Annotated in this window: 75 protein-coding genes; 50 read left to right on the top strand and 25 right to left on the bottom strand. The window is 62.3% G+C overall.

The annotated features are described in order from the left end of the window. The 9 genes from NA2_RS20150 to NA2_RS22485 all read right to left on the bottom strand — a co-directional run. Positions 1 to 466: DUF7666 domain-containing protein (locus tag NA2_RS20150; protein WP_008599105.1), on the bottom strand; the 466-nt coding region annotated here is incomplete at its 3' end. Further along, on the bottom strand, positions 467 to 856 hold the full coding sequence (locus tag NA2_RS20145) for a DUF7831 domain-containing protein (protein ID WP_008599104.1): 390 nt from the start codon (positions 854 to 856) through the stop codon (positions 467 to 469). Further along, complete coding sequence (locus NA2_RS20140; protein WP_008599103.1) at positions 853 to 1143, bottom strand: hypothetical protein; 291 nt, start codon at positions 1141 to 1143, stop codon at positions 853 to 855. Before NA2_RS20140 ends, NA2_RS20145 begins: the two co-directional genes overlap by 4 nt. Continuing rightward, complete coding sequence (locus tag NA2_RS20135; RefSeq protein WP_008599102.1) at positions 1140 to 1418, bottom strand: hypothetical protein; 279 nt, start codon at positions 1416 to 1418, stop codon at positions 1140 to 1142. The genes NA2_RS20140 and NA2_RS20135 overlap by 4 nt, the downstream gene beginning before the upstream one ends. Further along, complete coding sequence (locus tag NA2_RS20130) at positions 1415 to 1726, bottom strand: hypothetical protein (protein ID WP_008599100.1); 312 nt, start codon at positions 1724 to 1726, stop codon at positions 1415 to 1417. The genes NA2_RS20135 and NA2_RS20130 overlap by 4 nt, the downstream gene beginning before the upstream one ends. Positions 1727 to 1779: 53 nt before the next feature. Then, entirely contained in the window at positions 1780 to 2043 is a 264-nt protein-coding gene (locus tag NA2_RS20125; protein WP_008599099.1) for a nucleotide exchange factor GrpE, read from the bottom strand. Positions 2044 to 2123: 80 nt separating this feature from the next. Beyond that, on the bottom strand, positions 2124 to 2258 hold the full coding sequence (locus NA2_RS22410) for a hypothetical protein (RefSeq protein WP_274531974.1): 135 nt from the start codon (positions 2256 to 2258) through the stop codon (positions 2124 to 2126). Positions 2259 to 2372: 114 nt separating this feature from the next. Then, positions 2373 to 2606 (bottom strand): hypothetical protein, encoded by a 234-nt coding sequence (locus NA2_RS20120; RefSeq protein WP_008599098.1) that lies wholly within the window; start codon positions 2604 to 2606, stop codon positions 2373 to 2375. A gap of 382 nt (positions 2607 to 2988) precedes the next feature. Then, positions 2989 to 3225 carry a helix-turn-helix domain-containing protein gene (locus NA2_RS22485; protein ID WP_420798718.1) on the bottom strand — a complete coding sequence of 79 codons (237 nt, stop codon included), beginning with the start codon at positions 3223 to 3225 and terminating at the stop codon, positions 2989 to 2991. Positions 3226 to 3362: 137 nt separating this feature from the next. Here NA2_RS22485 and NA2_RS21670 point away from each other — a divergent pair, with 137 nt between their 5' ends. From NA2_RS21670 to NA2_RS20105, 3 genes are all read left to right on the top strand, one after another. Beyond that, entirely contained in the window at positions 3363 to 3587 is a 225-nt protein-coding gene (locus NA2_RS21670; protein WP_008599095.1) for a transcriptional regulator, read from the top strand. Beyond that, positions 3584 to 3967 carry a hypothetical protein gene (locus tag NA2_RS22085; RefSeq protein ID WP_157188339.1) on the top strand — a complete coding sequence of 128 codons (384 nt, stop codon included), beginning with the start codon at positions 3584 to 3586 and terminating at the stop codon, positions 3965 to 3967. Before NA2_RS21670 ends, NA2_RS22085 begins: the two co-directional genes overlap by 4 nt. 132 nt (positions 3968 to 4099) lie before the next feature. Continuing rightward, a complete protein-coding gene (locus tag NA2_RS20105) occupies positions 4100 to 4594 on the top strand; it encodes a phage regulatory CII family protein (RefSeq protein WP_008599093.1) in 495 nt (164 codons plus the stop codon). An 11-nt stretch (positions 4595 to 4605) separates the two neighbouring features. Here the strand turns inward: NA2_RS20105 and NA2_RS20100 are convergent, their stop codons facing one another. After that, the gene (locus NA2_RS20100; protein ID WP_008599092.1) at positions 4606 to 5655 is read right to left on the bottom strand and encodes a pentapeptide repeat-containing protein; all 1050 of its coding nucleotides are present in this window, start codon (positions 5653 to 5655) and stop codon (positions 4606 to 4608) included. A gap of 423 nt (positions 5656 to 6078) precedes the next feature. On the opposite strand from NA2_RS20100, the gene NA2_RS20095 reads away from it, so the two are divergent. Together NA2_RS20095 and NA2_RS20090 are read left to right on the top strand one after the other, a co-directional pair. Continuing rightward, complete coding sequence (locus NA2_RS20095) at positions 6079 to 6348, top strand: DUF2312 domain-containing protein (protein WP_051011703.1); 270 nt, start codon at positions 6079 to 6081, stop codon at positions 6346 to 6348. Continuing rightward, positions 6348 to 7661 (top strand): DNA methyltransferase, encoded by a 1314-nt coding sequence (locus NA2_RS20090; RefSeq protein ID WP_008599090.1) that lies wholly within the window; start codon positions 6348 to 6350, stop codon positions 7659 to 7661. The genes NA2_RS20095 and NA2_RS20090 overlap by 1 nt, the downstream gene beginning before the upstream one ends. 4 nt (positions 7662 to 7665) lie before the next feature. On the opposite strand, the gene NA2_RS20085 is transcribed toward NA2_RS20090, so the two are convergent. Both NA2_RS20085 and NA2_RS20080 read right to left on the bottom strand, forming a co-directional pair. Beyond that, the gene (locus NA2_RS20085) at positions 7666 to 7995 is read right to left on the bottom strand and encodes a BrnA antitoxin family protein (RefSeq protein ID WP_008599089.1); all 330 of its coding nucleotides are present in this window, start codon (positions 7993 to 7995) and stop codon (positions 7666 to 7668) included. Beyond that, positions 7979 to 8257, bottom strand: coding sequence for a BrnT family toxin (locus tag NA2_RS20080; protein WP_008599088.1), 279 nt, complete (start codon positions 8255 to 8257; stop codon positions 7979 to 7981). Before NA2_RS20080 ends, NA2_RS20085 begins: the two co-directional genes overlap by 17 nt. Before the next feature lie 86 nt (positions 8258 to 8343). Here NA2_RS20080 and NA2_RS20075 point away from each other — a divergent pair, with 86 nt between their 5' ends. The 36 genes from NA2_RS20075 to NA2_RS21350 all read left to right on the top strand — a co-directional run bounded on the left by NA2_RS20075 (position 8344) and on the right by NA2_RS21350 (position 34282). Beyond that, positions 8344 to 8628 (top strand): hypothetical protein, encoded by a 285-nt coding sequence (locus NA2_RS20075; RefSeq protein WP_008599087.1) that lies wholly within the window; start codon positions 8344 to 8346, stop codon positions 8626 to 8628. Then, positions 8621 to 8917: a hypothetical protein gene (locus NA2_RS20070; protein WP_008599086.1), complete on the top strand. Its 297-nt coding sequence runs from the start codon at positions 8621 to 8623 to the stop codon at positions 8915 to 8917. The genes NA2_RS20075 and NA2_RS20070 overlap by 8 nt, the downstream gene beginning before the upstream one ends. After that, positions 8914 to 9207, top strand: a complete 294-nt coding sequence (locus NA2_RS20065; protein WP_008599084.1) for a hypothetical protein — start codon at positions 8914 to 8916, stop codon at positions 9205 to 9207. The genes NA2_RS20070 and NA2_RS20065 overlap by 4 nt, the downstream gene beginning before the upstream one ends. After that, entirely contained in the window at positions 9204 to 9683 is a 480-nt protein-coding gene (locus NA2_RS20060) for a hypothetical protein (protein ID WP_008599083.1), read from the top strand. Before NA2_RS20065 ends, NA2_RS20060 begins: the two co-directional genes overlap by 4 nt. Further along, complete coding sequence (locus NA2_RS20055; protein ID WP_008599081.1) at positions 9680 to 10255, top strand: hypothetical protein; 576 nt, start codon at positions 9680 to 9682, stop codon at positions 10253 to 10255. Before NA2_RS20060 ends, NA2_RS20055 begins: the two co-directional genes overlap by 4 nt. After that, positions 10252 to 10947: a hypothetical protein gene (locus NA2_RS20050; protein WP_040678801.1), complete on the top strand. Its 696-nt coding sequence runs from the start codon at positions 10252 to 10254 to the stop codon at positions 10945 to 10947. Before NA2_RS20055 ends, NA2_RS20050 begins: the two co-directional genes overlap by 4 nt. Continuing rightward, complete coding sequence (locus NA2_RS20045) at positions 10944 to 12176, top strand: helix-turn-helix domain-containing protein (RefSeq protein WP_008599079.1); 1233 nt, start codon at positions 10944 to 10946, stop codon at positions 12174 to 12176. Before NA2_RS20050 ends, NA2_RS20045 begins: the two co-directional genes overlap by 4 nt. Continuing rightward, positions 12176 to 12826 (top strand): transcription termination/antitermination protein NusG, encoded by a 651-nt coding sequence (gene nusG / locus NA2_RS20040; protein ID WP_008599078.1) that lies wholly within the window; start codon positions 12176 to 12178, stop codon positions 12824 to 12826. The genes NA2_RS20045 and nusG overlap by 1 nt, the downstream gene beginning before the upstream one ends. Positions 12827 to 13043: 217 nt before the next feature. Further along, on the top strand, positions 13044 to 13808 hold the full coding sequence (locus NA2_RS20035; protein WP_008599077.1) for a hypothetical protein: 765 nt from the start codon (positions 13044 to 13046) through the stop codon (positions 13806 to 13808). 148 nt (positions 13809 to 13956) lie between these two features. Next, complete coding sequence (locus tag NA2_RS20030; RefSeq protein ID WP_008599076.1) at positions 13957 to 14580, top strand: hypothetical protein; 624 nt, start codon at positions 13957 to 13959, stop codon at positions 14578 to 14580. After that, positions 14577 to 16616, top strand: a complete 2040-nt coding sequence (locus tag NA2_RS20025) for a phage terminase large subunit family protein (RefSeq protein ID WP_008599075.1) — start codon at positions 14577 to 14579, stop codon at positions 16614 to 16616. Before NA2_RS20030 ends, NA2_RS20025 begins: the two co-directional genes overlap by 4 nt. A gap of 7 nt (positions 16617 to 16623) precedes the next feature. Beyond that, positions 16624 to 16860, top strand: a complete 237-nt coding sequence (gene gpW, locus NA2_RS20020) for a gpW family head-tail joining protein (RefSeq protein ID WP_008599074.1) — start codon at positions 16624 to 16626, stop codon at positions 16858 to 16860. Beyond that, positions 16857 to 18596, top strand: coding sequence for a phage portal protein (locus NA2_RS20015; RefSeq protein WP_051011701.1), 1740 nt, complete (start codon positions 16857 to 16859; stop codon positions 18594 to 18596). Before gpW ends, NA2_RS20015 begins: the two co-directional genes overlap by 4 nt. Next, a complete protein-coding gene (locus NA2_RS20010) occupies positions 18593 to 19507 on the top strand; it encodes a S49 family peptidase (protein WP_008599069.1) in 915 nt (304 codons plus the stop codon). The genes NA2_RS20015 and NA2_RS20010 overlap by 4 nt, the downstream gene beginning before the upstream one ends. A gap of 23 nt (positions 19508 to 19530) precedes the next feature. Beyond that, positions 19531 to 20064: a hypothetical protein gene (locus tag NA2_RS20005; RefSeq protein ID WP_008599068.1), complete on the top strand. Its 534-nt coding sequence runs from the start codon at positions 19531 to 19533 to the stop codon at positions 20062 to 20064. 68 nt (positions 20065 to 20132) lie between these two features. Next, positions 20133 to 20486 (top strand): head decoration protein, encoded by a 354-nt coding sequence (locus NA2_RS20000; RefSeq protein WP_008599067.1) that lies wholly within the window; start codon positions 20133 to 20135, stop codon positions 20484 to 20486. Between the two features lie 66 nt (positions 20487 to 20552). After that, complete coding sequence (locus NA2_RS19995; protein ID WP_008599066.1) at positions 20553 to 21584, top strand: major capsid protein; 1032 nt, start codon at positions 20553 to 20555, stop codon at positions 21582 to 21584. Positions 21585 to 21668: 84 nt separating this feature from the next. Then, positions 21669 to 22079 (top strand): hypothetical protein, encoded by a 411-nt coding sequence (locus tag NA2_RS19990; RefSeq protein WP_008599065.1) that lies wholly within the window; start codon positions 21669 to 21671, stop codon positions 22077 to 22079. Next, positions 22051 to 22260 (top strand): hypothetical protein, encoded by a 210-nt coding sequence (locus NA2_RS22080; protein WP_157188337.1) that lies wholly within the window; start codon positions 22051 to 22053, stop codon positions 22258 to 22260. Before NA2_RS19990 ends, NA2_RS22080 begins: the two co-directional genes overlap by 29 nt. Position 22261: 1 nt before the next feature. After that, entirely contained in the window at positions 22262 to 22591 is a 330-nt protein-coding gene (locus tag NA2_RS22480) for a head-tail joining protein (protein WP_420798717.1), read from the top strand. 14 nt (positions 22592 to 22605) lie between these two features. Continuing rightward, positions 22606 to 22995, top strand: coding sequence for a hypothetical protein (locus NA2_RS19985; RefSeq protein ID WP_008599063.1), 390 nt, complete (start codon positions 22606 to 22608; stop codon positions 22993 to 22995). A gap of 27 nt (positions 22996 to 23022) precedes the next feature. Beyond that, positions 23023 to 23451 (top strand): phage tail tube protein, encoded by a 429-nt coding sequence (locus tag NA2_RS19980; RefSeq protein ID WP_008599062.1) that lies wholly within the window; start codon positions 23023 to 23025, stop codon positions 23449 to 23451. Positions 23452 to 23453: 2 nt separating this feature from the next. Next, positions 23454 to 23870: a hypothetical protein gene (locus NA2_RS19975; RefSeq protein WP_008599061.1), complete on the top strand. Its 417-nt coding sequence runs from the start codon at positions 23454 to 23456 to the stop codon at positions 23868 to 23870. 204 nt (positions 23871 to 24074) lie between these two features. Further along, positions 24075 to 26156: a coiled-coil domain-containing protein gene (locus NA2_RS19965; RefSeq protein ID WP_008599059.1), complete on the top strand. Its 2082-nt coding sequence runs from the start codon at positions 24075 to 24077 to the stop codon at positions 26154 to 26156. Further along, entirely contained in the window at positions 26156 to 26815 is a 660-nt protein-coding gene (locus NA2_RS19960; protein ID WP_008599058.1) for a hypothetical protein, read from the top strand. The genes NA2_RS19965 and NA2_RS19960 overlap by 1 nt, the downstream gene beginning before the upstream one ends. A 9-nt stretch (positions 26816 to 26824) precedes the next feature. Next, the gene (locus NA2_RS19955; protein ID WP_040678764.1) at positions 26825 to 27457 is read left to right on the top strand and encodes a hypothetical protein; all 633 of its coding nucleotides are present in this window, start codon (positions 26825 to 26827) and stop codon (positions 27455 to 27457) included. Then, on the top strand, positions 27454 to 27867 hold the full coding sequence (locus NA2_RS19950) for a DUF6950 family protein (protein ID WP_008599055.1): 414 nt from the start codon (positions 27454 to 27456) through the stop codon (positions 27865 to 27867). The genes NA2_RS19955 and NA2_RS19950 overlap by 4 nt, the downstream gene beginning before the upstream one ends. A gap of 2 nt (positions 27868 to 27869) precedes the next feature. Beyond that, positions 27870 to 30539, top strand: a complete 2670-nt coding sequence (locus NA2_RS19945; RefSeq protein ID WP_040678762.1) for a phage tail protein — start codon at positions 27870 to 27872, stop codon at positions 30537 to 30539. After that, complete coding sequence (locus tag NA2_RS19940) at positions 30539 to 30949, top strand: hypothetical protein (RefSeq protein WP_008599053.1); 411 nt, start codon at positions 30539 to 30541, stop codon at positions 30947 to 30949. Before NA2_RS19945 ends, NA2_RS19940 begins: the two co-directional genes overlap by 1 nt. Next, positions 30942 to 31328 carry a hypothetical protein gene (locus NA2_RS19935; RefSeq protein ID WP_081582736.1) on the top strand — a complete coding sequence of 129 codons (387 nt, stop codon included), beginning with the start codon at positions 30942 to 30944 and terminating at the stop codon, positions 31326 to 31328. The genes NA2_RS19940 and NA2_RS19935 overlap by 8 nt, the downstream gene beginning before the upstream one ends. Beyond that, positions 31321 to 31758 carry a hypothetical protein gene (locus NA2_RS19930; protein ID WP_157188336.1) on the top strand — a complete coding sequence of 146 codons (438 nt, stop codon included), beginning with the start codon at positions 31321 to 31323 and terminating at the stop codon, positions 31756 to 31758. The genes NA2_RS19935 and NA2_RS19930 overlap by 8 nt, the downstream gene beginning before the upstream one ends. Then, positions 31755 to 32255, top strand: a complete 501-nt coding sequence (locus NA2_RS21365) for a hypothetical protein (RefSeq protein WP_008599050.1) — start codon at positions 31755 to 31757, stop codon at positions 32253 to 32255. The genes NA2_RS19930 and NA2_RS21365 overlap by 4 nt, the downstream gene beginning before the upstream one ends. Beyond that, complete coding sequence (locus NA2_RS21360) at positions 32239 to 32529, top strand: hypothetical protein (protein WP_008599049.1); 291 nt, start codon at positions 32239 to 32241, stop codon at positions 32527 to 32529. Before NA2_RS21365 ends, NA2_RS21360 begins: the two co-directional genes overlap by 17 nt. A gap of 25 nt (positions 32530 to 32554) precedes the next feature. Then, entirely contained in the window at positions 32555 to 32773 is a 219-nt protein-coding gene (locus NA2_RS19920) for a hypothetical protein (protein WP_008599048.1), read from the top strand. Next, on the top strand, positions 32763 to 33683 hold the full coding sequence (locus NA2_RS21355) for a hypothetical protein (RefSeq protein ID WP_008599047.1): 921 nt from the start codon (positions 32763 to 32765) through the stop codon (positions 33681 to 33683). Before NA2_RS19920 ends, NA2_RS21355 begins: the two co-directional genes overlap by 11 nt. Beyond that, positions 33680 to 34282 carry a DUF4376 domain-containing protein gene (locus NA2_RS21350; protein WP_051011699.1) on the top strand — a complete coding sequence of 201 codons (603 nt, stop codon included), beginning with the start codon at positions 33680 to 33682 and terminating at the stop codon, positions 34280 to 34282. Before NA2_RS21355 ends, NA2_RS21350 begins: the two co-directional genes overlap by 4 nt. Positions 34283 to 34682: 400 nt before the next feature. On the opposite strand, the gene NA2_RS19905 is transcribed toward NA2_RS21350, so the two are convergent. Then, positions 34683 to 35042 carry a sunset domain-containing protein gene (locus NA2_RS19905; RefSeq protein ID WP_008599045.1) on the bottom strand — a complete coding sequence of 120 codons (360 nt, stop codon included), beginning with the start codon at positions 35040 to 35042 and terminating at the stop codon, positions 34683 to 34685. Positions 35043 to 35112: 70 nt separating this feature from the next. Here NA2_RS19905 and NA2_RS21815 point away from each other — a divergent pair, with 70 nt between their 5' ends. Genes NA2_RS21815 through NA2_RS21655 form a run of 4 tightly spaced genes read left to right on the top strand, consistent with a single transcriptional unit; the run spans position 35113 to position 36788 of the window. Beyond that, positions 35113 to 36036 (top strand): peptidoglycan-binding domain-containing protein, encoded by a 924-nt coding sequence (locus NA2_RS21815; RefSeq protein WP_008599044.1) that lies wholly within the window; start codon positions 35113 to 35115, stop codon positions 36034 to 36036. Next, positions 36036 to 36284, top strand: coding sequence for a hypothetical protein (locus tag NA2_RS19890; RefSeq protein ID WP_008599043.1), 249 nt, complete (start codon positions 36036 to 36038; stop codon positions 36282 to 36284). Before NA2_RS21815 ends, NA2_RS19890 begins: the two co-directional genes overlap by 1 nt. After that, positions 36274 to 36441 carry a hypothetical protein gene (locus NA2_RS21660; protein ID WP_338009993.1) on the top strand — a complete coding sequence of 56 codons (168 nt, stop codon included), beginning with the start codon at positions 36274 to 36276 and terminating at the stop codon, positions 36439 to 36441. Before NA2_RS19890 ends, NA2_RS21660 begins: the two co-directional genes overlap by 11 nt. Positions 36442 to 36446: 5 nt before the next feature. Beyond that, on the top strand, positions 36447 to 36788 hold the full coding sequence (locus tag NA2_RS21655) for a DUF1515 family protein (protein ID WP_040678753.1): 342 nt from the start codon (positions 36447 to 36449) through the stop codon (positions 36786 to 36788). 123 nt (positions 36789 to 36911) lie between these two features. Here NA2_RS21655 and NA2_RS22075 read toward each other — a convergent pair whose 3' ends face one another. The 7 genes from NA2_RS22075 to NA2_RS19845 form a co-directional block, all read right to left on the bottom strand. Next, positions 36912 to 38960 (bottom strand): ATP-binding protein, encoded by a 2049-nt coding sequence (locus NA2_RS22075; protein ID WP_210161293.1) that lies wholly within the window; start codon positions 38958 to 38960, stop codon positions 36912 to 36914. Between the two features lie 193 nt (positions 38961 to 39153). After that, on the bottom strand, positions 39154 to 39390 hold the full coding sequence (locus tag NA2_RS19870; RefSeq protein WP_008599038.1) for a hypothetical protein: 237 nt from the start codon (positions 39388 to 39390) through the stop codon (positions 39154 to 39156). After that, positions 39387 to 40040 (bottom strand): SOS response-associated peptidase, encoded by a 654-nt coding sequence (locus tag NA2_RS19865; RefSeq protein ID WP_040678747.1) that lies wholly within the window; start codon positions 40038 to 40040, stop codon positions 39387 to 39389. Before NA2_RS19865 ends, NA2_RS19870 begins: the two co-directional genes overlap by 4 nt. A gap of 3 nt (positions 40041 to 40043) precedes the next feature. Beyond that, a complete protein-coding gene (locus NA2_RS19860) occupies positions 40044 to 40310 on the bottom strand; it encodes a hypothetical protein (protein ID WP_008599036.1) in 267 nt (88 codons plus the stop codon). 54 nt (positions 40311 to 40364) lie between these two features. Beyond that, a complete protein-coding gene (locus NA2_RS19855) occupies positions 40365 to 40610 on the bottom strand; it encodes a hypothetical protein (RefSeq protein WP_008599034.1) in 246 nt (81 codons plus the stop codon). Continuing rightward, positions 40607 to 40810, bottom strand: a complete 204-nt coding sequence (locus NA2_RS19850) for a hypothetical protein (RefSeq protein ID WP_008599032.1) — start codon at positions 40808 to 40810, stop codon at positions 40607 to 40609. The genes NA2_RS19855 and NA2_RS19850 overlap by 4 nt, the downstream gene beginning before the upstream one ends. Further along, complete coding sequence (locus NA2_RS19845) at positions 40795 to 41151, bottom strand: hypothetical protein (protein ID WP_008599031.1); 357 nt, start codon at positions 41149 to 41151, stop codon at positions 40795 to 40797. The genes NA2_RS19850 and NA2_RS19845 overlap by 16 nt, the downstream gene beginning before the upstream one ends. A gap of 165 nt (positions 41152 to 41316) precedes the next feature. On the opposite strand from NA2_RS19845, the gene NA2_RS19840 reads away from it, so the two are divergent. After that, positions 41317 to 41655, top strand: a complete 339-nt coding sequence (locus tag NA2_RS19840; RefSeq protein ID WP_051011698.1) for a hypothetical protein — start codon at positions 41317 to 41319, stop codon at positions 41653 to 41655. A 207-nt stretch (positions 41656 to 41862) separates the two neighbouring features. Here NA2_RS19840 and NA2_RS22200 read toward each other — a convergent pair whose 3' ends face one another. Then, a complete protein-coding gene (locus tag NA2_RS22200; protein WP_192814195.1) occupies positions 41863 to 42045 on the bottom strand; it encodes a hypothetical protein in 183 nt (60 codons plus the stop codon). 529 nt (positions 42046 to 42574) lie between these two features. Between NA2_RS22200 and NA2_RS21650 the strand changes: the two genes are divergently transcribed. Beyond that, positions 42575 to 42781 carry a cold-shock protein gene (locus NA2_RS21650; protein WP_008599028.1) on the top strand — a complete coding sequence of 69 codons (207 nt, stop codon included), beginning with the start codon at positions 42575 to 42577 and terminating at the stop codon, positions 42779 to 42781. 104 nt (positions 42782 to 42885) lie between these two features. Here NA2_RS21650 and NA2_RS19835 read toward each other — a convergent pair whose 3' ends face one another. Then, positions 42886 to 43152, bottom strand: a complete 267-nt coding sequence (locus NA2_RS19835; protein WP_008599027.1) for a hypothetical protein — start codon at positions 43150 to 43152, stop codon at positions 42886 to 42888. Positions 43153 to 44234: 1082 nt separating this feature from the next. On the opposite strand from NA2_RS19835, the gene NA2_RS19830 reads away from it, so the two are divergent. Beyond that, on the top strand, positions 44235 to 44894 hold the full coding sequence (locus NA2_RS19830; protein WP_008599026.1) for a histidine phosphatase family protein: 660 nt from the start codon (positions 44235 to 44237) through the stop codon (positions 44892 to 44894). Positions 44895 to 45230: 336 nt separating this feature from the next. On the opposite strand, the gene NA2_RS19825 is transcribed toward NA2_RS19830, so the two are convergent. Further along, complete coding sequence (locus NA2_RS19825) at positions 45231 to 45497, bottom strand: hypothetical protein (RefSeq protein ID WP_157188333.1); 267 nt, start codon at positions 45495 to 45497, stop codon at positions 45231 to 45233. A 333-nt stretch (positions 45498 to 45830) separates the two neighbouring features. Here NA2_RS19825 and mgtE point away from each other — a divergent pair, with 333 nt between their 5' ends. Then, positions 45831 to 47195: a magnesium transporter gene (gene mgtE, locus NA2_RS19820; protein ID WP_051011702.1), complete on the top strand. Its 1365-nt coding sequence runs from the start codon at positions 45831 to 45833 to the stop codon at positions 47193 to 47195. A 22-nt stretch (positions 47196 to 47217) separates the two neighbouring features. Here the strand turns inward: mgtE and NA2_RS19815 are convergent, their stop codons facing one another. Beyond that, positions 47218 to 47649: a RidA family protein gene (locus tag NA2_RS19815; RefSeq protein ID WP_008599022.1), complete on the bottom strand. Its 432-nt coding sequence runs from the start codon at positions 47647 to 47649 to the stop codon at positions 47218 to 47220. A 203-nt stretch (positions 47650 to 47852) separates the two neighbouring features. Between NA2_RS19815 and NA2_RS19810 the strand changes: the two genes are divergently transcribed. Beyond that, complete coding sequence (locus NA2_RS19810) at positions 47853 to 48572, top strand: helix-turn-helix transcriptional regulator (RefSeq protein ID WP_008599021.1); 720 nt, start codon at positions 47853 to 47855, stop codon at positions 48570 to 48572. A 187-nt stretch (positions 48573 to 48759) separates the two neighbouring features. Here the strand turns inward: NA2_RS19810 and NA2_RS19805 are convergent. After that, the coding region (locus NA2_RS19805; RefSeq protein ID WP_008599020.1) for a site-specific integrase at positions 48760 to 49430 on the bottom strand (671 nt) is incomplete at its 5' end.

Here is a 49430-nt window from a genome sequence, read left to right as displayed (position 1 = left end):
CCGATGCGGTGGCAGCGCCCCCGTCCTTCGCTTCCTTCACGCCTTCACGTTCGCCCGTTGCGAACGCCCCCTCGATCCATTTCGCACGGTCGAAGACATACTTGACCGCGGCGGCAATCAGCTCGGGAAGATGCATCTCGACCTTGATCGAGATCTCCGCGGCAGCGATCTTGCTGTCGCCGCCCTCCTGTCGGCGAATCTCACCGCCGCATTCGACCGTGGCGTAGCGGCTCGACGCTGGCGGATAGTAGTTGAAGACTTCCAGCGGATGGCCCTCGATGGCGTGAAACCCGCCGCCGCCGCGCGCCAGGTCGTCATTGTCCGGGCAGCAGATGACCTCGCCCTCGTGCTTGTAGGTCGCGCCGAACACATACTGGAAGCCCCGGCAGGTCATGTCCTGATCGAAGCCTTTCAGGGCAACGATGGGTGCGGCGGCGGGTGTGGCGATCGTCTTGTGCCGTGGCATTCAGTCATCCTTCCATGGGCAGGGTTCGCCGGGAGCGGCGCGGAAGAACGCGACGATCAGCCGGTGGAGAGCGGGGGCGTGTTCGGGCAGGCGGGCCAGGCCGGTTCCAAGCCCATCGGCCGGAACGAAGACCTTTCGGCCCTCGGCAAGGGCGAGGGAAACCCGGTGGAGGTCACTCGCAACGGTGGAGAGCGCCAGCGGATCATCGGGCACGTAGTAGAAGCCCGGTGCGTAAAGCGTGGCAACGCCGATGGCGTTCGGCTCGCCCCGCATTGCGCCCGCCTGGCCGCCAAGGCCGACGCGCTCGCGATTGTCGCCAAAGACGAACCGCGCCTCCGGCTGCGCCTTGAGCATGTCGCGCGTGATCCAAGTGAGGTAGGCGACGCTCACAGCAGGGGCCTCCGGTCATCGGCGGCGGCACGCTGGCACGCGGGGCAGATGTGGAGATAGGGTTGCTTCTCCTGCCGCGCGCCGGCAATGCGCGGGGCGCCGCCGAACAGGTCTGCGGTGTCCCCGCCGCTGCCGGCATCGGGCAGGGCCCGGACGATGCGCCAGCCTGCCGTGCGGGCATCGGCAATCATCACGTCGAAGTCTTCCGCCGCATAGGTGTTCGGATAGGAGGCGGGGCAGTGGTCGCAGCAGACCTGAAGGCGGGATTCGTGGCGGGCGACGGTCATTGCTTGAGCGCCCCTTCAGCTCGGATGATCGCCGACTTCGCATTCTGAAGGCGGTCGATCTGACCCTGACCCAGGCCGCAGGTATAGCGGACGGCTTCGAGCATCCGCGTGACGTCATTCGCGGCGGCGACGAGCTCTTCCAGCCGCTGGCGCTGTTCCGCCGGTCCGCCCGGCTTGCGCTTGGCTTCGCGCCATTCGGTCCGGCACGCCTCGCAGGCGCGAAAGTCGGATACGGCCATGGGCGCGCCGCAGGCGTTGCAATTCACATGGCTCATTGAAGCGGCTCCAGCGGCGGCAGGTCGAGAATGTTTCGCGCGTTGTCGACGGCATAGGGGATGAGAGCCAGAAGCGCGGCGCGCACGTCCGCGTGACCTTCCGGCTTGATTTGGGCCAAGGCGACACCCGCGACGCCGGAGAGGATGCCGATCAACAGCGCCTCGTACTGCTCTTTCGGGTCTGCCTGCATCCTCGCGTAGCGCGGATCGGCCATCAGCTCGGCGCCGAGATACGCCATGCGGGCGCGCGCATGATCGGCCAGCGCGTCGTAGGGCCTCTGTGGATCGAAGGGGCGGCGCTCAGTCATTTTGGGCTACCTCGCGCTCGGCACGGACAAGGACAACGGCGCGCTGGATGAGATCAGCCATGGCCCTTGACCTCCGACATCTCGAGGTCCAGAGCCGCATAGAGATCGCGCACTGCTTGTGCGCGATCCTTCTCCGCCCGGCGCTTCTGATTGTCGTTCGTTCGTGGATCGAAGAGGTCGGCGAGGGCGCGCAAGTACTTCGCGGCGGCGCGGCCATCCAGTTCGGCCAGCTCCACGGTCCAGACACCGATGCCGATGATGACGAAGGAGGCTCCGGTGCTGCCGATGGCGCGCGCGCCGCGTTCGGTCGCGTCCAACAGGTGTGTGTGGACAGTGTCCAGAATGCTGTTCTGGTGTTCTGGAGCCGGTGAAATGACGGGCTTTCGAGGGTCGGTCATCACATTCCCCAATCATCTTCACGGGTGAGAAAGTCGTCTCCGGCCTGCTCGTCTGCGGCGAGTGCCGCAATCCAGGCGGCGACGAGGATGACGCCGAGGCCGGCGCCGGCGAAGGCGGCGAGGGCGGTCCACATGGCGCGCGCCTCAGGCGGCGGCGCCGAGCGCGACCATGAAGCCGATGGCGAAGGCCATGGACATCATTAGCGCGCCCGAGACCGTGCGCCGCGCCAGGAAGGCGAGGGCGGCGTTCATGCATCCGGTCCGCTTTGACGGCCGGACTGGCGGGCATTGGCCAGATCGCGCGCCTCGACGCCGTAGCGGTCGATCTCGGCGGCGGAGAAGCCCATCAGGGCGATGGCGTCGCGGTCGACCGTGCGCCCGCCGCCGGCAATGTGCAGCATGGCGTCGGCCATACGGCGGACGGGGTCGGTCTCGAGGTTGGCGGATAAGGGGGCGGCGTCGGCCCGGCGCAGTTCGATCATGATGTTCTCCGTGGTTGGCCCCAGGGCGGGCCGCGCCGAACGGAGGAGACATGCCGGCGCGGCCCTTCAGGTGGGGAACGCGGAGATAAATATCACGCTGTGTGAATTATGCAATTCAAAAATTCACACTGTGTGAATATCGATCACTTAGCCAATTGCAAATGATAGGAACTTGATCCTAGTATGTTCTGCAAATGTTCTCATTTGGGGCGACGCATGGAAAACCTGAAGATGCAGACGGATCCTCACATTAAGCGCGTGGCCTGCCAAATCTACACGCAGTTGCCCGATGACAAGCGTGAGGCGCTACAGGTCCTGGGTTATGTCCGGCAGATACTCTTCTGCTTAGGGGAGGAGTGGGAGACCGTTGCTCGGTCTGCGCCTATATTGCCCTTTTCTCAGGATCAGAGAGGTTCGGCAGGAGCTCTAAGAGCCGTGCAGGGAGGCCTGAGCGATCACCCAGGTAAATCCAATCAAGAGTAACTCCGGTTCTGGCTTGGATGTTGATGGCAACGTCCAGGTCGGGTCTGCGGAGGCCCTTCAGGTAGTTGTTGAGAGCTGGTTGCGACACTCCAATCCGCTGCGCGAACTGGGATTGGTTGTCGCGCAAGGATGTCATGAGGGCTTTGAGCCTCATTGCAATATCGTCGTTTGAACGTCCACCGTCAGCCATGATTCTTGATGCCATATTCACGGCGTGAAAAAAAATAACGCGTGCGCGCTTGAATATTATTCACGTAGCGTGATAATTGGAGCATGGACAATGCAGTCGACATGCTCATCGAGAAGCTTGGCGGATTAACGAAGGCGGCGCGCACCTTAGGTGTTCGCAACCCGAGCGTCGTTGCGAACTGGCGTTCGCGTGGTCGGATTCCGGTCGAGCGGGTTCTTGATGTGGAACGGCTGGCAGGCATCTCTCGCCACGTACAGAGACCAGACATCTTCGGATCTTCTCCACAGGGGCGGGAGGCCGCCGAATGACGCGCTTGGTACACACGACGCTCGGCGTCGCGGCTCTGATGAAACCATCCTCCCTCCGCGTTCCCCCGCCCGGGAACGCGGCACCTGCCGCGCCATCGGGAGACCGGTCCTGTGATCCGGATGGCGCGGCTTCTTTCGTTTCCATTCGGCTCTCGCCGGCCATGGCGATCCTGCTCCGCGCGCTCGCCGCGCATGACGGCCTGCAGACCATCGAGCGGCTGATCGCCGACATGGCCGAAGAGCGCGCCGCGGCCTGCGGGGTGCGGCGGCTGTTTCGCAGCGTCATCGCGGCCGAGCGCGAGGCTTCGCCTCGCTGGCCTGCGGACGGCGCGCCCGAGCAGTCGGGCAGCGTCCGGTTGGACGCCCGGTCGCCGCCGTAGCGGCCTGAATTCGCGGGTGTGTCGTTCGTTTTCCATGCCCGCAGACTGACAGCATCTGACCATTCCCGAAACGGGAAACGACGCCGGGTTTTCCCGGCGCGGGAAGACTTTTTTGCGCCTGAGGAGGCCGCCATGTTCGCCAATGCCAATGCCCGCCTTTTCCGCATCAAGGCCGCGCAGCGCGACCTGATCGCCGCCGCCGGCGGCATCGAGCGCGGGGCGCAGATCGTCGACTATTCCAAATCCGTCGTCGGCCGCTGGTACAATGGCGACAGCCCCGATCTGATGGCGCTCGACGCGCTGTGGACGCTGGAAGCCGAGACCGGCATGCCGGTGATGACGACGGCGCTGGCCGAGCTCTCGGGGCGGCGGCTTTCCGACCCGCAGGACGCGGCCGACGCGGCGGCCGACATCATGCGCGGCTATGCGGAACTGTGCAGCAAGGCCAGCGAGATGATGGCGACGATGGCCGCCGCGCTCGCCGACGGGAAGATCACGCCGGCGGAGGCGACCGCCTATGACCGGCGGCTCGGCGAGCTCTCGGACATGATCGCCCATTGCCGGAAGCAGGCGGCGGGCGTGCGCGGGGCGGGCGGGTTCTCCGTGGTGGAAGGGGGTGGGCGATGAGCGTGGGGCGGTCAGTCAGGCCGCTCGATTTCTTTCCATGCCTCCGGAAAGGCGAGGCGCGCTTCGGCCTCGGTCATCTCACGACAGCGGTCTGCCTCCACGAGAAGAGCGGGCTCGCGGAGATTCGGCGGCTTGGATGGATCTCCTGCGGCAACGCCGATCGGTTCCCTGAGCATTTTTCTTTTGCCGGTGGGGTCACAGTATTTGACTTCTGCAAGAGCCAGCTGGGTTTCGTCAAACTCAGAATTTGCGCGCCATGGCGGTTGATCGGCCCATGCAAAGTTCTCCGAAAGGAGAACGCCTTCTTCGATCGTAGTCCAGATGATCAGATCGCTGATCTCCGACCGGATGATCGAGAAGGTGGGATCAAGCGCCGGCGCGTCGGCCGTGGAAGGCCTGTATTTGAGGACAGCATCAGCCAGGAGAACTCCGTAGAAGGCGGCATTCTCGAGGTCTCCTTCCAATCTGGCCTCCCGCAGATCGCCGCCGATGAAGTTGGTATCCCGACCGGAGAAGGCCGTAAGCGACACCCCCTTCATATCAGCCCTGCTGACTTCGGTGCCGCTGAGGTCCCAACGTTTCGTCAGGTCTTCCATACCTTCCGGCACAGAGAGGTCGGACAGAACAGGCCGCGCCCGGCATTTGCGCTCGGCTGCATCCCAGCCGCCCTGCATGCGCTGGCACGACACATCGAGGCCGGTCAGGTTCTGACCCTGCAGGAGCAGGAAGCTGATTGCGGCCCCCTTGCCGGTATTTCCGGCCACGGGGCGCATCGCGGTCTCCCAGGCGCGCGCCAGCCGGTCCTCGGCCCTGTCCTGATAGTCGAGGATGATCTGCATGCCGGTGCCGATCAGCACGATGCCGCCGACCACTGCGAACAGCAAACCGGTGAGCCGGCTGAACGGATTGGTCTTCACCCAATGGTCCAGCGCTTCGGCCATGCGATAGGCAAGGCCGTGCGTGCGTTTCGGCTTGGGAATGGGCGCGGTTTCGGGCGGCGGCGCGGCAGGAGCCGCTTCGCTCTGCTTCTGATCCGGCGTCTCCGCCGCCTTTCTGGTCATGGTGCCTTCCTCCGCCCGAGCGGAGTATCGCAGCGGCGGCGGGACTTGGAAAGCGGGGCTCATATGATGCGCGCGGCACTCATCGCCATGCCGGTGCTCGTTCTGTTTGCCCTCATGCTCGCCTGGCTCATCGCGATCACGCCGGGGGCAGTCTAATGCGCCGGCAGACGCCCAGCCCGAACCTGCGGTTTTCCGGCTTCTATCTCGCCGAGCTCGATCCCGACCAGTTCGCCCGCCTCGATGTCGAGCACGCCAACGCATTGCGCGAGATGAAGCTCGTCCGAAAGCCAATGGGGAGGCGGCGTGATGGCGGAATACGATCCGTGGAGCGCGCGCGAAGCGGCTCATTCGACCGGCGCCAAGGCCAGGAAGGCGGCCGCGCGCAAGGCGACGAAGCCCGACGCGGCGAATGACGACGACGCGATGTTTTCCGCCGAGGAGACCGGCGAGGCGCAGGTCAACGGGATCGCGGCCGGGCAGTTGCGTGCCTTCGTCGAACGGGTCGAACGGCTGGAGGAGGACAAGAAGGCCATCGGCGAGGACATCAGGGGCGTCTATGCCGAGATGAAGGGCAACGGCTTCGACACCAAGGCCGTTCGCGCGATCGTCCGGCTGCGCAGGAAGGACCAGGCAACGCGGCAGGAGGAGGAGGCGATCCTCGACCTCTACAAGGCCGCGCTGGGGATGGAATGATGGAGGTGCGGCGCTTTCTCGATGATCGGGTGACGCTGTATCTCGGCGACTGCCTGGAGGTGCTGGATGCGCTGCCGGAAAACAGCATCGACTCTGTCGTTTGCGACCCGCCCTACCATCTCACCAGCATCGTGAAGCGGTTCGGCGCCGGTGAAGCGGCGGCAGCCAAGGCGGGCGCTACAGGTGCATTCAAGCGTGCGTCGGCTGGTTTCATGGGAAAGCAATGGGACGGTGGGGACGTCGCCTTCCGCTCGGAGACGTGGGCGAAAGTCCTGCGTGTCCTGAAGCCTGGCGGCTATCTGCTGGCGTTCGCGTCAACGCGCGGCTTCGGCCGAATGTCCGTTGCAATCGAAGATGCGGGCTTTATCACGCATCCATTCGTTGCATGGGTCTTCGGCTCCGGCTTCCCGAAAGCGACCCGAATCAAGGCAGATGGGTATGACGGGTTCCGCTATGGCGGGCAGGCTCTAAAGCCGGCGATCGAGCCGGTCTACATGGGGCAGAAGCCATTCGAGAAGGGGCTGTCCGGGACGCAGAACATTCTGAAGTGGGGCACCGGAGCGCTCAATATCGACGGTTGTCGGGTCTTTGGTGCGGACCAGGTCGCGGCAAGTCATGACGAGGCAACGCAGGACAAGCGATATACAAACGAGGGTGGGACCAACTTCGCCGCGAAGCCCGGACGCCGCTACTCAGTCAAGCGCCTGAAGCCGGGCGCCTCGCTCAAAAAGACCGGCGGGAACTGGCGACCCGACGGCGGCGAGGACATCTACGAGGGTGAACTTAAGCCGGGCCGCTGGCCTGCCAACCTCATCCACGACGGCAGCGAAGAGGTACTGAAGGCATTTCCGGCTGCGCCGGGCGCACTACGCGAGGTGAACTCAAGCTTTGCCCCGAAGTCGGGGACAGCCGTTTATGGCGACTACGGCCCGCGCCAATCAGCGGCGCCGCGCGACAGCGGTGGGTCGGCTGCCCGCTTTTTCTATCAGGCAAAGGCTGATGCGAATGATCGGATCGGTTCTCGTCACCCAACCGTAAAGCCGCTCGACCTGATGCAGTATCTCTGTCGGATGGTGACGCCGCCGGGCGGGACGATTCTCGACCCGTTTGCCGGAACCGGCACGACAGGCGAGGCCGCGTGGCGGGAGGGCAACAAGGCAATCCTGATCGAGCGCGAACCGGAGTATCAGGCCGATATCGCTCGGCGAATGGATGTCGCTGCCAATCCGATGAAGCGCGCCGCGGTCGCCAAAGGCGAGCCGAAGGGCGCGGAAGGAACACCGCTTTTCGGTGGCGGGGAGGCGGCGGAATGATACCTCAGACCGCCTTCTTCAGCCCCACCGCCTTGCGCAGCGCATCATTCATGCGGCTCTGCCAGCCTGGGCCGTCCGCCTTGAAGCGCTCCAGCACTTCTGGATCGACGCGAAGCGCGATCTGCTTCTTCGGATTGGCGGCAGGCGGGCGGCCGACCTTGCGGCCGAACAGATCGTCGGCGGGTTGCGCATCCGGATCCGCCTCGGCGGCGGCGGTGATCGCGGCGTCCTCGGCGTCGCTCGTCTCGGCCAGGCTGCGCCGTGCACGGCGGCGGGCCTCCTCGCGTTCGGCTGGCGTGAGGCGCGGCCGCCTGATGTCAGATGTTCTCTTCATAGAAGCTCTGCTCCCTTCGGTTGGCCTTGCGAAGCGAGATAACGCGGATCGCGCCGGCGCGCTCGGTAAAGCTCATATGGTGGATGCGGGAACCGATGAAGCCGAGAGCGACGAAGCGCGTCTCGCCATAATCGCGCCGGTCATCCTCGACGACGAGGGCGGTGGCGAATTCGAAATGGGCGGCCAGATCGAACGAAACGCCATGCTTGGCGCGGTTCGTTTCTGCCTTCTGCTCGTCCCATTCGAATTTCACGGCGGCCATCCCTCATTCTATTTTTTGTATATACAGAAATTGGCTGATTGGCAAGCATTTTTGTATATACAGAAATGCGAGATCGGGAGGCGGAATTGAGCCGGCCCGACTATTCGCCCGCCATGCTGGCCGTGTTCCTGCGGGCGCGCGCCGCGTTCCGCGTGGTGGACAGCGGCGAACCGTGGCGGCGCACGGAGATCGTGCGCGCCTTCCGCGCCGAAACGCGGCGGCTCGCCAGCGTGACGAATGTCGAGTTCCACATGGCCTGGATGGGGCTGCTGCAATCGCCGGGGCCGCGCGCGGCGCTTTGGGCCGTGCTCGGCCATTTCCCGGCGGATCGGGGAATTCTTCTGACACATGGAGGGCAGGAGCATGGCTGAGATCGACCGTGATGCCTTTGCCTGCGCCGTGCAAGCGGCTCTGGGGCGGCGCGGGCTTTCCTACCGTGCAGCCGTTGCCGCATGGCCGATGCTGAACATCCCGATGCTGTCGCGCGCCTGCAGCTGCCAGATCGTATCGGCGGCCAACATGCTGGCCGTGTGCAAGGCGCTGGAGCTCGATCCCTTCGCCTTCCTGACCGAGGGAAGGCGCGCGATCGGCAGCGGGAAAAGCGTTCAAAAACAGACTGTTTCACTGTCTGCTCCACGTGAAGCAGGAGTTCGGCCATGACCGACACCATGCTGCCGATCCTGCGCCAGATGCACGAGGCCGACGGCGACCGGGCGCTGGCGCGGCTGCTGCTCGCCGTGCCGGACGCCATCCTGCACAAATATCAGGGCGTGGTGCTGGCGATCTGCCAGAAGCGGCGCTTCGAGGCGGGCATAGCCTTCGTCGAGTTCCGCCTGACGGCGATGCGCGCGGTGCGCGGGGCGGACGGGAGGCTGGCGCCGGGGCTCGCCGGCGGGCTCTGCCGGTTTCAGAACGCCATGGCCGAATTTGCGGCGGGAGGCGGGGCATGAGCGAGAGCCTGCGCGTCGGCTTTACGGCGGAAACCACACGGGCGCTCTGCGCCGAGGCCGAGCGACGGCACCTCCTGCCACAGGTGCTCGTCAAGGCTGCGATCAACGCCATCCTCGCCGGCGGGCTGCTCGACGCGGTGATCGACGGCGACGATGCGCGGCAATTGTCGGGTGGGCACGGGCGCGACCTTGCGACCGGCCTGACCATGCTGCAATCCGGTTTGATCTATCTGATCGGCACGCATGCGGGCCGCGATGGCGCCTGCCGCTATTCGATCTCCGGATTCCAGATGCTGCTCGATACGGGAAGCTGGAGCGGCGTGCGCAACGGCCTCTCATGGCTGGTGATGCATGGCTATATCGCCCGCGTCGGCACAGGAAGTCGCCTGACCGTGCAGGCCTACCGGCTGACGCATCGCGGCGGCGCCGTGTTCGCCCAGCTCGCCGGCCATGGCGGGGACGGGGGCGAGGGATGAACGCACAGGCCGCTCCCACGGATGGCGAAAGGCTGCGTGCGATCCGCGCCGGGCTCTCCTCACTCGATTCCCGGAACTGGCAGCTCGCCCATGACGACACAGGACCGCTGATCGAGGCGGTGGACGAGCATGGCGCCTTCGTGGTGCTCGCGCGGCTTTCCGAAGCGACCTTCGACGAGGGGCGGTTCATCGCCACCGCGCCGGAGACGATCCGGTTTCTCCTCAGCCTGGTGGACCGCGCGATTGCTTCCCTTGCCGCGCGCGCCGAGGGCGCTCCGGCGGGGCGGGGCAAAGGCCCCGACGCCCGGTCGGGCGCTGGGACGGCTGCCGCGCAGCCGGAGCCGAAGGACTTTGCCGCCGAGGCGGCGATGAAATGCACGGAGCCGGCCTTCAAGACCTTTCTCGCCGAGCGGCACGGGCTGGAGAAACCGGCGACCGACGCGCGGACGGCGCAGCGCCTGCGCTCCGTGCTCGGCGTCACCTCGCGGCGCGATCTGAACGACAACGGGAAGGCGGCGGCGCGCTGGAAGGCGCTGCGCGCGGAATTTCAGGCATGGAGGACGGCGGGATGAGCGGGATGCGTGTTCTGATCGGGTGCGAGTATTCCGGCATCGTCAGACGCGCCTTTGCTGCGCGCGGGCATGACGCGTGGTCCTGCGATCTCCTGCCTGCCGACGATCGCAGCAATAGACATATCGTCGGCGATCTGCGCGGCCTTCTGGCGCAGGAATGGGATCTGCTGATTGTTGCGCACCCGCCCTGTACCAGACTTTGCCGATCGGGTCGTCGATGGCTCTCCGGGGCCGGCAAGATGACGCCGCCGAAGAAGCTGCCGCGGGGCCGCAGCTGGGACGATCTGAAAGCGGAGTTTGACGAGGGCGTGAGCCTTTTCACGGAGTGCTGGCGTGCTCCCATCCCGCGCGTTGCCATTGAAAACCCCGAAATGCACGACCTGGCGCGCGAGCGCATGCCGGCAGACCTTCCGCGCCCGCATATGGTTCAGCCGTTCTGGTTCGGTCATCCCGAGTACAAGGCCACGGGCTGGTATCTGCGCGGCCTACCTACGCTGGTGGAAACCGACCGCCTGCCCGAGCCGGTCAAGGGGTCGGATGAATGGAAGCGCTGGAACCGGGTTTGGCGCATGTCGCCCGGAGCGGACCGAGGCAAGGAGCGTAGCCGGTTCTTTCCGGGCATGGCCGACGCCATGGCCGACCAGTGGGGGCGAGCCGCCCTTGAGGATATTGCTTTGGAGGCGGCGGAATGAGCTGGCAGGCGACCGCATGGGTATCGAAAATCGAGGCGGGCGGGGCGTCCGGCAAGCTGCTGCTCTATGCGCTGGCCAACTATGCCGACGAGAACGGCCGCTGCTGGCCTTCCGACGCGCGGCTGATGAGCGACACGGAGCTTTCCGAGCGCGCCATTCGCGACTGGAAGCGCAAGCTGGAGGAGGCGGGACTGATCGCGGTCGAGCGGCGGCGCGGCGGCGGCGGGACGTTCCAGGCCGACGAAATCCGCCTGGCGATGGCCACCGAAACACCCGCCCGACCACCGGCAAATCCTGCCGGTGGTGAGGGTAAGACCACCGGCAAATCCTGCTGCGACCACCGGCAAATGACGCCGCCACCACCGGCAAATGGTGCCGTTCCCCCCACACCCCCCTATAAGGCTGAACCGTCAGAAGAACCACCAATAGAACCGATCGAGAGAGAGGCGCGCGAGGGCGAGCGGGAAGAAGGGGAAATCGCAGAGGCCGCGAAGGCGGACAGGCCGGGCAGCGCAGATTTCGAGAAGCGGGTGGCGCGCTTCTGCTCCGGTCGCGGATTTCTGGCGGGCGTGTGGCAGGATTGGGAGAAATCCTCGCTCGGCTACATCGGTCGCCATTTCGCGGCGCTGTCGCCAGAGGAACGGGCCGAGGCCGAGCGCTGGCGCGATCCCTACCTTCTCGACCTCGGGGCCCGCAAGATCGCCCCGCAGCCGCCGGGGAACTTCCTGCGCGACAAGGCGTGGAACGCGCTCGATCCGATGATCCTCAAACGCGCCGACGACCTGCGCCAGGCCAAGTTGGGCCCGGCAGACCGGCAGCAACCGGAAGGCTGGGCGAAGTGCCTTGGACCGGCAGGCATGGCGTTTCTGTTCGGCAAGATGCTCGACGGGCCGGCGGACGCGGTTCTGGCGGCGCGGCCGTTCCTGACGGACTCTCAGTTGCGTGCCGCCTGGCCGGCGGTCTGGTGGTGGCGGGCGTCGCAGAACCAGAAAGGCGGGGCGGTGTTTGATCGGCGTTGGCACGGTCTCGCATCGGCAATGGAGCCGGTGCCCAAAGAAAGCGCGATGCTCGCCGCCTGGCGGGCGGAGTTCGATGCGCGGGGCTGGCAGTGGATGCCGGTGTTTGACGGCCTCGACGTGGTTTTCTGTCCTAAAGGCGGACCGGCTGGGCTGGAAGCGTTCAAGGCGGCAATCGACCAAGGTGATGAACAGGCTGAGGCGGAGGAATGATGCACGAGGCTCCGGTACTGAACTTCATCGATGCGGAACGCGCGCACCGGCGCATCGCCAAGACCACGGCGGAACTCGATCTGGTCGCCTGGCTGAGGCGGCAGGCGCGGGACCGGCAGCCGGATGGCGTTCGCGGCGGGCCGTTCTGGTATCTCGCCGCGGTCCGGCCCGGAGACGAGATCGCCACGGCGATTCGGCTGATGCGCGATAGGATCAGGGCCTTCTGCCCGCGCGAAAGAGTTGTGGAAAAACTGCCGCGCGGAAAAGGCAAGAAGGTCGTCCGCCGGCCGATGTATCCGGGCTATATCTTCGTGCTGCTTTCGCCCGGGGAGCCGTGTTGGGCGGGCGTGCTGACCTATGACGGGGTGCACAGGCTCGTTCCTTCGAGCGATCGGCCGTCGCGGATGCATGAGGCGGCAATGGCGCAGATCATCAGGATTGCGCGCAAAAGACCGCACAAAAAGGCGAAGGCGCCGGCGCTGTTCGTGGTGGGCGACGAGGTGCTGGTGACGGACGGGCCGTTCGACGGCTTCGGCGGGACGGTGATGCGGCCGGACGATGCGCATGGGCGGATGAGGGTTGAGGTGGCGATCTTCGGGCGCGTGGCGCCCGTCGATCTCGATCTTGACCAGGTGCGAAAGCTGCGTTAGCCATTTCGACCCAAGGCCACTGGGGTGGACGGAACTGCGCCGACAGGCGTGCACGAGACGCCCTCCAACCCTGCTTGATGAGACGGCGATCTGCCGGGATGCATCGGGCCCCTTGGCGAAGCTATATCTACAATTCAGGGTCATGGTCGCGGGTAACCGCGGTACATCTCGTTCGATCATGACATCGGGCAGCGCATCGAAAGTGCGAGGCTAGTGCGTGAAGGCATCAGTCACCTTCAACCAGCAGGAATTCGAGCGGAAGCTGGCGAAGGACCTCGGGCGCGATCTGCCCTTTGCGGCGGCCCGTGCGCTGACCTGGACGGCGAAAGATATCCAGACGAACTCCAGAAAATGGATGATGCGCGTTTTTGACCGGCCGACACGCTGGACGCTCAACGCCGCATTCGTGCGCCCGGCCAACAAACGTGGATTGTCGGCGGAGGTCTACTTCAAGGATTTCGCGCCGAAGGGCACGCCCGCCGGAAAGTACCTGATGACGCAGATCAAGGGCGGGCGCCGCCCACACACGCGCTGGGAAAAGCGATTGATTCACGCCGGCATCATGCTTTCCACCGAACATGCATTGCCTGGCAAGGGGCTGAAGTTGAATGCGCATGGCAACGTGCCACGCGGTGTCTATTCGAAGGTGCTGGCACAGCTTCAGCTCGGCGACAGCCGAACCGGCAATGAGAGCCGGGCAAGCAAGGCGGCCAAGGGGAGGCGGGGTGCGGCGCGATACTTCGTGTCATACGGAAAGGACGCGCCCCGTATCGGATCGGTGCGACCGACTGGCTTGCCAAGGGGCATATGGCAGCGGGACCGTCGGGGCGCAATATCACCTGTGTTCGTGTTCGTCAGCGCTGCCCCTGACTATGCCGACATCTTCGATTGGAAACGGTGGGCGGCCGAAACAGCGCGCGCGCGCCTGCCGATCAACTTCAAGCGCTCCGCGGACCTGATCTTGCGCCGCCCGAACCGCTGACAGCCTCCAAGCGGGCCGTCGACCCAATACCATGCGGCCACAACGAGCGTTTGGGTCCTTCCTGGCCAACCCGGCCCCGCGAGTAATTCGAACCGCGGGGTTTCGGCAGTCTGAGCCGATTTTGAAAGCCTAAAGTCGAAGCCTAAAGATGAGCGAAACCGCTAAAGTCGAGACGATGGCGAAGGGCGACTTCGCGCGCCTTGTCGGCGTTACGCCCGGTCGCGTCTCGCAATACATAGCCGAGGGCAAGATCTTCGGCGAGGCGATCGAGGGAGTGGGCCGGCTTGCGCGAATACGGCCAGCCTTGGCGCAGGCCCAGCTTCACAAAACACTCGAGCCGTCGCAGCGCCTTGGTGGCAACGGCGCGGCAGTGCGCTCGCAGGCGGACTCCAGGCCGTCGCAGCGCCTGACAGTTGAGCCGGTGCACGACGAGCTGGCGGCGGAGCGCCTGAAGCAGCAGCGCATCAAGACTGCGCAGGCGGAGCGTGAAGAGGCGTTGGCCTGCGGCCGATACATGCTGGCCGACGCAGCCCGCCGAGAGTTGGGCCGGGCGGTGGGCGAGGCGTTCAAGGTAATGGAGCAGGGCCTGCGCGACCTGGCGAATGCAATTTCGGCGGAGTTCGCCATTCCGGAGCGGGATGCACAGCAAGTCTTGCAGAAGGCGTTCCGCGAGATCCGCGCAAAGGCGGCAGCATCCTACCGGGCACAGGCCGAGGCAGTGCCGGCAATGGTGTCTGAGCAGGACGGCACAGAGCTGCGGTCCGCCTCATGACCATGCTCTTCAACCCCGAGCGGCTCAAGTACGAGGCACTTGCCGCTGCCGCCACACCGCCGCCGCCCGTCGACTATCTGGCATGGGCCAAGCAGAACATCGTCTTCTCGGATCGCATCTCCGCCTTTCCGGGTCCGTACAACGAGGCGCTGTTTCCGTTTTTCTCGGAGATCCTGAGGGCCCTTTCGCCGGAAGACCCGTGCAGCGTGGTGACGCTCGGGAAATCCGCCCAGGTGGGCGGCACGATCCTGGCGAACATTTTCACGCTCGGGACCATGGACATGGACCCGTGCGATTTCCTCTATGTCCACCCGACCGAGGAGAACGCCGCCCGCTGGTCGAAGACAAAGCTCATGCCGCTCGTGCGGGAAACCGACGCGATCCGAGCCCTGTTCTCTGAATCAAGTCGGGATGGCGGAAACTCGATCCTCTACAAGGAACGGATCGACGGGCGGGGCGCCATCCAGGCAGCGGGCGCGAATTCGCCGGCTGGTCTGTCGATGATCTCGCCGCGCAAGCAGGTTCAGGACGATCTCGCCAAATGGTCGATGAACGAAGCAGGCGACCCCGAGACGCAGGCGGACAGCCGGTCGAAGGCCTTCTTCAACCGGAAGGTCTTTAAGATCTCGACGCCGTTGGTTTCACCCGGCTGCCGCATCACAACTAACTTTCATCTTGGAACGCAGGAGAGCTATCACGTCCCGTGCCCGCACTGTCACGAGATGCAGGCGCTGCGGTGGGAGAACATGCGGGATCACATAGATCCCGAGCGGCCTGAGAAGGCGCACTTCGTTTGCGTGCACTGCGGATGTGAAATCGAGGAACATCATCGCTCCTGGATGGTGGCGCCAGAGAACGGCGCACATTGGGTCGCGAAATATCCGGATCGCGCGCGCCACCATCGCTCGTTTCACATCTGGGTCGCCTATTCGCCGCTCGAAAGCTGGGAGGCGCTGGCGCGCGCGTGGCTCAAGGTGCAATCGGGCGGGCCAGACGAGAAGGAGAAGGGAGCTGGCGCCGAACAGGTATTCTTCAACGACTGGCTCGGCCTGCCGTTCGAGGCGGAGAGCAAGGCTGTCGCCTGGGAAGATTTGCGCGACCGTGGCGAGGAGACCGGCTTCAAGCGCGGTCTCGTCCCTGCCGAGGCGCTCGCCCTGTCGCTCGGACTGGACGTTCAGGGCGATCGTGTCGAGTGGCAGCTGGTCGGCTATGGCCGGAATCGTTTCCGCTGTGTCATGGATCGCGGCATCGTCGACTATCGGGCAGGCAGCCACCTGCCTGGCTACCGTGCGCATACGGGCCATATCAGCGAACCGGAAGTTCGCGCGGCGCTTGACCGGCTCCTGAAGCGCACCTGGCCGGACGAATGGGGTAACCAGCGCTCCGCCGATATCGCCGCGATCGACGGAAATGCCTACACGGAAGATGTCTGGGGCTGGGTTCGCAAGCATCCAAAATCACGCGTCATCATGGTGCGCGGGGATAACCGAGACAATGCGCGGCTCCTGTCGCAGGTTCGTGAGTTCGACAGGAAAGGCAAGCCGAAGAAGCAGAAATGGACCTCGCGCTTCTTCAACTTCAACGCCTCGATCATGAAGATCGGTCTCTATCGCGACCTGAAGAAGGATGACCCAGAACGTGCCGGCTATGTCCGCTTCGCGCTCGGCCTGGGCGACGATTTCTACCAGCAGGTGACGTCTGAAGTCCGCGTCGAGGAGCGCACGCGGACCGGGCATCCGCGCTACGTCTGGAAGCTGCCGTCCGGCCAGCGCAATGAAGCGCTGGACATGATGAACCAGGCGCATGCCGGCGCCATCCGTCTCGGCATCACCTATTGGACCGACGAGGAATGGGACATGCTCGCGGAGCGTCTGGCGAAGCTGGACAAGCCGGTGCAGGGTGACCTCGAGGACCTGATCAGCCCTGTGGCTGGTGACCAGCCAGCCTCCGCTTCAGGTGGGCAAGAGGCAGCGAAGGGCGCACTGGTCGCAGCGGCGCTGCAGCGCGCCGAGCGCGCCAAACGCCGGAACTCATAGGAACATCATGGTTTTGACCCCGGAAAAGCGAGCGGCGCTTGAGGCGCAGCTCGAACAGGCGCGCGTGGCTGAATTCAAGCTCGAGACGGGAAGCCTCAGGGCGAGCGTTTCATACGAGGGTGAGCAGGTGACGTTCTCTGCCGCGAACCGCGCTTCATTACGGGCCTTCATTCGCCGTCTCGAGGCGCAGCTCGGCCAACGCGCGAGCGGACGGGCGAGAAGCAGGGGAGTAACGTTCGGATGACACCGAGGGTATCTGGTGAGGCTCCCGCCCTGATGGGGCCGAGCGGCGCGCCGCTGCCTCCTGCCATGCGCAGCGCTGCCCGGGCGCAGATGGCGCGCAACCGCCTGATGGCGTCCACAGCCTATCAGGGGGCGGGATACGACAATCCGTCGCTCGCCAAGTGGAGGCCGCGCACCTGGTCAGGGCATTCGGCTCTGCGCTGGGATCGGGAAAGCCTGGTCGACCGGCTGAACGATGTGGCGCGAAACGACGGCTGGGCTTCCGCCGGTGTGACGCGGCTCGTCGACAACATCATCGGATCGGGCTGGATCCTGTCGGCGAAGCCGAACTATGCCTCGCTCAACCTCAGCTATGACGAGGCGGAGGAAATCGCCGATCGGATCGAGGCCCTGTGGCGGGATTATACGCTGGATGTCGACATGTGGTGCGACGCCGAGCGCTCGAAGAACATGGCGGGCATCCTCGGGCTTGCTGCACGACATCGCTTCGGCGCCGATGGTGAAGCCATGGCCATCCTGATCTGGCGCGATGACGCGCCGGGCTTCCAGACCGCAGTGCAGGTTGTCGATCCGGGCCGGTGTTCGAATCCCATGGGCAGGATGGATGACAAGACGCTGCGCGACGGTGTCGAGATCGACGATCACGGCGCCGCCGTGGCCTATCACTTCCGCCGCGCGCATCCCGGCGACGTTTTCATGGGAATGCCCAACCAATGGCAATGGGACCGTGTCGAGCGGGAAACCGAATGGGGAAGGCCGATAGTCGTCCATGCCTTCGAGGCGGCGCGCGCTGGCATGACGCGTGGTGCATCGAACTGGGCTCCGGTGATCCGCTCGATCAAGCAGGCGACGGATTATGAGGATTTCGAAACCCAGGCGGCGCTGCTCAATGCCGTGATGGCGGCTTTCATCGAAACGCCCTTCGATCCCGACGAACTGATGGACTCGCTCGGCGCGGACGGCACGTCCGCCGTCGGCAGCATGTATGGCGCGCTGGCTGAGGCGCAGCAGGCCTATTACGACGCGGCGCCAATCAACCTTCCAGGCGTGCGGGTGAACACACTTCAGCCTGGCGAAACCGCGAAGTTTACGCGGCCTGAGCATCCGAACGTGAATTTCGAGGCTTTCGTCAATGCTGCCTTGCGCAAGATCGCAAGCGCCGTCGGCCTGTCCTATGAGCAGCTCACCATGGACTGGTCAAAGGTGAACTACTCCTCGGCCCGCGCGGCGCTGCTCGAGGTCTGGAAGGGGCTGACCAGCCGGAAGAACAATTTCGCAGCACAGTTCATGGGCCGCATCTATCGCGCCTTCCTGGAAGAGATGTTCGACAAGCGGCTGATCGTGCTCCCGGCGCATGCCGTCCCCTTCGATCATAACCCGGCCGCATGGTGTCATGCTGAGTGGATCGGGCCCGGCCGGGGCTGGATCGACCCGCAGCGCGAGGCGCAGGCGGCGGGCATCCGCATCTCGTCCAACTTGTCGACGCTTCAGCAAGAAGCCGCCGAGCAGGGCCGCGACTGGAAGGTGAACGCGCTTCAGAGGAAGCGCGAGCGCGACTTCTACACAAAACTCGGACTTGATCCGGACAGTGCGCAGCCCGAGACGCGGACACAGAGCAAGACCGTTACCGAGACGAAGGAAACAGACGACGAAATCGAGGAAGAGGTGAACGGGCAAAGATCCGAAGCCCGACGCCATCCTCTGGGCATACCCGCGATCCGGAGGAGAGCAGCATGAGCAGGTCGACGCATTATCCCGAGATCGCGGCGCGCATGTTCAACACTCCCCTCATGCTGCATGAGGGAAAGGGCAATGTGATTGCCCGCGCCTTCGGGCCGCGTGTGCTGGGCATGCCGGATGCCGAGGCCGTGGTTCATGGCGGTGAACAGTTCGGTATCGTCGGCGACACTCTGCGCGATGAGGTCGATGGATGGGGCCAGCCTGCTTATCGCGGTCCGAAGCGGCTCTCCGACAGAATTGCCCTGATCGAAGTCGAGGGCACACTCATCAACAAGGGCAAGTGGATCGGAAAGTCCTCCGGCCAGACGACTTATGAGGCCATTGGTTTGCAGGCCGACGATTGCAGGACGGACGATTCCATTCATGGTGTCGTTGTCGAAGTGGACAGTTTCGGCGGCGAGGTGACCGGTGCCTTCGATTGCGCGGAGCGCCTTTTCGAGCTTTCGCAGGCAAAGCCCACCATAGCGATCCTGACCGATCATGCCTTGTCCGCCGGCTATTTGCTCGCCGCGCCGGCGCGTCAGGTCGTCATTCCGCGAAACGGCCAGGCGGGTTCCATCGGTGTCATATCCATGCATGTCGACGTCAGCAAATGGCTCGCCAATCAGGGCCTCGATGTCACCATCATGAAGGCTGGCGCGCGAAAGGACGATTTTAACTCCTACGGCCCGATCCCCAAGCATGTGCTGGAAGAGGCGCTCGCCGAGATGGAGGAGATGCGGAGGGATTTCGCGGAAACGGTCTCACGCTTCCGCGCCGGTCGTTTGAGCTTCGACGCTGCCATGGCGACGGAAGCGATGTGTTTTCGCGGTCAGGCAGCGGTCGACCTCGGCCTTGCTGACGCGGTTGCGCGGCCCAGCCAGGTGCTTGCCGCATTCGAAGAGGAGCTCGGCCGCCTGGCCGGCTGAAACCAGCGACAAAGGAGAGACTGATGTCGACGCTGACTGCAAGCGTCCTCGCCGCCGTGCGTGGACGGAAGAAGGGCTCGCGGCTTGAGAGCGAGCCGGAGGAGAATCTCGACGAAGAAGTGGTGGAAACCGGCGCAGAGGATGACGAAGAGCAGCCCGCCGCCGAATCCGAGGAAGAAGACACGTCTGCCGAGAATGACGAGCGCCCCGAGGATGCCGAAGACGAAGAGAAGCAGCCGCAGGCCTCTACCGCTCGTGTGCGCCGCGCCGAGCAGGGCCGCATTCGCTCCATCCTCACCCATCCCAAAGCTGATGCCAATCCGGGTCTTGCCGCCGAGCTTGCCTTCGGGGAGCGCTTCTATTCCGCCAAGGAGGCCGGCGCACTTCTCGAACACTCGAGTGCTGGGACCGGAAGCCTCGCCGGCCGCATGAAGGGGCGAAGCCCGAAGATTGGCTCGGGCAGTGCCGCAGGCGCGGGCAATGAGCGCCAGGCGCTCGTCGCCGGTGTGCAGGAGGTCATTCAGTCGATGCACGGGCGCAAACCCAAGAACGTCTGAACGGTCCGGCTACGGCCGGACCTTCCCCACAATCGGCCCGCGTGGGCCACGAAACGAGGAAGACAGTCATGAACACTGCAACCTATGCACCGAACGACCTGATCGTCTCGGATATCCCGGTGGTCACGCGCAACGTGACGCTGACAGGCGGGCCGTACGAACGGGGCACAGTCCTTGGCCGCATCACCGCCACCGACAAATACACGATCTCGCTGGCCGCCGCAGCCGACGGGTCCGAGGTTCCGGCGATCGTGTTGGCCTTCGACGCTGATGGCTCCGGCAATGACGTCGTAGTCGCCGCATATGCGTCGGCCGGTCTCGACGCGAGCAAGCTGCATTTCGGCGCCGGTCATGATGCCGACAGCGTCGAGGCCGCCTTCCGTACCGCCGGCCGGTCGCTCTTCGTGCGTAAGCTCGCCTGAACTCAACCGCCCCGATCCGGCGGCAGCCGCCGTTCGGACGACGACCGAATTGAAAGGGTCAATCCCATGAGCAACATTCTTCTCAACACGGCGGAACTGGTCGCCGTTCTTCCGCCGCGCGACCGACCGGAAGCCTTCCTGCGCAGCACCATGTTCAGCACTGTGGTGCTGTCCGATCAGGAGGAGATCGTCTTTGACAGGATCCTGCCCGACCGGGAGCTGGCTCCCTTCGTGCACCCCGATGTTCCTGGCAAGGATTCCAGCAACCGCGGCTTTCAGGTGACCAGCTTCACGCCGGCCTATGTCAAGCCGCAGAACACGCTGCGTCCCGGCCAGAACATGATCCGCATTCCCGGCGAGCGGCTCGCCGGTGGCATGAGCCCGGCGCAGCGCTACGCATACAATCTGGCGATGCTTATCGACGATCAGGATCTCCGCATCACGCGCCGTGAGGAAGCCATGTGCAGCCAGGCGCTGCGCACGGGCACTGTCATCGTCGAGGGTGCGGACTATCCGACGCAAACGGTGGATTTCGGTCGCGATGCGGCCCTGTCGATCGCGCTGGCAGGCGCGGCACGCTGGGGTGAAGCCGGCGTCGATCCTTACGACGATGTGGAGGCCTGGGTTCAGCTGCTTGCCGACACGGATGGCTTTACCGCCCGGACCGTCGTCCTCGGACCGGGCGCCGCTGGATACCTGAAGAAATCGCAGCGATTTCTCGATGCCCTCGACAACCGCCGTCAGGACGGCGGGAAATTCCAGCTTGGGCCGGTCTCGACCGGTGCGGAAGGCGTCTACCATACGGTTCTCGGAACCATTGGCCAGCTGACCTTCGTGCAGTATTCGCAACCCTACACCGTGGCCGGTGTGAAGAGCAATTTCTGGCCGAGCTTCGGCGTCGGCCTGTTCGACCCGTTCGGCTTCAACGGTCACTTTGCCTATGGCGCGATCCTCGACAACGAGGCGCTCCGCGCCGTGGAACGCTTCCCCGACATGTGGATCGAGAAGAACCCCAGCCGAACGGTTGTTCAGACCCAGTCCGCGCCGCTGCCGATCATGCCGGAACCGAACGCCTCGCTGTTCGCACTGGTGCGCTGATCCGCGTGCCGCCTTCAACCCTTCGCCGGATCATCCGGCGAAGGGCTGCGGGAGACACGCGCAGCAAGCAAAGGAGAAGTCACCATGTCGAAGACACAGCGTTTCAAAACCTCGATCGTGCTCGGCGCGCACTGCTATGCGCCGGGCGCCGACGTTCCGATCGGCGGCAAGACCGGCCTGACGCGCGAGGAGGCCGAGAGGATCGAGAAGGAGTTTGGGGCCTGGAGCGGCAGGGAGAACGAGGGGCCCGGTGGTCAATCCACCGATGCGCGTGTGGCTTTCGAGAAAGAGCTGAAATCAGTCTCCGAAGGTTTCGCGAAGGAGGAAAGGGCGCTCAAGGATCAGATCGCCACTCTGGAAGCCACTCTCGCGGCAACCAAGGCCGATTGCGAAACGCTGGCGGCGGACAACCAGGTCCTTGCGGACCGGGTCACCGAGCTCGAGGCGGAAGCGGCGAATACCAGCGATGGTGAAGACGATGGCGAAAAAGCCTGAAACCGTGACCGGACGTTGGCCGGTTGCCATTCGCGATCACGAGGGCAAACGCGTGTCGGCCGGCGGTCGCGCGACAGTGAGCCGTGCGAAGGCCGACGAGTTCGACGCACGCTTCGGTCGCCTCGAAGCGGATCCTGCCGTTGTGCCGCCACAGGCCGGCCTCTCAGAGCCTGGTTCGTGAGATGCCGATCCCCCCTCATCCAGTGTTCGCGGACATGCCCGGTGCATTTCTCGATGCGTTCGGGGTTTCGTGCGAAGTGACCATATCCGGAGTTCCGCTCGCATCGCCCGTCCGCGCCATCGTCCGCGGTCCGTCGGGTGAGGTCATCACCGGTTCTGGATATGGCGAGCCGGGCCTCAACGGGATGACGCCAAGGGTGTCCTTCGCTGTAGTCGATGTGCCCGGACTGAAGGACGGCGATCGGATGGTGCTTGGCGGGGTGACCTGGGTTGTCCGCGAGCCACTACCCGATGGGCGCGGCATGGTGCGCTGTGAACTAGAGCGCGGATGATGCCACATCCCAGAATGCTGATACGCGAACAGGTCAGAACCCTGCTCGCGGCCGCCGCGCCTCCGGGATGGAACGTCCAGAAGGGAAACGGACGAGCGCTACCCGAACCCAGCGTCTGTCCATGCATTGTCGTGGCGATTCCGAACGAGTCGGTCAGTCGTGGAGCACAGCGCAAGCGCCGTGAACCGCGCCTGACCGTTTCCGCCTTCATCGCGGAAACCGTCGGTGGTGATGACCAATGCGATGATGCGTCTATCTGGATCGAAGCGGCGCTCGACGCGGATCCAACGCTCGGCGGTGTCTGCCAGGACTGCACCCACGTCGAAAGCTCGGTCACGCCCTATCCCGGCGGCGAACGTCCGATCTGGGAACTATCCCTTACCTACCACCTGCGGGTGTCCTGATCCCGCTTTTCTCAAGGAGAACTTGTCATGTCGACACAGCTCGGCCGCCTTCTCATCCTCCAGCGTCCGACCGGTCAGCCTGCGCCGGCGGACTGGGAGAATGTTTGTGGCATCAACACCACGAACTTCCGCATACTCAATGACATCATCGAGTCCAAGCGGGCGAACTGCACCGACCGCGCCCAGCCGCCCGTGCGTGTCCGTAAATATGGCGGTAAGGACGTGAACTTCTCCGGCTCCGGCATTTTCGATGACGATGCGGCGGGGAAGTTGCTGGCCGACGCAGCGGTCAACCAGACGGTGCTTGCGGGATATCGCGCCTTCGTGCCGGGCTATGGCGACTTCGTGGGCGACTGGCTGGTGCCCAATTTTGAGTTCTCGGGCGACCTCGACAATGACATGAATTTCTCAGCCGAAGTGCAGGCTTCGGGCGAGATCGCCTACACGGCTATCTGACCATGACGGAGAACGTCTGGCGAGGGGAGAGGCGCCTTGCACTGCCCGATGCGCGGCCCGTCATCCTGCGGGTTTCGCTTGACCACATCGCGAGGCTGATGGCCGCGACAAAAACCGAAACGCTTGAAGGCCTGCAGGATGCCCTTCTTGCGCGAAAGCCCGAAACCCTCCTGGCCGCGCTGGCCATCGTTGTCGGAGAAGACCAGGCGAACGTGTTGTGGCCGAAGGTCAATGGAGCTGCCGGTCTGACGGCGGTCTTCGCAGCGGTCTCCGGTGCGGTGTCCGGCCTGACGCCAGCCGAGGAGGACGAAGCAAAAAAAGCGCAGGCCGAACGCGAAATGGAGATGCAGGCCATGGCGCTCGGCCTGCTGGCGCGCGCGTTCGGCCAATCGAGCGGCTCCCCTTTGGTGAATGGATGAAGTTCGCAGGAGGGGTCCTGCATTGGACCGAGGGCGAGTTCTGGCAGTCGGGATTTGCCTACTTCCGTGCGGCCTGGGAAGGCTGGGCGATCTCGTCCGGCGCGAAGAAAGTGAAGACCGCACCACCGACGCGGGAAGCCTATGAGGCCGCAAAGATGGCGCTAGCGGCACGTGACAGTAAGCGGTTGAGCAAGGGACGCGACGTTGGCTAACGAAGACCTCCGCTACCGAATTGGCGGCGACACGTCCGGCATCGATGCGGCGTGGGGGAAGATCCGGCGCGACGCGCAGTCCACTGGGTCGGCCATCGGCGGTGCGATGGGGAAAGCGCGCTCGGGTGTCGAGTCCATCATGGCGCCACTGCGAGCCGTCCCGGCCTTGTTCGCGGCCATCGGTGCGACAGCCGTCATCGGCAAGGTTCGGCAGACCGCTGAGTCTGTTGCTGAAGTCGGACGACAGGCCAAGCAGGCCGGTGTCGATGTCGAGGCGTTCCAGGAACTGAAGTTCGTCGCCGAGCAGAACCGCATCGGCGTGGATATCCTCACCGACGGCCTGAAGGAACTGAACCTGCGGGCCGACGAGTTTGTGGCCACCGGGCGCGGTTCGGGCGCAGAGGCGTTTGGTCGGCTCGGCTATTCCTCGGAAGAGCTGGCGCGCAAGCTGAAGAATCCGTCGGCGCTGTTCACCGAGATCATCGGCAAGCTGGAGCAGTTCGACCAGGCTGCGCGCATCCGTATCTCGGACGAACTTTTCGGCGGCTCAGCGGGCGAGCGCTTTGTCGAACTCATCGACAGGGGCGAGAAGGGTATTCGCGAGCAGATTGCGGCGGCGCGTGACCTCGGCCTTGTTATGGATTCAGACATGATCCGCAAAGCCGAGGAGGTTGATCGGCAGTTCAGTGTCATCACGACCACGATTGGCACGTCAATGAAGCGGGCGATCATCGGCGCGACCAGCGCTTGGTTTGAGTTTCTAAACAGCTACAGGTCTTTCGAGAGCCAACAGAGCAGTGCCCTTGAGAATAGTGCACGCGAAGACGGCAGACAGCGACTTGAGATCGAGAAGCAGATTTTCGAGTTGAAGGAGCGGCAATCCAGTTTGGTTGGGAAGGCCTTCGAACTCCAGCGCCAGGAGATCGATTCCACGATAGGCCGTCTCAATGCAAGCCTCTCGCTGCTCAGCGAGCGTGATCGCCAGCGCGAAGGCGTGTTGGCTGGACGGGATCGCCCGCAGGCAGACAGCGAAGCGACAGTGAAGATCGACACCTCAGTCGAGTTCATCAGGAAGTATAACGAGCAGCTCGCCCTCTCAAACCGCGAGCGCGCGATTGCTGCTGAAACGCAGCGCATCCTGAACGACGCGTCGTCTCAGGGGGCGAGCCTCACGGAAGAGCAGGCGCGCAAGCTGGCGGAGCTCTCCGTCGCGCGCAAGGAGGCTGACAGCACATCGCAGGGGTCGGCCAAGGCGGCTGACAGGGAAGCGGAAGCAATCGGTCGCGTGATTGCGGGTCTCGAGTTCGAACTCTCGCAGATGGGGAAGACCGATCTTCAGAAGCGGATATCGAACGAACTGCGAAACGCAGGCGCCGATGCGGCTTCGCGCGAGGGGCAGCGGATTGCTGAGCTTGTTACCCGCATCGAGGCGCAGCGTGCCGCCGAGGAATCTCTGAAGGCGGCGCAAGAGGCGCGAACTCAGTCTCTCGAGTACCTGTTCCAGGCCGGACAGGACGCATTTCTGGCCATGATCGACAATTCCGGCCGGGCCGAGGACGCAGTCAAGCGCCTGGCGATCCAGCTGGCATTTGCTGCCGCGCAGGCTGCGCTGCTGGGCACAGGACCGCTCGCAGGACTGTTCGGCGGGACGGGTGGTTTCCAGATGTTCCCCGGCGGATTTGGCCTGCCGACACAGGGTGTCGGCCTGTTCGACGTGGGAGGGTGGACAGGAGACGGCAATCCGAGCGACGTGGCCGGCCTGACCCATCAGCGCGAATTCGTCGTCAAGGCTGGTCCGGCCGAGAAGTATCGGCCTCTGCTCGAGGCGATCAACATGGGGCACGGGATCGGAATGTTCTCGATGCCGCAAAGGATGGCTGAGAGCGCGCGTGAAGGAAGCGGCCTCGTGACCCTGCGCGTGATCGGTGAAGAGGGGCCGATGTTTCGTCCGACGATCCGCGCCGAAAGCGAGAACGTCGCGGTTCAGGTGAGCCAGCAGGCGATCGGCCGCTTCGATGCGCGCCTGCCGGACCGCGTGCAGGAAATCAGCAACGATCCAAGGGCAAGAGGCTGATGGCATTGGTTTTCCCGCTGGCGCACGCAGATTTCCAGGACACGATCAACGTTGCATCCGCTCCGTTCCGCCTGCAGCGCTTCGAGGAGTTGTCCGGTTTGGGCAGTGGCCAGTTCCTGACCGGGGAGCTGGCGCCGCCACTCTGGTCAGCGAGTGTGCGGCTGCATACCGCATTCCACGATGACGGCCTGGACATCCAGTCGCGGATCGATTCACTAGACGGTTCGCTTCACTCCTTCCTGTTCTACGATCCGCGTACCGCTTTTCCTCGCCTTGATCCTGAAGGCGCGCTGCTTGCCGGCGCCGCGCCCGTGGTGCTGTCGATCGAGGCCGACAACAAGTCGTTGCGTCTGGGTGGATTGCCGGCAGGCTATCAGCTCTCAAGCGGCGACATGCTGTCATTCGAATATGGCGTTGGCCCCGTGCGCAGGACATTGCACCGGCTGCTCCAGCCGGCGTTGGCAGATGCGCTGGGCGAGACGGCGCCCTTTGAAGTCCGACCGCATTTCGGACCGGGTGTCGCAACTGGTGGTCCGGTCGAACTGATCAAACCGTCCGCCTTCATGCGGATCGTGCCGAACACCTTGAATGTGAGCGAAGCGGACGATCTCGGGACTGTTGCGATCGCGTTCTCGGCGCTTCAGCGCCTTCATCCATAGGGCAGGAAAATGGTGCGAGCGGTCGATGCGGCGACAGCCGCGGAACTTCAGGCGCGGGAAGGCCTGATCTATCGTGACCTGGTGTGGGTCACGGCGAAGAACCGGGCAAATGGCGCGCCCGAGAGCATTGGCCTGTGGACTGGTCTCGAGCATGTCGATATCGCGGTCGTGTCGGGGGAGACGGGCCTCGACGTGACGCGAAAATACTACGGTGCGGGCAGTCTGCTCCATGTGCCGCCGATACCGCTGGTCTCCGATCTCACAGTTCGGCGTGTCACCATTACCTTCAGCCATCTGGATCCCGCCATCCTGCAGGCCGTGAAGGGCTATGACACCAGAAACGGTCCCATAGAGATTCACCGCCTCTACCTCAATCGTGCGACGCGGTTGCCGATCGCGCCTGCCGTGCCGCGCTTTCTGGGCTTCATCAATGGCGCGCCTGAAACGCGGCCGAAAGCCGGCGCAGAAGGCAGTATCCGGCTGGAAGTGGTTTCGCACACGCGCGCGCTCACCCGAAAAACCGCAGCGCGAAAGTCCGATGAGTACCAGCGGCGCCGGCTGGGAGATCGCATTTATAGGTTCACCGATGTCGTCGGCCAGTGGGAGATCGCCTGGGGCGAGGAATCGGGGCCCATCGGATGACACGCTTTTCCTTTTGGCGGCCCGCGCTCGCCGCCTATTTCGACAGCGTGAAGGACCGCGAATTCGCCTGGGGGACGCATGATTGCGCACTATTCTCTGCTGGCGGGGTCGAGGCCATGACGGGTATCGACTTCGCGGCTGGCTACCGCGGTCGCTATTCCTCGCTGGCGGGCGGGTTGCGGCTGCTCAGGGCGGAAGGGTTTGCCACGCACGCGGACCTCGCTGCAAAGCATTTCGCCGAGATCCATCCGTCGCAGGCGCAGGTGGGCGACATTGCCGCCATCCGTGCTGATGACGCTGGCCTCTATGCGCTTGGGCTTGTGCAGGGCGCGCGCATACTCTTCCTGAGCGTCGAGGGCGGGATCGGCTCCAGCGACCTGCTTTCAGCCGAGCGGGCATTTCGGATTTGATCATGGTTCGATTGTTTTTCTGGACGATCTTGCTGCTGCTGGCTTCCGTCTCACTGGCGCATGCAGGCCCGCTTGCCGGTCTGATCGGCCTGCTGACCTCGACGACTATCGGCAAGGTGCTGCTCAGCATCGCGCTGAAGGTCGGCATGTCGCTCCTCCAGCGGCTGATGATGAAGAACGAGGAGCCGCAGCAGCCCGGTATCAAGACGCGCGTCGGGGTTGGTGGCGACAAGACGATGTCTTTCATCGTCGGCACCTACGCTACCGCGGGGCACATGGTCTACGCGAATACGTGGGGCAAGGTCCGCTCGACGCCCAACGCGGCAATCGCCCAGGTGATCAGTCTCTCCGATCTTCCGGTCTCGGCGATCTCCAATGAGGTCTGGATGCGCGGACGGAAGATCGTCCGGGACCCGGGTCTTGGTGACAGGCCAGGCTCGTTTGCATGGTTTGGAGCGACCAGCTACCCGTTCAGTGAGTTTGTGCACGGGGATCATCCGGGCATCTACTGGCTGTTCGCCAAGTATTTTCCCGAAGGTCGCGCGCAGCCCGACCCGAACCTGATCGCGACATTTGGCGGCGCCGGCGCGCGCGCCTGGAATGCCAACATGGTTGGGCGCGGCGTGGCCTATGTCATCCTGACCGCCGAGTTCAACCGTGACCTGTTCCGTGACCGGCCCGAAGCGATCTGGCAGGTCTCAGGTCTGCCGCTCTACGATCCTCGCCAGGACGATACGGCTGGTGGCACGGGAACGCAGCGCTGGGGAGAGCCAGAAACCTATGCCTTCACCGACAATCCGGCGGTGATCATCTACAATATCCTGCGTGGTATTCGATACGAGGGCGAGCTGGTGTTCGGCGGCGAGATTCCCGCCAGCCGGTTGCCTCCATCGAACTGGTTCGCGGCGATGAACGAATGCGACGTTGTGATCGATGGCGAGCGGCAGTTCCGCTGCGGTTACGAAATCAAACCATTCGACCAGTCGCCGCTCTCCGTGATCGAGGAGCTGCTCAAATCCTGCACGGGGCGCATGGCGGAAATCGGCGGGGTGTACAAGATTCATGTCGGTGCCCCGGCGTTGCCGTCCTACTACTTCTCGGACGATGCCATCGCCATCACGGAAGACCAGTCGATCGACCCATATCCGGGACTCGAGCAGACGTTCAACGGCGTGAGTGCGACCTATCCCGAACCCGCTGCCGCGTGGGCGATGAAAGATGCGCCGAGGCGCATCGATCAGGCCTTCGTCGATGCGGACGACGGGCGCGAGCTGGTGGCCGCGCAGGAGTTCAATGCGGTACCGTTCCCGATCCAGGTGCAGCGCCTTCAGAAGGCGCTGATGGAGGACAACCGCCGCTTTCGCCGTCATCGCCACACGCTGCCGCCGGAGGCATGGTTGCTCGAACCGCTGGATACCGTTTCGTGGTCGAGCGCGCACAACGGATATGTGGATAAGCTCTTCCTGATCTCCGCCATGGACGATCTGGAGAACGCGAACCAGGCCGTCTCCCTTCAGGAGGTGGACCCGAGGGACTATTCCTGGACGCCGGCCACCGACAAGTTGCCCTATACCGTCGGCCCAATGGGGCCGATCGAGCCAGCGCCGCAGGTGATGTATGACTGGACTGCGGCTCCAGCCTCCGTGCCTGACAATGATGGACAGCCGAGGCGCCCGGCAATCCTGCTAGGGTGGTACGGCGCGATACAGGACACGAAGGGTGTCGAGTTCGAAGTGCGTCTGGCCGTCTCCGCCGAGGTCATCTATCGAGGTCGAACGGATCAGGTGCTGATCGGTCAGTTGATGATCTCGCAGGGGCTGCTGCCGTCCACCGACTATCAGGTTCGGGGGCGCTACCTGCCATACTCGAACCGGAAGAGCCTATGGGGCGGCTGGCTTGCTGTACGAACGCCGGATGTGAAATTCGATGTCTATCTCGATATCGATTTCGAGGGGCTCAACCAGGTCATCGGCGAGCGCAACGAGTTCGTTGAATTCAATGTGCGCGAGGCGATCGAGCGCGCAATCGATAATGCCACATCGGATTTTGCCGATTTCGACCAGCAGTATGGCCAGATTCAGAAACTGCGTCGCGAGGCGACTGCCAGTTTCGAGGGCCTGACCGCGTCCTACAAGGAGGCGGTTCTGGTGGTTGCTACCGAAACGGAAGCTCTCGCGCAGCGCCTCGAGATCCTCGAGGTGACGGTCGATGAGGATATCGCACAGGCGGTCGATCTGCTGACAACGGAGATCGCGACGGTGGAGGGGCAGGTCACGGCGCTTTCGGATGCGCTGACTTCCGTCAGCGCGAAGGTCGACGGGGTGTCGGCCAGCGGCACGTTCAGGGTGCAGTCCGGCGCATCACCGGGCGACGGTTGGGCGCGCGCTGCGCTACAGGTGAGTGCGGACAATGGCGTCACCTTCGAGCAGGCATCCATATTTCTGGACGCGCGCACAAGCGGTGCGCCGCGCAGCCGGGCGGTACTGGATGCGGAGAACCTCTTCTTCGGTGACCTTTCCAGCGGCAGCGTCGTGAACCCTCTGGTCTATTCCGCCGGCGTCTGGAGGATGAACCTGGCGCATATCGGCACGGTCACCGCGGGGATGATCCTCGGCACGACCGGAAAGACGCGCTTCGAGCTCGACAATGACCGATTCGTGGTGGGTGACTGATGACCGACAGGCTGGTGCTCGGGGCATTCGACGGAACCTTCGTTTTGCGTGGTTCCCGTCCAGGCTTCGACGTTCTGGATCCGTCCTTGCTGCCTGAGCACCTGTCATTCGACAGTCGCTGGATCGAGGCTGGAAACATCATCAGCCGCGGTGAATTCGTCAACCCGCCGGGCTTCAATATCCCGATCGCAAACGGTCTGTCGAACCCTCCAATCGTCATCGCGCTCATGTCTGGCGTCGGGCCGGACCTGAATACGTGGTTCCTGATTACGAGCACCGACACCATCAACTGGCCGGCGAATGTCCTGATCACGGACACCTTCGCGCAAATCTCGATCTCGACTGCTGCGCCAATCGGCCCGGGTTCACGTCTCGTTCGATACTACGTCTGCAGGAATATCTATGGTTGATCGGGTCATCCTCGGACGAAGGGGCGCGCAGTTTGGTCTCTGGATATCGAAACCGGGTGTTGATGCGACGTTGGCGACGGATGCAGAACTGTTGTTCACGACCGAGTCCGGCTTCGATTCGATGCAGGTCGTTCAGACGGGTCGCGTGCAAGTTACGAACGGTGCACCTGCGACGGTGATTGTGCCCGACCTGGGATACAAGCCGGCAGTGGTGATCATTCCGGAACTGACATTCCTGACCAATCCGAGCAATACGGCCATCCGCTTCTGGTCCACCTACAACAGCACCACGTCGATCAATCTGAACATCTACCACAACAATCTGAACTACAACGGATGGTGCCTCTATGCGGTCCTGAGGGTTCGGGCCGATGGTTGATCGGGTTGTTCTGGATGCCACATCGATGCGGGTTTCGAAGCCGGGCGTCGATGTGTTGACCGCGGCCGAGAGAGACCTGACCTTTAATTCGCAGTGGTCGATGCTCTCATTGCTGCAGAAGGGGTCATTCTTCTCCCACCGTCCCGATGGATATCTGGAGAGTTTCCGAACAGTAACCGTCTATTTCAACCGGAGCTACGCGCGCCGGCCAATGGTCTTTCTCTCGGTCATCCGGCACGGCACGACGTTTCATTGGCAGCATATCGGATCGTGCCTGAACTGGTTCGTTTCGCCGACCCGCTACACGTATATGTGCAACGTGTTCAACGACCGGTTCGCTTTCACGAACTTCAGGTATCCGAACCTGAACGGGGGAGAGCACCTCTATGACTACACCGTCCGATATCTGATCTGGGATTATGACGTATGATCATCGAGCATGACGAAGCTGGGCGAATTATCCATGTGGTCAGCGACCCGGTCCCTACCGGCCTGGCTGCGATGCTTCGCGAGCGCGGCCACAAATTTCTCGACCTGCCTCCCGAACCATTGCCGGCGCAACAGACGCGCGATCCTGAAACCGGTCATCTCTTATTCGATGCGGACGGAGAACCCGTGTTGGCGTCTCCCGGCATGCGTTTCGCCGCGTGCGACATCCTGACTGACCATGTGGTCGATGGCGCGGTCGTACGGCGACCGTCATGCGGTTGCTCGCTCGACATTGCGGGATGCGTCGTTTCGCTCTCCGATCTGCCCGGATCAACGACGCTTACGTTCCTGCTCGATCCAGCCGATTGGGCGAGTGCGGTTCAAGTGGAGGTGGAAGGCGTGTTCAGCCTGGAAGTGGACGAGGCGGGACCGCTCCGGATCCGCGTGGCACCGCCCTGGCCATACATCGAGGAGACGTTCGATGTTGAGATTGAGTAGGGTCGAACACGCGCGCAAGCGGGCGCTTGATCTGATCGACCAGCACTTTGCGGCGCGCATCGATACCGTTCTCGGACCATTGGCGGCTCTGCATCTGTTGAAGCGGATCGTGCCGGACGGTCACCTGGTTCCTGACCGGGACGCGGTGGTGAGGCGCGCAGCCGAGCAGGACGCTGAGCTCGCTGCAATCGACCATGCACGCCGGGTGTTGAAAGCGGATGTGCGCGCGGCCGCGACGAGTGACGAAATCCGGGCGCTGACCGAGCACCTGTGAAGTCCACGCAATCTCTGGAGAAAACATGAGCGACCAGCAGAACGGGCCGGCGAGCCCGATGGTGCTTGCCGTCGAATCGGCGGCCCTCAACGAGTTCTATCGAAAGCGGACGCTTGGCCTTTCTGCCGCGCTCGAACAGGCGCGCATGGAGGTTGATGCGCTGAACGCGGAGGTCGAGCGCCTGACGAAAATCAACGGCAAGCTGCAGGACGTCGCGGCGAAGGAGGCCGGACATGGCGGGTAATCTGTATGAGCAGGGCTATCTCGATAGCGGGACCGCTTCGGTGACGCAGGGACAGACCCTTGTCACGGGGCAGGGCACCAACTGGCTGCAGATCGTGCGGCCGGCGGACGATTTCGGCAAGCACGTGGGGCGGCCGATACCGATTGCATCAGTCGACAGCAACACGCAGCTGACGCTCGCCTATCCATGGCCCGGTCCGACGCAGGCTGCAGCGGACTACAGGATCACGTTCACGCCCTATCATGTCGCCTACCGGCAGGCTCTGCAGGAGATTGGGGCGCTGCTCGCTAGTGGTGGAGTCTCTGCACTGGCGATGCTGGAAGGGTCTGCCGGCAAGTTGCCGTTCTTCACCGGCCCCGGAACGATGGGGCTGGCGAACCTCAGTGACTTTGCGGGCGATGTGGTTGGTCCGCTTGGCGCAGCAGACGGTGGCGTCGCTCTGTTCGACGGAGCCACGGGAAAACTCCTCAAGAATGGCGGAGTACTCGGAAGCGCCGCACTACAACCCTATGAAACGGGATTCTTCACCTCAACGCTGTCCGGCCTAGCGGTGGCTGGTTCGCCCACCTACGTGCAGCAACAAGGATCATACGTCCAGATCGGCAAGCTCACTTATGTGACGGTTTATCTTGTCGTGACCAACCTGGGCGGAGCTGACGGTCAACTCCTCATAGGTGGTCTACCCTTTCCCATGGCTTCTGGAACCGTAAAGCGGCCTCTGTTCCATAGCGGCTTCTGGACAGGCTTCGATCTGGGCACACCCTACACGATGTGGACGGGCTTCATGCTAAGCGGGAACACGGTCCGTCTCTACAGGTGGTCACAGACATCCGGGACTGAACCACTCAATGCCGCGCAGGTGACCGGGACCGTCACCGTCTACGGCAACATGGTTTATGAGGCTGCATGATGATCTTGGAAGAAATCCAACTGACAGACGCAGGGCCTGTCAATTTAAGGTTCGCTGATGGCGGCGCATTCTTTCGTGAGGTGCGCCTGCCCGGTGCGGCGGTAGACGATCTGCCAACCGAAGCACAGTCACAGATCGCGGCCCACTGGACACCGGCGCGGATTGCCGCATTCGAGGCCGCGCGCATGCAGGCGGAAACCGACTGGCAGGCCGAGCTCAACGCGATGCGCGGGCCGACGACCGGCGTGCATGTCAACGCAGAGCGTGAGCGGCGCATCTCAAGGGGCCGCGCATTCTCGGTTTCTGGCTACGGAGATGTGCCTTTGACGGGACGCGGGCGCGACCAGCTCTTGCTCATGGGGCTATTGGTGAAGGCACAGACGCTTGTCGCTTCAGGGGTGACTGATCCGGTGATGACTGTGCGAGACGCCAACAATCTGAAGCATATCTTGACGCCTGCTCAGATGGTCGAATTGTTGAGCGCCGGAATGGCGTGGATAGAGGCGGTTATGGCCGTTTCATGGGCTATGAAGGATGGCGATGCGCCATTCGAAGCGGGCATACCTGAGGACGTTACCAGCGATCAGTGGTGGCCATGATCCTGATCTTCGATCCTGGCAGCGCTTAGTCGAACCATGCGAGTGATGATCTCAACGATGATCACTGCTCCAATAATGTAGGCCGGACCCCAAAACCAGAAGCTCATCATGCCATGCCTTTCGGCTCGAGTCGGGGAGTTCGTAACTCTCACAGAGTAAGAGCGCCGGCGCCTTTAGGCTCTCGCCCTGGACATAAGCGCCGGCCTCCCCGACCAAGACCGAGGAGTGCTATTTGCAGCCGCACTGAGGCTGCTCTGTGAGGGGTTACGACGCCCCACGATCACGTTTGTGACCGCGTTAGAAACATAGTGATTTTGCTCATCGAGAGCAATCAGGGTCCTGGCGGGCCCGCAGTTATTGTTCCGCGTGCTGCCTGAGCCCCGCCCGCCAGTGCGTGCACTTATATCCGAGATCTACGCCAACCGGCAGCCCGGGCCTCACTCTCGCTGCAAAACCAGCGTTCGCCGCGGACGAGATCGATCCGAGTTCTTCGATAGTAGTCCTGACCGGGCAGGTGGTAGATGCGCTGATTGTCGTCAGAGATGTTGCCCTTGATGGCACAGCCCGACCCCGGCATCGCCGCCAGCCATCGGCCGTCGAGGAGATCGTCGGCGAAATAGCCGAGCCCAAGGCTGACGCACAGCAGTGCCGCGGACCACATAGGCCAACTACGGCGAGGCTCCAGGTCCTCGGCCAGAACCTTGAACTTCTCCGGATCGGCGTGCTTGAGCCGCCTGAGCTTGTGAACAGTGCCTGTCATCCGCGTGAGTCCTAGCACTTCGCCCTGAAGCGATCGTTCTAGAAAACCCCACAATTTGAAAGGAAACACCATGACCTGGCGCCTTGCGCGCAGCCTCGAAGTGCTGCGCAAACAGATCAACGCGGCCGCACCGACCCGCTCGAAGGCGAGCGACGGCACAATAGGCGACGCAGCCCATGCTTCGCGATCCTCCGACCACAATCCGTGGATCAAGGATGCTGGTGTCGGCGTGGTGACAGCGCTGGATGTTACGCACGATCCGAATGGCGGCGTCGACATCCAGAAGCTGGCCGATGCGCTGATCGCGTCCAAAGATCCCCGCATCAAGTACATCATATGCAACGGGCGGATCGTCAGCGGGTCCGGCCAGAAGCATCCGGCGTGGAAGTGGCGGCCGTACTCCGGCGCCAACAAGCACAGTCGGCATGTGCACATCTCCGTCAAGGCCAGCAAGGCGCACTACGACAGCGTCCAGGATTGGCGTGTGGACGGTTCCACGATCGGGGAGGTCTCGCCCTCTGACAGCGTTCTTCGCCGCGGCGCCAGCGGGCCGTTCGTGCGCGAGCTTCAGGATAACCTTCGCGCACTCGGCTACGCGTTGCGCGCCGACGGCGAATTCGGCGAGGAAACCGAACGAGCTGTGCGCATCTTCCAGGGACGCGCCGGTCTCACGGTCGACGGATGGGCTGGGCCACGCACGCTCGACGCGATCGGCAACGCGGTGGCCGAGAAGGCGGCCAAGCCGAAGATCGAGGCCGCACGCGAAGACGCCAAGGAAAAGGCAGCGGATGAAGTCGAAAGGAAGACCGGTTGGTGGCAGAAGGTCACCGGCTTCTTCGGTGCGGGCGGCGTGGGCGGTGGGCTTCTTTGGGGTGTCGATTGGCAGACACTCGTTGTCATCGCCGGCGCCGCCATTCTTGTACTGCTGCTGATTGTGCTCCTGCGCAGGCAGATCGTGGCCGCCGTGCGCGAAATTCGCGAGGGCCTGGCCTGATGTTCGGCCTCTCCATCGGCGCCTGGCTGCGCGCCGGGGCGGCGGTTGCCGTTCTCGGGGCGCTGACATGGTCGCATCTCGCGGTTTATCGCGCCGGTCGCTCGGCCGAGCAGGCGGCATTCGCCGAAAAGATCAATCAGCAGAATGAGGAGGCCGGCAATGCGGCTGAAGACTGGCGTGCTCGCTATCGTCGCTGTGTCGACACTGGCGGGCTGTTCGACCACGAAACCGGCACCTGTGACCAGTGACGGCCTGCGGGCTGTGGTGGGGACGTCGCTGATCGGCGCCCGAGGCGTCACCCCGGGCGATCAGCGCAAGATCGACGAGACCGCTGCGGGGCTTTGCGGGGCCTCGATCTGGTCGGCATCGGAATGCGCCCGGCATGGGCGCGAGACGAAGGGCTGAAGCGAATGTCGGATGCCAGCGTTGAGCGGACCCTTGGTCAGATACTGGGAGAACTGAAGGGGATCGATGACCGGCTGCAGCGCGCCGATGACAGCCGTGCCGTGGTGCATCGGCGGTTGGATGAGTTCAGCACAAGACTATCTCATATGGAGGGGGAGGTTGATGCGACCAAGCAGAAGATCGAGCAAATGCAGGCCGTCACTGATGATGTGGTGAAGCTGAGGACCCAGGCGCAAGGTGCAGGAACTCTTGGCCGTTGGCTTGTCCGGCTTGGTATTGGTGTCGTCACTCTCGCCGGATGGATCATCGGCGTCTATACTTGGCTGACCGGGAGACCGCCGCCATAGCTAGAAGAACACAAAGCGAAATTGGATATTGTCAGGTGGAGTCGATCTGTCAATCTAAAGCGTGGCGTTTCAGTTTTTTGATCATTCGCGATCTGATCCAAGTAATAATCGCTAATAATTCGTCTAAATACGAGACAGTTCCGTCTGCAGGGCAATATGAATATTGTCTAAAACTCGCCTCTGCATCTTAAACCATCCATCTTCAATTGCGGAAACATCTATCCCATCAAAATCTTCATTGATAAAGCTGCTATACGCTTTCTCAGTCTCGGGCGTCAGCTCGATATGGCAAAATTTATTTCGATACGCTTTTAACCTCATGAAAGAGTGGCGCAATATTGGCAACTCAGATTTAACCATATCGTTCTTGGCGACGCCACCTCTCAAAAATTTGTCAGCTGGCTCAACGATATGCTTGTGAGTGTGAACCAAGAAGGCGACGGCGCTAGTCTCGTCGTCGACTACGCCAATATCAAGGAATGTATGTCCTTTGAGGTTTGAGGATTTTCTGTACATTGTGGGAAGGCTGCTTTCCTCCCGTCCGTCATTGAATAATATCAGATCATCAATAATCGAGCGGGACCTTCGCCTCACCCAGGTTAATCTTTGTTCATAGCTGCCAAAACGGTTGGCCTCGTCCTTCGCTATCGCATCCCTTTCGGTATATTTTAGATACCGCTTTACAACCGGAATTCTAAACGTCGGCACGCTTCCTGATTCTACGTGTACCAAGCCATAATCTCTAATGTGTCGCACGTCTTCGTGGCGGCTGGCGAGAACGGCGAAGTCTGCGATCTCTCCCGCCGCTAGCGTTTTCAGTAGCTCATACTCGTCAGGATACAGCTCGGCAATTTCTGAGACAACATGGCCACAGTACGAGCTCAATTCTGCATCTCGTTCCTGAGCGCACGCCACAATGTCCTCTTTGGTGATCCGCGTCGGGCGAGCCGACCCTTGCGCTTCAAGCTGCTCATGTTGAAAGCTGCATGCCAATCGCGTCAATAAAGGATGACCGCCATACTCTTGGTATAGTAGATCAATTGCCTCTTTCTGAAAGAAGAGCCCCATCCTTGAACCAAAAAACTCTATCATATTCCGAAGGTTTTCTGGAGATAGTCCCTTCAGATAGTGAACATTAAAAATGCTGAACATAGGGTTCTGAACAGTTCTGCCGGGAACTGTAGGGCTGTCAAATCGGTCTATATCACAAACCGTTGGATTAACTCCGCAGACCACGAAGGCGATTTTGTCGCACTGCGACTGAATTGTCCAAAGTGCTTGCCAGAAATCGATAAAATCTGTGCTCCAGTGTATATCTGTCGGTGATATTGGCGATATATACTCGATCTCATCAAATATTAGGCACAGCTTCTTCTTCGAAGGTATCGATCTTATTGATTTAGTTAGCAGATCAAATACTTCGACCGATCCGAGTTCTTTTAAATATCGTTTCCCAAATATTTTATCTATCTCGGATATAATTCGGGCGGCTAGATCATCGCACGACGATCGTCGGATCGGCCTAATCTTACAGTCAAGAAAGATGGTTTCGACATCTTTGGATTTTTGAAGATTTCGTTGGACCTTAAGGAGTACAGATGTTTTCCCGGTCTTTCGCAAGCCAAATAAACCGCTGTTCTGTGATTTTCGAACATTATCGATGATCGCAGCAACGATGTCTTCCCGACCATAGAAATATCGATCGGATTTTAGCGGTAGTTTGTAATCGAATAGATTTCGTATAAATAGTGTTTTCTTTAGTGCGTTTACCAAGGACCATCGGTCGTCGATGCATCGGGTGATTGTTTCATTGGTGAGCGGAACAATCATTCGGCTTTCGGGATTCTCGGAATGATACTGAAGTATCCAGTTCTCAAGCCGTGGATCTGGTGAGTGGAAAAGTGCGACAGTTGGATCGATGCGTCCGGCCAGAGGATGCTCGCTGCAAATCTGCTCTAACGCCTGCATTGAACGCGGCTGTAGCGTTGGATAGGGGGAAAGGAAGAATGCGATTTCCTTGTCGAATCCGAACGTATCAGACAACTCGGTTGAGGGGCGCATAAGGGCAACATACAATTCAGTGTTGACCAGCTTGCGGTTATCCTCCCACGTTATTTCTAGCTGCGGCGATAGCGCATTGTGGATGAGGCGTCGCTGTGATTCAGTGATCATCGTGTTTTGAAAGTTTTCTGGTTCTTGTTCATGAACATTCACAGGGGAGCATATTGCAAGCTGCCTACCTTGTTGATTCTAGTAATAGAGATTCTTCTGTTGGGCCACCAGAAACATGGCTCCCGGGTTTGCATCCGAGATGTTCGCATTAGTGCATCGAAGATGCCCGAGTGTTGCGTCTTCTGGTCTTCGCTCATCGCCCTTCCACCTGCCGAATTGCTCGTTTGATCTGCTCGTCGGTCTCGTCATTGCATTCGCGACGGCGGATTTCAGCCATGGCGAGGCAGAGCAGCGCAAATTCGACCTCGCTTTCGCTCCAGCCGGCGCCGATGGCGCGTTGGGCGAGGCCCTGGAACTCCGCCTCGAGGGCCGCCTGGCATTCGGTCTGGCGGTCGGGGTCGTCGGCGGGACGGCGCGGCGGGACGATCACTCGGGCACATCCGGCTTGTCTACGATCGTGAGCTGATCGTCGGGGAGGGGGCGCTGGAGGGCCTTCGCCTCATTCCACGGCGCTCGAAGCCATGCGTCCATTTCATCCGATGTGGTGAGGATGACCGGCATCGCCTTGTCGTGAATGGGCTTGACGACGCTGTTTGGCTTCGTCGTCAAGAAGGCATAGACCTCATGGTCTGCAGGATCCTCGCGGGCCATGCGCTTACCATGCCACGGTGTCCAGAGGCCCGCGAAGACGAACAGCGGTCGCTCCTCGTTCAACGCGAACCAGGCGTTCGGCACGCGCTGCCCTTCCTCTTTTGCCGCCGGATTAGGCTCGGCAAAGCTCGTGGCAGGCACCAGGCATCGATGCTCGACGCCGGTCCATTGCGCCCAATGCTTGAAATGCGGGTTGCGGACGTTCGTCGTTCCGGAATTGTGGTTCTTTCCGGCGTGCTCGTCTGGCGTGGGCAGGCCCCATCGGGCGCGGACGAGCTCGCGCTCGCCATCCTCTCCAACACGCACGATCGGCGCGTGGTAGTTCGGATAGACCTGCAGGCTCGGTTCGTTGAACTGGTATTCGCGGGTGGTCCTCACGAAGTCGCGGATCGCCTGCCGCGTCGATGTCATATTGTACAGATTGCACACGGGTCACCTCGGCCACTGGTTGATGACCATGATGGTATTGTTGCGGTCGTTTTTGCAACTCTTGCAGCGCAGGCGCTCCGCGAGCCAATAGGTCGGGACGTTCCGGCCGTAGCGCCGCTCCAGCGCCTGGCGATCCAGTTCGGAGATCGATTTGCAACGCATGCAGACGGCGCCTAGGACATAGTAGGGCTGGATGTCCTTGAGGCGGATCAGCCCGTCTGCGGTGAAAAACACCACGTCTGAAAGGTGTTGTGGCCTGAACTGGCGCATCTGGCGGCTCCTCGAAACATGTGCCGCACCGATGAATTCTCCCCCGAGTGGTTTCTATGGCTCGTCCGACCACCAGTATCTGACCGCATGTGGACCGGGCTTCTTCTCGTGTTCTTCTTTTCTCTGCAGAATGATTGAGAGCGAGTCCTGACCGATCGGGCCGTGATAGGAGCAATAGGCCTCGTAGAACCCGCCCTTTCGCTCTCTTTCGAAGCTCCCTTCAGCTACTATCATCTCGACCTCATTGGTGACGTCGATCTTGCCTGGTTCATCCGCCATGGCCTTCACCTTCGATTTCATTGCGCCTTCATTGACGAAGCCCGAAGGTATCCCCAGCTGACTACACCTTCTAGCGCCTCGACGCGGCCGGCGAGATAATCCCGCTCACCGAGGAGTGCGATCACCGCCTGCCGCGGATCGCCGCCGCAGGCATCAATGATCGCGTCCGCGTCCGGCTCGTACGGATCGGGCACGGCCTGGCGCTTTACTGGATGGTCCATGCGCCTGCGCTCCAGTCCTCGGTCTTGCTCATTTCGGCCGCGTGGAACTCGTCCTCTGCGATGCACCAGGGAGAAGGGAGGTCTGCGGCGCCTGACGCAAAGCGCTCCATGATCTCGGTCTTCGCGTCCTCGTCGTCTGGCAGGAGCGAGGACAGGCCGTCCGGCGGGCCGAACCAGCGCCAGGGCTCGACGCGGATGTGCATCACGCCATCGACGCGCTCGAACCGATAGGTGCAGCCGGAGCGCTCGATCAGGCGCTCGACGGCCTGCTCGATCGTCAGGCCCGTTTCGTCCTCGATCCCGTCATCGTCTTCCATGTTGAACACCGTGTACGTCGTCATCGGCTCGCTCCTGAGTTTCAGACACAGCTTTCCCGACCGCCGATGAGCAGGTCATCGTCGCGAGAAGGAAGCCGGTGGCTCTGTTGATTTCGATGATCCTATATCGAAGGGGCTTGACGAGTCTAGCGTTTGTTCCATTTTTGTTCTCATCGCGCATGCGGCGACGTGACGACCGAGAACAAGAAGGATTACACCATGTCACGCCGCAAAGGCGAGCTCACGCCAGCTCGCATTGATCAGCTCTATCCCTTCCAGATCGCGCTTGAACCGCCGCTCGGTCGGCTGGTCGACAAGATCCAGGAATTCCTGAAGGGGCGCTCAGTGGCGCCGCGGACGCAAGGCGTCATTCGCTGCGGACCGGGACGGGAAGTCGTCGACTGCACGCTTTTCTGCTTCGCCGACGAGACTGACGCAATCCAGTTCAAGGCCGAATTCGGGGGCGCTTCGTTCGATCCGAAACAGGATCGAGGGAAGGGACTTCGCAAGCGGTTCTGGGATGCCTGACTGAGTGTCTTCGTTCGCCAGCGTTTGGTGTCGGCTCGGAATTATTCCCTTGCTATCCCGTCGGGAAAGGCCCATATGACCACTGTCAGAGGCTGATCTGGCGCGGAACGTCCTGCAAGATATGTGGTGAGGTTCCCCGGTAACGGCCTTTGATTGATCTGATAGACGACGTGGTGACCATGAAGGTACCGGCACCAGCGTTAAGTCTCAGGCACGAGGGAAGCGGGCTTTGGCCCGCTTTTTTTGTTTCTTGTCGTCCTTTGCCTGACTGGTTTCGGCAGCAAGCCTTGCGCTCTTGAGGCGTTCAGATTTCTGCCGGCGTTCTGCCTCTTCAGATTCGAGGATTCGACGTGCAACCTTGTCGGTCTGGTGAGCGCGACGTTCAGTCATTGTCTGCTGGCGCTTCCGTGAAGCCACGGGCTTCTTAGAATACGGCGGGCGTTCACCGGGCTCATCGATCACCTCTACCGGTGTCTGCCGGACCCCGCTGGGAGGGATTTCGTGCTCGCGACTAGCAGATGACCGCTGGCCGAAGCCCCTGGAGCGGTCGCGAGCGATGTTCAACCACTTGTCTCGCACAGCCAAGCTCTCATCAGCCCAACTGCGACCATCGTTTGCAATGTATAGATTTTGGGCCAGAAGTTCGAGATTTAGTGTCATAGGGCAGCATAGTCCCCAAGGGTCGCTAAAAGCCACCTTATTCGCACCCATGCGCCTGCATTCGGCAAAGGTGGGCCTCATGCCTTGAATAACTCATGCTGCAGGCGTAGGCTGCGTGATCGTTATTAGGGCCTAGCTTGGCTTCGAGCGGTGTCAGAGACAAATCGACCCGCCATTCTCGTTCCTGAAATCGATGTGTCCTGCGTCCTGCCTTCGGTGGGGCGCATATCTATGATCGATTCAAGAAAGGATCGCGATCATGCCACAAGGCAAAGTCAAATTTTTCAACGGCCAGAAGGGCTTCGGGTTCATTGAGCGCGATGACGGTGAGGCAGATGTATTCGTTCACATCAGTGCCCTTGATCGGGCCGGTATGGGTGGCCTTGTTGAAGGCCAAGCCCTGACTTTTGATATTGAACAGGACAATCGCGGACGCGCCTCTGCTGCCAACCTGCAGTCCAACTGATCGCTTCGGCGGTACGAGGATGTCCAGGAAGCGCTTTGCTTCCTGGACAATTCCATCCGGTCTCGTGACCGATCAAGCCTACCATACCTGACGGATGAGCCCTTCTATTGAGGACGGCCCGCTTCCTCAATCTCGTCCAGCACATCCATGACCATGTCGACCTGGTAATGCCGCTCGCTGCCAAGCGCTTCCACCAATTCGAGGGTCGCGATCAGAACCCCGGCGCGATCGCTTAAAAGGGATGCGAGGTTCAGATCCGGCATAGCGCTGGTGGCGCGAATGAGCAGGCGCCGGCAACGCGCCATATCTGGACGCGTACCAGAAGCGACAATTTCCCTAAGCTCCGACAGAGCGGTCTCTACTCGCACCATGACGATTGGTATCCCGGCCGCCAGTGGGCCGCGTAGCCTGAAGCCCGTGCCCTGCTTGTGCCATCAGCGAAATCATAGGAAGCAGCCCAGGCGCCGAGTTGATCGACGATCGAAACACGGCGCGACACCGGTAGCCGGGGCCTAGCGTCCTGCATTCTTGACCTTCGCGTGTAGTGAACGGCGTTGCCCATCAGATGCCCCTAGCCCGAGACAAAGTTTCACATCGTGTCGGCGGACGCAATCGATCGCAGCGGAGGCCGCCAACTACAAGAGCACGATCCGTCCCTGTGAAAGAGAGGCCAAGCTTCGCACGTCTCGCCGTCTTCAGGAATCTGGCGAAAACGTGCAACGAAACGTGCAACACGAGCGAATGCCAGAAGGCCAAGAACCGCGCAGTTCTGGGATTCTGGTGATATGAAGAATGGAAGGTGGCTCCCCGGGCCGGATTTGCGGGCATAGGGCGAAGCTGGACCTGGCGATGCTGTGCGAGCGGTTCGGCCGGGAATACCGCTCGATGCATTGGCACATCGCTCCGCTGTTGCGCTGCTCCAAATGCGGACCGCGCGGGCTCGCCAAGGGGGGCGATCACGATCCAGCTCGGCATACCGCGGAAGGTCGGGACAGGCAGCGCCGATGTCTGGGCCAAGCCGCCGGTGGAGTGAAGGCGTCGGATCGGCGAGTTCATATACTGCAGTGCTATCTCGCCCTTTATTGTGACCTTTAACGTGACCTCTTGTTGGGTTAGTGGCGCAAATTATCAAGCAATTACAATCCTATCGGTAGGGTGCGGTTGCTTCTCGACCGCACCAATCGATCTTCAGAAAATCGATATGGCTGGGCTTTTTCGGCTTTTCCGCGCACTGTATCGGCATGGTGCGGACTTCGGGCGTTCCTGATCTCTTCGCCGCCGCCAGGAGATGCCTGGCGTCTGCCGTTTTCGAGCCGCTCACTCCCGTCGTCCCGCCGCATCCATCTCGACGCGCCTCCAGAGCCGAAAATTGCTTTGTGCCTTGCCATCACAACGGTTCTTCGCTTCGATGCGGCAGCACGGCATCAATCCTCGGACAGCGGTTCAGATCAGCATGACATCTCAGTTGCCTTCGATCCTCGTCATTCGACATGGCGAAACACAATGGAACGTGGCCGGGCGCCTGCAGGGCTTTCGGGATACGCCGCTGACCGTGAATGGAATACGTCAGGCCCTGGCTGTCGCGGTGCGGCTGTCGTCTGTCCTGGAGGAGTTGCACGGGGCAGGTTTCTGGGTCAGCCCGTTGGGACGCGCACGACAAACAGCGTCCATCCTTGCCGACACCTGGTCAGTTCCCTTCGAGGATTTCGTGGAGGAGAAGGGGCTTTCAGAACGCAGCTACGGGGTCTGGGAAGGGCTCTCTCTCGAGGAGGTGCAGCGACAGCTTCCTGATCAGTTCGAAGCCAATGAGGCCGATCCCTGGAACTACTGCATGCCGGGCGGGGAGAGCCGCACCGCATTCACCGACCGGGTCCGCGCCTGGCTTGATGGTCTCGATGCGTCGCGCCCACATGTCGTGGTCACGCATAGCGGTTCACTGAGGGCTTTGCGTGGCATCTACACGCGCGCTTCCGGCGACACGATCCTGACCTATCGGGAACCGCAAACGGCAGCGTTTCTGTTGAGCGAGGGCAAGGAGACGATGCTGAACCCGTCTTCAACCCTGCTTCGCGCTATGGGGTGTGAAGGCGGCGGCCGGACAGTGGCGATCTAGGGGCAGGCATTCATGCAGCCGGGCGCTTCGCCTGGCTGTCGAACGGGGCTGAGGGCAGATCAGTTGTTCCGTCTTTCGGATTGGCGGTTGGTCAACAGCGGAACGGCAAGTCCGGCGATGACAAGGGCCAGGACGCAGCAGGCAACATAGGCATACAGGTATAACACGCGTGAACCCTCCCCCCAGAGGCTTCTTGAGTATCGATATGAACGTTTGAAGTGAGCCTAAGTCAAACAGGTTTACGCCGGGTAAGCAATAGCCGGCTACCGGATATGCCCGCAAAACTGGCCTCCGGAAGCCCTGAATCACGGGGAAATGATGGAGTCGCCGGGCGCTTCAGGGTTTTGGCGATACATACATCGGCACATCCAGCCGCAGCGGTTTCGGCTCGATCAGGCGTGGAATGTCCCGTTGCCGCTCCTGCCATTGCTGGTGCTGCGCCTCCAGCATGCGCTCGGTCGTGTCGGCCAGATGGCGGGCGCGTTCGGCATCGCGCAGCTTCTCCACGTCGGAACGGACCTCGCCGGCAAGACCTGGCGCGCCCGCCAGGGCTGCCATCACCACGACGGTGGTGAGCAACCCGGTAACGATCCTCTGAACCATGATTCCGCTTCGGCGCGCCGTCCTTCGTTCAAAACTCCAGACCCGATATAGGGCGGCCCGCGTCGACCTTCAAAGGGTGCAGGCCGCGTTGCGTCCTGACAGGTGCCAGGATGTGCGGCGAGGGGAACCGTCTCCATCGTGCCGCATTGCCTTTCCAGGCGGCGAATTTCTTGCATGGAAACCGGGGCGGCAGGTTGAAGTGTACCCTTCGCCTCTGTATTGCCGGAAACAGAGACTGCACCTGTTCCCAGAACCTATTCTCCACCCAGGGAGGTGTTTTTGAGCGAGCCGGAAGGACTGGATACGGACGCTGGCGCGGGCGGCGCTGCGGATATGGGCATCTACGATGCGGATGGCGTGGTTTCCGCGCATTTCCTCGCCCATATCGGTGCGGCCATCGCCGACCGCGACACGCTGACCCTGCGTCAGGACGTCAGCACGCTGCACCAGTCCGAAATCGGCGATCTGCTCGAGGCGCTGCTGCCCGAGCAGCGGCTGGCGCTCGTTGTCCTGATGGGGGACGATTTCGACTATACGGCGCTGACCGAGGTCGACGAGGCGATCCGCCTCGACATTCTGGAAGACCTGCCGAACCAGCAGGTGGCGCGCGCCGTCGAGCAGCTCGATTCGGACGATGCCGTCTACATCCTCGAGGACCTCGACCAGGAGGATCAGGACGAGATCCTGGCCGAGCTGCCCTTCACCGAGCGGGTGCGCCTGCGCCGCTCGCTCGGATATCCGGACGAGACGGCCGGCCGGCGCATGCAGACGGAGTTCGTCGCCGTGCCGCCTTTCTGGACGGTCGGGCAGACCATCGACTACATGCGCGAAGAGCAGAACCTGCCCGAGAGCTTTTCGCAGATCTTCGTCATCGATCCGACGTTCCGCCTCGTCGGCGCCGTCGATCTCGACCGCATCCTGCGCACCAAGCGCGGCGTCAAGATCGAGGATGTGATGCGCGAGACGCGTCACGCCATCCCCGCCACCATGGATCAGGAAGAGGCGGCGCAGATTTTTGAAAAGTACGACCTCCTGTCGGCCGCCGTGGTGGACGAGAACGAGCGCCTTGTCGGCGTCCTGACCATTGATGACGTGGTGGACGTCATCCAGCAGGAGGCCGAGGAAGACCTGCTGCGCATGGGCGGCGTCGGCGACGAGGAACTGTCGGACCGTGTCTGGACGGCCGCCCGTTCGCGTGTTCCCTGGCTGATGGTCAACTTGGTGACCGCCTTTCTCGCCGCCTCGGTCATCAGCCTGTTCGACGCGACGATCGAGAAGATCGTGGCGCTGGCGGTGCTCATGCCGATCGTCGCCGGCATGGGCGGCAATGCCGGTTCGCAGACGATGACCGTCACCGTGCGCGCCCTGGCGACGCGCGACATCGACATCTACAATGCCGGCCGCATCATCCGCCGCGAAATGGGCGTCGGCGTCCTGAACGGCCTGGTCTTCGCGGTGCTGATCGGCGTCGTGGCGGCCGCCTGGTTCCAGGACTACCATCTCGGCGGCATCATCGCCGCCGCCATGATCATCAACATGTTCGTCGCCGCGCTTGCCGGCATCCTGATCCCGCTCCTGCTCGACCGGGTCGGGGTCGACCCGGCGGTGGCGTCGTCGGTCTTCGTCACCGCCGTCACGGACGTGGTCGGCTTCTTCGCCTTTCTCGGTCTCGCCACCTGGTGGTTCGGCCTTCTGTAGGAAGGAACGGGAGGAACGGCGCTCACTCCAGAAGCACGACGGCCTCGACCTCGAACAGCATGGGGTCGATCGCGAGCTTCGGCACCGGGACCAGCGTCTGCGCGGGAAGGCTGCCGCCGAAAATCCGCATCACGTTCTTGGTGAGCACACCGAGCTTCGACATGTCGTGATCGACCACATAGACCGTCAGCTTCACGACCCGGTCCGGGCTGGCGCCGAGCGCGGCGATGACCGCGGCAAGATTGTCGTAGGCCTGCCTCACCTGCGCCCCGAAATCGGGCGAGAGGGCACCGGTCCGGTCCTGCCCGCCCTGGCCCGATATGAAAGCCAGCCGGCCGGTGCCGGGCGTGACGACCGCCGTGCTGTAACCGTTCGGCGTCGGGTCGTGCAGATGGGGCGGATTGACGATCACCGGCAGCGCGCCGTTCTCGGATGATGGGTCTCGTGGCGTCATGTTCGTTCTCCGTGATGAATTGCCGGAAGCCCGCCCAGTGGTCTGGCCGAAGCAGATGGTTCCCATCCGTTTCGACGAGTCAGCCCACAAGCGATTGATCTGATGGGGCGATGTGTCATGACAGCTCGGAACGACCTGCCATGATCGGACATCTAGCGTGAATCGGTGCCATATTTTGGCACCGAATATGCTAGGTTTGGCGCATGAACATCCGTCTCCGACATGACGCCATCGTGCGGCTCCTGCGACGCAACGGCACTTCGACGGTCAACGATCTCGCGGAGGAGGTCGGCGCTTCGCGGCGTACGGTCCTGCGCGACATCGGCGCGCTGCGCGAGCAGGGTTTCGTCATCCACTCCGAATCAGGGCGCGGCGGCGGCCTTCAGCTCGATCCGCAATCGGCGCGGACGGCTGCGCGGCTTTCCGTGACGGAGGTGTTCGCGCTGCTGATAAGCGTCGCCGCCATGCGCGCGGCCCGCTCGCTGCCGTTCGCCGATCAGGCCGATGCGGGGCTTGCCAAGATCGAGAAGGCCTTGCCTGCGGACCAGGTGCGCGATCTGCGCCGCCTGCTCGACTGCCTCTATGTCGGACAGCTTTCGCCGAAACAGGATCTGTCGGACATGGGGGTGATCGACGCAGCCCTGCTGCCCGCCTTCGAGACGGCGTTTCTCGATCAGCGTCACCTGCGCTTCCTCTACCGTGACGCCAGGGGCGCGGAGACCTCGCGCAGCGTCGAACCGCAGGCCATGCTGATCCTCCCGCCGCTCTGGTATCTGGTCGCCTGGGACCCGACCCGGACCGGCTTCCGCCATTTCCGCATGGACAGGATAAGCAGCCCGGAAATCGTTGACGGCGCGCCGTTCCGGCGCAGGCACGTGCCGTTCGAAGACGATGTCTGCCCCTATGGGGAGATGCCGCGCTAGGATTTCGGATTGCGACGGATCGGTTTTCCGCACGGTGCCGCAGGCAAGCGATTGCTGCCTGTAAGTATCTGAAAAAAAGGATATTCTGGAGAACTGGAGGCCTCTCCCGGAATCGAATCGGGGTGCACGGATTTGCAGGACTCTACCTGATATTGAAATCAAAAGGCTTTTTGCCTCTGTGTCGCGCCTATGTCGCGTTCGCCAGTAAAGCACTCGCAGCATCGGCCAATTCCTGGGCGTCGTCGCCGCGCGGAAACAAGTGGCCGTATGTGTCGTAAGTCATCACGATCGAGCCGTGCCCCAAGCGCTCTTGCACCACTTTCGGAGGGAGGGCGAGTCCACCATCCTCTTTCCGGTTGATGAGCCAAGAAGCATAGAAATGGCGAAGGGCATGAAGGCCGGTGTATTTCGCCTTCAACCTGGTGTCGCCATTGGTACCAGGTTCCTCCACCGTCACGCCCGCTTTCTTCATCGCCGGGATAAGGCCCTTGTTGATTATGTTCGTGTGTGACCGTGGTGCCCCATCTGCATTGGCAAAGACGAGCGATCGCCCCGCAGGCTGGCCGACCTTCAGCTCTTTCAGCGCATTGATGACGAGTGGAGGAACTGGAATGGTGCGTTTACCCGCGTGAGACTTGGGCGCGCCGATCTGCCCGAACTCGTCGGCGCGTTGGTTCACGCTGATTTCCGATCGAGTCAGATCCACGTCCTGCCAGCGCAGTCCGCGCAGTTCGGACGATCTCATGCCGGTGAATACTGCTGTAACCAGCAATGGGCGCCAGTGGCCGCTCAGTGACGCCAGAAGAGCTTTTATCTCCTGCGGCGTCGGAATATTGACCTGAGCCCCTAGATCTCCTC

Source organism: Nitratireductor pacificus pht-3B (assembly GCF_000300335.1).
GTDB classification, from domain to species: Bacteria; Pseudomonadota; Alphaproteobacteria; order Rhizobiales; family Rhizobiaceae; genus Nitratireductor; species Nitratireductor pacificus.
This window is presented reverse-complemented; position numbering and strand designations above follow the sequence as displayed.

What these genes read in the sequence shown, in the direction of transcription:
- NA2_RS20140 (WP_008599103.1), bottom strand. Translation starts at nt 1,143, where the DNA reads ATGACCGTCGCCCGCCACGAATCCCGCCTTCAGGTCTGCTGCGACCAC.
- NA2_RS20135 (WP_008599102.1), bottom strand. Translation starts at nt 1,418, where the DNA reads ATGAGCCATGTGAATTGCAACGCCTGCGGCGCGCCCATGGCCGTATCC.
- NA2_RS20130 (WP_008599100.1), bottom strand. Translation starts at nt 1,726, where the DNA reads ATGACTGAGCGCCGCCCCTTCGATCCACAGAGGCCCTACGACGCGCTG.
- NA2_RS22410 (WP_274531974.1), bottom strand. Translation starts at nt 2,258, where the DNA reads ATGTGGACCGCCCTCGCCGCCTTCGCCGGCGCCGGCCTCGGCGTCATC.
- NA2_RS20120 (WP_008599098.1), bottom strand. Translation starts at nt 2,606, where the DNA reads ATGATCGAACTGCGCCGGGCCGACGCCGCCCCCTTATCCGCCAACCTC.
- NA2_RS22485 (WP_420798718.1), bottom strand. Translation starts at nt 3,225, where the DNA reads ATGACATCCTTGCGCGACAACCAATCCCAGTTCGCGCAGCGGATTGGA.
- NA2_RS21670 (WP_008599095.1), top strand. Translation starts at nt 3,363, where the DNA reads ATGGACAATGCAGTCGACATGCTCATCGAGAAGCTTGGCGGATTAACG.
- NA2_RS22085 (WP_157188339.1), top strand. Translation starts at nt 3,584, where the DNA reads ATGACGCGCTTGGTACACACGACGCTCGGCGTCGCGGCTCTGATGAAA.
- NA2_RS20105 (WP_008599093.1), top strand. Translation starts at nt 4,100, where the DNA reads ATGTTCGCCAATGCCAATGCCCGCCTTTTCCGCATCAAGGCCGCGCAG.
- NA2_RS20100 (WP_008599092.1), bottom strand. Translation starts at nt 5,655, where the DNA reads ATGACCAGAAAGGCGGCGGAGACGCCGGATCAGAAGCAGAGCGAAGCG.
- NA2_RS20095 (WP_051011703.1), top strand. Translation starts at nt 6,079, where the DNA reads ATGTTTTCCGCCGAGGAGACCGGCGAGGCGCAGGTCAACGGGATCGCG.
- NA2_RS20090 (WP_008599090.1), top strand. Translation starts at nt 6,348, where the DNA reads ATGGAGGTGCGGCGCTTTCTCGATGATCGGGTGACGCTGTATCTCGGC.
- NA2_RS20085 (WP_008599089.1), bottom strand. Translation starts at nt 7,995, where the DNA reads ATGAAGAGAACATCTGACATCAGGCGGCCGCGCCTCACGCCAGCCGAA.
- NA2_RS20080 (WP_008599088.1), bottom strand. Translation starts at nt 8,257, where the DNA reads ATGGCCGCCGTGAAATTCGAATGGGACGAGCAGAAGGCAGAAACGAAC.
- NA2_RS20070 (WP_008599086.1), top strand. Translation starts at nt 8,621, where the DNA reads ATGGCTGAGATCGACCGTGATGCCTTTGCCTGCGCCGTGCAAGCGGCT.
- NA2_RS20065 (WP_008599084.1), top strand. Translation starts at nt 8,914, where the DNA reads ATGACCGACACCATGCTGCCGATCCTGCGCCAGATGCACGAGGCCGAC.
- NA2_RS20060 (WP_008599083.1), top strand. Translation starts at nt 9,204, where the DNA reads ATGAGCGAGAGCCTGCGCGTCGGCTTTACGGCGGAAACCACACGGGCG.
- NA2_RS20055 (WP_008599081.1), top strand. Translation starts at nt 9,680, where the DNA reads ATGAACGCACAGGCCGCTCCCACGGATGGCGAAAGGCTGCGTGCGATC.
- NA2_RS20050 (WP_040678801.1), top strand. Translation starts at nt 10,252, where the DNA reads ATGAGCGGGATGCGTGTTCTGATCGGGTGCGAGTATTCCGGCATCGTC.
- NA2_RS20045 (WP_008599079.1), top strand. Translation starts at nt 10,944, where the DNA reads ATGAGCTGGCAGGCGACCGCATGGGTATCGAAAATCGAGGCGGGCGGG.
- nusG (WP_008599078.1), top strand. Translation starts at nt 12,176, where the DNA reads ATGCACGAGGCTCCGGTACTGAACTTCATCGATGCGGAACGCGCGCAC.
- NA2_RS20030 (WP_008599076.1), top strand. Translation starts at nt 13,957, where the DNA reads ATGAGCGAAACCGCTAAAGTCGAGACGATGGCGAAGGGCGACTTCGCG.
- NA2_RS20025 (WP_008599075.1), top strand. Translation starts at nt 14,577, where the DNA reads ATGACCATGCTCTTCAACCCCGAGCGGCTCAAGTACGAGGCACTTGCC.
- gpW (WP_008599074.1), top strand. Translation starts at nt 16,624, where the DNA reads ATGGTTTTGACCCCGGAAAAGCGAGCGGCGCTTGAGGCGCAGCTCGAA.
- NA2_RS20015 (WP_051011701.1), top strand. Translation starts at nt 16,857, where the DNA reads ATGACACCGAGGGTATCTGGTGAGGCTCCCGCCCTGATGGGGCCGAGC.
- NA2_RS20010 (WP_008599069.1), top strand. Translation starts at nt 18,593, where the DNA reads ATGAGCAGGTCGACGCATTATCCCGAGATCGCGGCGCGCATGTTCAAC.
- NA2_RS20005 (WP_008599068.1), top strand. Translation starts at nt 19,531, where the DNA reads ATGTCGACGCTGACTGCAAGCGTCCTCGCCGCCGTGCGTGGACGGAAG.
- NA2_RS20000 (WP_008599067.1), top strand. Translation starts at nt 20,133, where the DNA reads ATGAACACTGCAACCTATGCACCGAACGACCTGATCGTCTCGGATATC.
- NA2_RS19995 (WP_008599066.1), top strand. Translation starts at nt 20,553, where the DNA reads ATGAGCAACATTCTTCTCAACACGGCGGAACTGGTCGCCGTTCTTCCG.
- NA2_RS19990 (WP_008599065.1), top strand. Translation starts at nt 21,669, where the DNA reads ATGTCGAAGACACAGCGTTTCAAAACCTCGATCGTGCTCGGCGCGCAC.
- NA2_RS22080 (WP_157188337.1), top strand. Translation starts at nt 22,051, where the DNA reads ATGGTGAAGACGATGGCGAAAAAGCCTGAAACCGTGACCGGACGTTGG.
- NA2_RS22480 (WP_420798717.1), top strand. Translation starts at nt 22,262, where the DNA reads ATGCCGATCCCCCCTCATCCAGTGTTCGCGGACATGCCCGGTGCATTT.
- NA2_RS19985 (WP_008599063.1), top strand. Translation starts at nt 22,606, where the DNA reads ATGCTGATACGCGAACAGGTCAGAACCCTGCTCGCGGCCGCCGCGCCT.
- NA2_RS19980 (WP_008599062.1), top strand. Translation starts at nt 23,023, where the DNA reads ATGTCGACACAGCTCGGCCGCCTTCTCATCCTCCAGCGTCCGACCGGT.
- NA2_RS19975 (WP_008599061.1), top strand. Translation starts at nt 23,454, where the DNA reads ATGACGGAGAACGTCTGGCGAGGGGAGAGGCGCCTTGCACTGCCCGAT.
- NA2_RS19960 (WP_008599058.1), top strand. Translation starts at nt 26,156, where the DNA reads ATGGCATTGGTTTTCCCGCTGGCGCACGCAGATTTCCAGGACACGATC.
- NA2_RS19955 (WP_040678764.1), top strand. Translation starts at nt 26,825, where the DNA reads ATGGTGCGAGCGGTCGATGCGGCGACAGCCGCGGAACTTCAGGCGCGG.
- NA2_RS19950 (WP_008599055.1), top strand. Translation starts at nt 27,454, where the DNA reads ATGACACGCTTTTCCTTTTGGCGGCCCGCGCTCGCCGCCTATTTCGAC.
- NA2_RS19945 (WP_040678762.1), top strand. Translation starts at nt 27,870, where the DNA reads ATGGTTCGATTGTTTTTCTGGACGATCTTGCTGCTGCTGGCTTCCGTC.
- NA2_RS19940 (WP_008599053.1), top strand. Translation starts at nt 30,539, where the DNA reads ATGACCGACAGGCTGGTGCTCGGGGCATTCGACGGAACCTTCGTTTTG.
- NA2_RS19935 (WP_081582736.1), top strand. Translation starts at nt 30,942, where the DNA reads ATGGTTGATCGGGTCATCCTCGGACGAAGGGGCGCGCAGTTTGGTCTC.
- NA2_RS19930 (WP_157188336.1), top strand. Translation starts at nt 31,321, where the DNA reads ATGGTTGATCGGGTTGTTCTGGATGCCACATCGATGCGGGTTTCGAAG.
- NA2_RS21365 (WP_008599050.1), top strand. Translation starts at nt 31,755, where the DNA reads ATGATCATCGAGCATGACGAAGCTGGGCGAATTATCCATGTGGTCAGC.
- NA2_RS21360 (WP_008599049.1), top strand. Translation starts at nt 32,239, where the DNA reads ATGTTGAGATTGAGTAGGGTCGAACACGCGCGCAAGCGGGCGCTTGAT.
- NA2_RS19920 (WP_008599048.1), top strand. Translation starts at nt 32,555, where the DNA reads ATGAGCGACCAGCAGAACGGGCCGGCGAGCCCGATGGTGCTTGCCGTC.
- NA2_RS21355 (WP_008599047.1), top strand. Translation starts at nt 32,763, where the DNA reads ATGGCGGGTAATCTGTATGAGCAGGGCTATCTCGATAGCGGGACCGCT.
- NA2_RS21350 (WP_051011699.1), top strand. Translation starts at nt 33,680, where the DNA reads ATGATGATCTTGGAAGAAATCCAACTGACAGACGCAGGGCCTGTCAAT.
- NA2_RS19905 (WP_008599045.1), bottom strand. Translation starts at nt 35,042, where the DNA reads ATGACAGGCACTGTTCACAAGCTCAGGCGGCTCAAGCACGCCGATCCG.
- NA2_RS21815 (WP_008599044.1), top strand. Translation starts at nt 35,113, where the DNA reads ATGACCTGGCGCCTTGCGCGCAGCCTCGAAGTGCTGCGCAAACAGATC.
- NA2_RS19890 (WP_008599043.1), top strand. Translation starts at nt 36,036, where the DNA reads ATGTTCGGCCTCTCCATCGGCGCCTGGCTGCGCGCCGGGGCGGCGGTT.
- NA2_RS21655 (WP_040678753.1), top strand. Translation starts at nt 36,447, where the DNA reads ATGTCGGATGCCAGCGTTGAGCGGACCCTTGGTCAGATACTGGGAGAA.
- NA2_RS22075 (WP_210161293.1), bottom strand. Translation starts at nt 38,960, where the DNA reads ATGATCACTGAATCACAGCGACGCCTCATCCACAATGCGCTATCGCCG.
- NA2_RS19860 (WP_008599036.1), bottom strand. Translation starts at nt 40,310, where the DNA reads ATGCGCCAGTTCAGGCCACAACACCTTTCAGACGTGGTGTTTTTCACC.
- NA2_RS19855 (WP_008599034.1), bottom strand. Translation starts at nt 40,610, where the DNA reads ATGAAATCGAAGGTGAAGGCCATGGCGGATGAACCAGGCAAGATCGAC.
- NA2_RS19850 (WP_008599032.1), bottom strand. Translation starts at nt 40,810, where the DNA reads ATGGACCATCCAGTAAAGCGCCAGGCCGTGCCCGATCCGTACGAGCCG.
- NA2_RS19845 (WP_008599031.1), bottom strand. Translation starts at nt 41,151, where the DNA reads ATGACGACGTACACGGTGTTCAACATGGAAGACGATGACGGGATCGAG.
- NA2_RS22200 (WP_192814195.1), bottom strand. Translation starts at nt 42,045, where the DNA reads ATGACTGAACGTCGCGCTCACCAGACCGACAAGGTTGCACGTCGAATC.
- NA2_RS21650 (WP_008599028.1), top strand. Translation starts at nt 42,575, where the DNA reads ATGCCACAAGGCAAAGTCAAATTTTTCAACGGCCAGAAGGGCTTCGGG.
- NA2_RS19835 (WP_008599027.1), bottom strand. Translation starts at nt 43,152, where the DNA reads ATGGTGCGAGTAGAGACCGCTCTGTCGGAGCTTAGGGAAATTGTCGCT.
- NA2_RS19830 (WP_008599026.1), top strand. Translation starts at nt 44,235, where the DNA reads ATGACATCTCAGTTGCCTTCGATCCTCGTCATTCGACATGGCGAAACA.
- NA2_RS19825 (WP_157188333.1), bottom strand. Translation starts at nt 45,497, where the DNA reads ATGGTTCAGAGGATCGTTACCGGGTTGCTCACCACCGTCGTGGTGATG.
- mgtE (WP_051011702.1), top strand. Translation starts at nt 45,831, where the DNA reads ATGGGCATCTACGATGCGGATGGCGTGGTTTCCGCGCATTTCCTCGCC.
- NA2_RS19815 (WP_008599022.1), bottom strand. Translation starts at nt 47,649, where the DNA reads ATGACGCCACGAGACCCATCATCCGAGAACGGCGCGCTGCCGGTGATC.
- NA2_RS19810 (WP_008599021.1), top strand. Translation starts at nt 47,853, where the DNA reads ATGAACATCCGTCTCCGACATGACGCCATCGTGCGGCTCCTGCGACGC.